This is a genomic window from Kitasatospora sp. NPDC004272, from assembly GCF_053603035.1.
The window spans coordinates 1-41545 of sequence record NZ_JBSGET010000071.1; the positions used below are offsets into that span (position 1 = coordinate 1).

General features: G+C 73.1%; 38 protein-coding genes and 1 pseudogene. 25 read left to right on the plus strand and 14 right to left on the minus strand.

Features of this window, described 5'->3' with window-relative positions:
* Positions 1 to 187: 187 nt before the first annotated feature.
* The 5 genes from gap to ACWEO5_RS21960 all read left to right on the plus strand — a co-directional run bounded on the left by gap (position 188) and on the right by ACWEO5_RS21960 (position 4126).
* Positions 188 to 1195, plus strand: a complete 1008-nt coding sequence (gene gap, locus ACWEO5_RS21940; protein ID WP_014138612.1) for a type I glyceraldehyde-3-phosphate dehydrogenase — start codon at positions 188 to 190, stop codon at positions 1193 to 1195.
* A gap of 160 nt (positions 1196 to 1355) precedes the next feature.
* On the plus strand, positions 1356 to 2561 hold the full coding sequence (locus ACWEO5_RS21945; protein WP_344552893.1) for a phosphoglycerate kinase: 1206 nt from the start codon (positions 1356 to 1358) through the stop codon (positions 2559 to 2561).
* Positions 2562 to 2568: 7 nt separating this feature from the next.
* A complete protein-coding gene (tpiA, locus tag ACWEO5_RS21950; RefSeq protein WP_344552892.1) occupies positions 2569 to 3354 on the plus strand; it encodes a triose-phosphate isomerase in 786 nt (261 codons plus the stop codon).
* 94 nt (positions 3355 to 3448) lie between these two features.
* A complete protein-coding gene (gene secG, locus ACWEO5_RS21955) occupies positions 3449 to 3676 on the plus strand; it encodes a preprotein translocase subunit SecG (RefSeq protein ID WP_344552969.1) in 228 nt (75 codons plus the stop codon).
* A 162-nt stretch (positions 3677 to 3838) separates the two neighbouring features.
* The gene (locus ACWEO5_RS21960) at positions 3839 to 4126 is read left to right on the plus strand and encodes an RNA polymerase-binding protein RbpA (RefSeq protein WP_014138616.1); all 288 of its coding nucleotides are present in this window, start codon (positions 3839 to 3841) and stop codon (positions 4124 to 4126) included.
* Between the two features lie 71 nt (positions 4127 to 4197).
* On the opposite strand, the gene pgl is transcribed toward ACWEO5_RS21960, so the two are convergent.
* The 5 genes from pgl to tkt all read right to left on the minus strand — a co-directional run bounded on the left by pgl (position 4198) and on the right by tkt (position 11028).
* Complete coding sequence (pgl, locus tag ACWEO5_RS21965; RefSeq protein ID WP_452163977.1) at positions 4198 to 4938, minus strand: 6-phosphogluconolactonase; 741 nt, start codon at positions 4936 to 4938, stop codon at positions 4198 to 4200.
* Complete coding sequence (gene opcA / locus ACWEO5_RS21970; RefSeq protein WP_452163978.1) at positions 4935 to 6068, minus strand: glucose-6-phosphate dehydrogenase assembly protein OpcA; 1134 nt, start codon at positions 6066 to 6068, stop codon at positions 4935 to 4937. Before opcA ends, pgl begins: the two co-directional genes overlap by 4 nt.
* Complete coding sequence (zwf, locus tag ACWEO5_RS21975; RefSeq protein WP_452164011.1) at positions 6065 to 7621, minus strand: glucose-6-phosphate dehydrogenase; 1557 nt, start codon at positions 7619 to 7621, stop codon at positions 6065 to 6067. Before zwf ends, opcA begins: the two co-directional genes overlap by 4 nt.
* Positions 7622 to 7694: 73 nt before the next feature.
* The gene (gene tal, locus ACWEO5_RS21980; protein ID WP_452163979.1) at positions 7695 to 8834 is read right to left on the minus strand and encodes a transaldolase; all 1140 of its coding nucleotides are present in this window, start codon (positions 8832 to 8834) and stop codon (positions 7695 to 7697) included.
* 97 nt (positions 8835 to 8931) lie between these two features.
* Positions 8932 to 11028: a transketolase gene (tkt, locus tag ACWEO5_RS21985; protein WP_452163980.1), complete on the minus strand. Its 2097-nt coding sequence runs from the start codon at positions 11026 to 11028 to the stop codon at positions 8932 to 8934.
* 402 nt (positions 11029 to 11430) lie between these two features.
* Here tkt and ACWEO5_RS21990 point away from each other — a divergent pair, with 402 nt between their 5' ends.
* Positions 11431 to 12375: a heme o synthase gene (locus ACWEO5_RS21990; RefSeq protein ID WP_452163982.1), complete on the plus strand. Its 945-nt coding sequence runs from the start codon at positions 11431 to 11433 to the stop codon at positions 12373 to 12375.
* Positions 12376 to 12402: 27 nt separating this feature from the next.
* Here the strand turns inward: ACWEO5_RS21990 and ACWEO5_RS21995 are convergent, their stop codons facing one another.
* A complete protein-coding gene (locus ACWEO5_RS21995; RefSeq protein ID WP_452163983.1) occupies positions 12403 to 13047 on the minus strand; it encodes a DUF2461 domain-containing protein in 645 nt (214 codons plus the stop codon).
* A gap of 93 nt (positions 13048 to 13140) precedes the next feature.
* On the opposite strand from ACWEO5_RS21995, the gene ACWEO5_RS22000 reads away from it, so the two are divergent.
* Both ACWEO5_RS22000 and ACWEO5_RS22005 read left to right on the plus strand, forming a co-directional pair.
* The gene (locus ACWEO5_RS22000; RefSeq protein ID WP_452163984.1) at positions 13141 to 14379 is read left to right on the plus strand and encodes an FAD-dependent monooxygenase; all 1239 of its coding nucleotides are present in this window, start codon (positions 13141 to 13143) and stop codon (positions 14377 to 14379) included.
* Between the two features lie 9 nt (positions 14380 to 14388).
* Positions 14389 to 14718, plus strand: coding sequence for a hypothetical protein (locus tag ACWEO5_RS22005; protein ID WP_452163985.1), 330 nt, complete (start codon positions 14389 to 14391; stop codon positions 14716 to 14718).
* An 81-nt stretch (positions 14719 to 14799) separates the two neighbouring features.
* On the opposite strand, the gene ACWEO5_RS22010 is transcribed toward ACWEO5_RS22005, so the two are convergent.
* Positions 14800 to 15876 carry a COX15/CtaA family protein gene (locus tag ACWEO5_RS22010; protein WP_452163986.1) on the minus strand — a complete coding sequence of 359 codons (1077 nt, stop codon included), beginning with the start codon at positions 15874 to 15876 and terminating at the stop codon, positions 14800 to 14802.
* Between the two features lie 128 nt (positions 15877 to 16004).
* On the opposite strand from ACWEO5_RS22010, the gene ACWEO5_RS22015 reads away from it, so the two are divergent.
* Positions 16005 to 17330 (plus strand): choice-of-anchor A family protein, encoded by a 1326-nt coding sequence (locus ACWEO5_RS22015; protein WP_452163988.1) that lies wholly within the window; start codon positions 16005 to 16007, stop codon positions 17328 to 17330.
* Between the two features lie 64 nt (positions 17331 to 17394).
* Here ACWEO5_RS22015 and ACWEO5_RS22020 read toward each other — a convergent pair whose 3' ends face one another.
* Positions 17395 to 18165 (minus strand): ABC transporter permease, encoded by a 771-nt coding sequence (locus ACWEO5_RS22020; protein WP_452163989.1) that lies wholly within the window; start codon positions 18163 to 18165, stop codon positions 17395 to 17397.
* Entirely contained in the window at positions 18162 to 19079 is a 918-nt protein-coding gene (locus ACWEO5_RS22025; protein ID WP_452163990.1) for an ABC transporter ATP-binding protein, read from the minus strand. The genes ACWEO5_RS22020 and ACWEO5_RS22025 overlap by 4 nt, the downstream gene beginning before the upstream one ends.
* A 124-nt stretch (positions 19080 to 19203) precedes the next feature.
* Here ACWEO5_RS22025 and ACWEO5_RS22030 point away from each other — a divergent pair, with 124 nt between their 5' ends.
* From ACWEO5_RS22030 to ACWEO5_RS22075, 10 genes are all read left to right on the plus strand, one after another.
* Entirely contained in the window at positions 19204 to 20061 is an 858-nt protein-coding gene (locus ACWEO5_RS22030; protein WP_452163991.1) for a helix-turn-helix transcriptional regulator, read from the plus strand.
* Positions 20058 to 21470, plus strand: a complete 1413-nt coding sequence (sufB, locus tag ACWEO5_RS22035) for a Fe-S cluster assembly protein SufB (RefSeq protein WP_452163993.1) — start codon at positions 20058 to 20060, stop codon at positions 21468 to 21470. Before ACWEO5_RS22030 ends, sufB begins: the two co-directional genes overlap by 4 nt.
* 57 nt (positions 21471 to 21527) lie before the next feature.
* A complete protein-coding gene (gene sufD, locus ACWEO5_RS22040; protein ID WP_452163994.1) occupies positions 21528 to 22760 on the plus strand; it encodes a Fe-S cluster assembly protein SufD in 1233 nt (410 codons plus the stop codon).
* A complete protein-coding gene (locus ACWEO5_RS22045) occupies positions 22757 to 23074 on the plus strand; it encodes a non-heme iron oxygenase ferredoxin subunit (RefSeq protein ID WP_033252501.1) in 318 nt (105 codons plus the stop codon). The genes sufD and ACWEO5_RS22045 overlap by 4 nt, the downstream gene beginning before the upstream one ends.
* A gap of 7 nt (positions 23075 to 23081) precedes the next feature.
* Positions 23082 to 23846, plus strand: coding sequence for a Fe-S cluster assembly ATPase SufC (sufC, locus tag ACWEO5_RS22050; RefSeq protein ID WP_452163996.1), 765 nt, complete (start codon positions 23082 to 23084; stop codon positions 23844 to 23846).
* Complete coding sequence (locus tag ACWEO5_RS22055; protein ID WP_344552873.1) at positions 23843 to 25105, plus strand: cysteine desulfurase; 1263 nt, start codon at positions 23843 to 23845, stop codon at positions 25103 to 25105. Before sufC ends, ACWEO5_RS22055 begins: the two co-directional genes overlap by 4 nt.
* Positions 25106 to 25115: 10 nt before the next feature.
* On the plus strand, positions 25116 to 25577 hold the full coding sequence (gene sufU, locus ACWEO5_RS22060; RefSeq protein ID WP_344552872.1) for a Fe-S cluster assembly sulfur transfer protein SufU: 462 nt from the start codon (positions 25116 to 25118) through the stop codon (positions 25575 to 25577).
* A gap of 196 nt (positions 25578 to 25773) precedes the next feature.
* Entirely contained in the window at positions 25774 to 26061 is a 288-nt protein-coding gene (locus tag ACWEO5_RS22065) for a metal-sulfur cluster assembly factor (RefSeq protein WP_051055973.1), read from the plus strand.
* A 92-nt stretch (positions 26062 to 26153) separates the two neighbouring features.
* Complete coding sequence (locus ACWEO5_RS22070) at positions 26154 to 27017, plus strand: RICIN domain-containing protein (protein WP_452163998.1); 864 nt, start codon at positions 26154 to 26156, stop codon at positions 27015 to 27017.
* Between the two features lie 245 nt (positions 27018 to 27262).
* Entirely contained in the window at positions 27263 to 27910 is a 648-nt protein-coding gene (locus ACWEO5_RS22075) for a hypothetical protein (RefSeq protein WP_452164000.1), read from the plus strand.
* Between the two features lie 297 nt (positions 27911 to 28207).
* Here the strand turns inward: ACWEO5_RS22075 and ACWEO5_RS22080 are convergent, their stop codons facing one another.
* Complete coding sequence (locus ACWEO5_RS22080; RefSeq protein ID WP_452164001.1) at positions 28208 to 29533, minus strand: MFS transporter; 1326 nt, start codon at positions 29531 to 29533, stop codon at positions 28208 to 28210.
* 374 nt (positions 29534 to 29907) lie between these two features.
* Between ACWEO5_RS22080 and ACWEO5_RS22085 the strand changes: the two genes are divergently transcribed.
* From ACWEO5_RS22085 to ACWEO5_RS22095, 3 genes are all read left to right on the plus strand, one after another.
* Positions 29908 to 31509 carry a hypothetical protein gene (locus ACWEO5_RS22085; RefSeq protein ID WP_452164002.1) on the plus strand — a complete coding sequence of 534 codons (1602 nt, stop codon included), beginning with the start codon at positions 29908 to 29910 and terminating at the stop codon, positions 31507 to 31509.
* A gap of 189 nt (positions 31510 to 31698) precedes the next feature.
* Positions 31699 to 32811 (plus strand): hypothetical protein, encoded by a 1113-nt coding sequence (locus ACWEO5_RS22090; RefSeq protein ID WP_452164003.1) that lies wholly within the window; start codon positions 31699 to 31701, stop codon positions 32809 to 32811.
* Positions 32812 to 33026: 215 nt separating this feature from the next.
* Positions 33027 to 34502, plus strand: a complete 1476-nt coding sequence (locus ACWEO5_RS22095) for an alkaline phosphatase PhoX (protein ID WP_452164004.1) — start codon at positions 33027 to 33029, stop codon at positions 34500 to 34502.
* Between the two features lie 116 nt (positions 34503 to 34618).
* On the opposite strand, the gene ACWEO5_RS22100 is transcribed toward ACWEO5_RS22095, so the two are convergent.
* Positions 34619 to 36229 (minus strand): PucR family transcriptional regulator, encoded by a 1611-nt coding sequence (locus tag ACWEO5_RS22100; RefSeq protein WP_452164005.1) that lies wholly within the window; start codon positions 36227 to 36229, stop codon positions 34619 to 34621.
* A gap of 340 nt (positions 36230 to 36569) precedes the next feature.
* Here ACWEO5_RS22100 and pruA point away from each other — a divergent pair, with 340 nt between their 5' ends.
* The 3 genes and pseudogenes from pruA to ACWEO5_RS22115 all read left to right on the plus strand — a co-directional run.
* Positions 36570 to 38198 carry an L-glutamate gamma-semialdehyde dehydrogenase gene (gene pruA / locus ACWEO5_RS22105; RefSeq protein ID WP_452164006.1) on the plus strand — a complete coding sequence of 543 codons (1629 nt, stop codon included), beginning with the start codon at positions 36570 to 36572 and terminating at the stop codon, positions 38196 to 38198.
* An 87-nt stretch (positions 38199 to 38285) separates the two neighbouring features.
* A complete protein-coding gene (locus tag ACWEO5_RS22110) occupies positions 38286 to 39215 on the plus strand; it encodes a proline dehydrogenase family protein (RefSeq protein WP_452164007.1) in 930 nt (309 codons plus the stop codon).
* Between the two features lie 150 nt (positions 39216 to 39365).
* Positions 39366 to 39605: pseudogene (locus ACWEO5_RS22115) on the plus strand (TetR/AcrR family transcriptional regulator); the annotation flags it as partial.
* Between the two features lie 184 nt (positions 39606 to 39789).
* On the opposite strand, the gene ACWEO5_RS22120 reads toward ACWEO5_RS22115, so the two are convergent.
* From ACWEO5_RS22120 to ACWEO5_RS22130, 3 genes are all read right to left on the minus strand, one after another.
* Positions 39790 to 40137: a hypothetical protein gene (locus ACWEO5_RS22120; protein ID WP_452164008.1), complete on the minus strand. Its 348-nt coding sequence runs from the start codon at positions 40135 to 40137 to the stop codon at positions 39790 to 39792.
* A 161-nt stretch (positions 40138 to 40298) separates the two neighbouring features.
* Complete coding sequence (locus tag ACWEO5_RS22125) at positions 40299 to 40841, minus strand: hypothetical protein (RefSeq protein WP_452164009.1); 543 nt, start codon at positions 40839 to 40841, stop codon at positions 40299 to 40301.
* A 1-nt stretch (position 40842) separates the two neighbouring features.
* A partial coding sequence (locus ACWEO5_RS22130) for a TerD family protein (protein WP_452164010.1) occupies positions 40843 to 41545 on the minus strand: 703 nt, incomplete at its 5' end.

A 41545-nucleotide genomic window follows, 5' to 3' on the forward strand; every position in this document is an offset into this window, starting at 1 on the left:
GGAGCAGGTCGCGGCTGCCGCGACCTGCTCCGCACGCCCCTTCCGCGCACCCGGACCGCCGCGTCCCAACCGGTGAGGCGATGTGCCTTGCGACACTTGGGGGAGGTAGGGTCATCAGTGGTCGGGGACAACCCAAATTTCACCCCCGTCGGGCTCCGGCCCGACGTACCTAAGAGGAGATCGGTTCGTGACGATCCGGGTAGGCATCAACGGGTTCGGCCGCATCGGCCGCAACTTCTTCCGTGCGGTCAAGTCCCAGGGCGCTGACATCGAGATCGTCGGTGTCAACGACCTGACCGACACCAAGACGCTGGCTCACCTGCTCAAGTACGACACCACTCTCGGTACCTTCCCCGGCGAGGTCTCGCACACCGAGGACAGCATCACCGTCGACGGTCACACCTTCAAGGTCACCGCCGAGCGCGACCCCGCCAACCTTCCCTGGGCCGCCCTGGGCGCCGACATCGTCGTCGAGTCCACCGGCATCTTCACCAAGGCCGATGCTGCGAAGAAGCACATCACCGCCGGTGCCAAGAAGGTCATCATCTCGGCTCCCGCCAGCGACGAGGACATCACCATCGTCCTGGGCGTCAACGAGGACAAGTACGACGCGGCGGCGCACGACATCATCTCGAACGCCTCCTGCACCACCAACTGCGTGGCGCCGATGGCGAAGGTCCTGCACGAGAACTTCGGCATCGTCAAGGGCCTGATGACCACCGTGCACGCCTTCACCAACGACCAGGTCACCCTGGACTTCCCGCACAAGGACCTGCGTCGCGCCCGCGCCGCCTCGCAGAACATCATCCCGACCTCGACCGGTGCCGCCAAGGCCACCGCGCTGGTCCTGCCGGAGCTCAAGGGCAAGCTGGACGGCACCTCGCTGCGCGTCCCGGTCCCGACCGGCTCCATCACCGACCTGGTGGTCACCCTGGAGCGCGAGGTCACCAAGGACGAGGTCAACGCCGCCTTCCAGAAGGCCGCGCAGGAGGGCCCGCTCAAGGGCTACCTGGCGTACACCGAGGACCCGATCGTCTCCTCGGACATCGTCAACGACCCGCACTCCTGCATCTTCGACTCGCAGCTGACGATGGTCCAGGGCAACCAGGTCAAGGTGCTCGGCTGGTACGACAACGAGTTCGGCTACTCCAACCGCCTCGTCAACCTGGTCTCCCTCGTCGGCGACCAGCTCTGATCGCAGCGGTAGCTGACGTGAGGTAAGGGGCAGGGCCCGGACGGCTGTGTTCGCCGACCGGGCCCTGCCCGCTGCGCCCGCCCCCCTCGTCCGTCCTACCCCTCCGGTGACCCGCCGCCGTGTCGCCGTCTGCCGTTTTCATCCCTTGAGGAGCAAGACCGTGAAGACGCTCGAAGACCTGGAGGTCTCCGGCAAGCGGGTGTTCGTCCGCGCCGACCTCAACGTGCCGCTGTCCGGTGACACCATCACCGACGACGGCCGGATCCGCGCCGTCGCGCCGACCATCGCCAAGCTCGTCGAGCGCGGCGCGCGCGTCGTCGTCGCCTCCCACCTGGGCCGCCCCAAGGGCGAGCCGGACCCGAAGTTCTCCCTCGCGCCGGTGGCCGTCCGCCTCGGCGAGATCCTCGGCCGCCCGGTGGCGTTCGCCACCGACACCGTCGGGGACAGCGCGAAGGCCACCGTCGCCGCCCTCGGCGACGGCGAGGTCACGCTGCTGGAGAACCTGCGCTTCAACGCCGGCGAGACCTCCAAGGACGACGCCGAGCGCGGCGCGTTCGCCGACGCCCTGGCCGCCCTCGCGGACCTGTACGTCGGCGACGGCTTCGGCGCGGTGCACCGCAAGCACGCCTCCGTCTACGACCTCCCGGCCCGGCTGCCGCACGCGGTCGGCGACCTGATCGCCACCGAGGTGGGCGTCCTCAAGCGCCTCACCGAGGACGTGGCCCGCCCGTACGTGGTGGTGCTCGGCGGCTCGAAGGTCTCCGACAAGGTCGGCGTGATCGAGAACCTGCTCGGCAAGGCCGACCGGATCCTGATCGGCGGCGGCATGATGTACACCTTCATCGCGGCCCAGGGCCACGGCGTGGGTGCCTCGCTGCTCCAGGAGGACCAGATCCCGGTCGTCCAGGACTACCTGAAGCGCGGCGCCGAGCAGGGCGTGGAGTTCGTGATCCCGCTGGACACCGCGGTGTCGGGCAGCTTCCCGGACGTCAAGACCGGCGCCCCGGTCGAGGACTACGCGGTCGTCGACGTGGACGCGATCCCGGACGGCGCGCTCGGCCTGGACATCGGCCCGAAGACCGCGCAGCTGTTCGCGGAGAAGATCGCCGACGCGAAGACCGTGTTCTGGAACGGCCCGATGGGCGTCTTCGAGCACCCCGCCTTCGCGGACGGCACCCGGGCGGTCGCCCAGGCGCTGCTCGACTCCGACGCGTTCACCGTGGTCGGCGGCGGCGACTCGGCGGCGGCGGTCCGCACCCTGGGCTTCGACGAGACGAAGTTCGGACACATCTCGACCGGCGGTGGCGCGAGCCTTGAGTACCTGGAGGGCAAGACCCTTCCCGGTCTCGCCGCCCTGGAGGACTGAGAAAGACATGACTGAGCGTCTCCCGCTGATGGCGGGCAACTGGAAGATGAACCTCGACCACCTTGAGGCCATCCAGCACACCCAGAAGCTGGCGTTCTCGCTGGCCGACAAGGACTACGAGGCCGTCGAGGTCGCCGTCCTGGTCCCGTTCACCGACCTGCGCTCCGTGCAGACCCTGGTCGACGGCGACAAGCTGAAGCTCAAGTACGGCTCGCAGGACATCTCCCAGCACGACGGCGGGGCCTACACCGGCGAGGTGTCCGGCCCGATGCTGGCGAAGCTGAAGGTCGCCTACGCGGTGATCGGCCACTCCGAGCGCCGCCAGTACCACGGCGAGAACGAGGAGATCGTCAACGCCAAGGTGAAGGCCGCCTACCGCAACGGGATCACCCCGATCCTGTGCATCGGCGAGCCGCTGGAGGTCCGCAAGGCCGGCACCCACGTCGAGTACACCCTGGCCCAGCTCGACGGCGCCCTGGACGGCGTCCCGGCGTCCGACGCCGAGAGCGTCGTCGTCGCGTACGAGCCGGTCTGGGCGATCGGCACCGGCGAGGTGGCCACCCCCGAGGACGCGCAGGAGGTCTGCGGCGCGATCCGGGCCCGCCTCGCCGAGCTGTACGGCGCCGAGCTGGCCGACAAGGTCCGCGTGCTGTACGGCGGTTCGGTGAAGTCCTCCTCGGCGGCCGGCCTGATGGCCAAGCCCGACGTGGACGGCGGCCTGATCGGCGGTGCCTCGCTGGACGCCGACGAGTTCGTCAAGATCGTGCGTTACCGCGAGCAGGCAGTAGGCTAACGCCCCTGCCACCACGTAGGCTTTGGGGCCGGACCGCGCGGAGCGGGCCCGGCCCCTTCGCCGAAGAATTGAGAGAGTTGGTCCCGTGGTAGTTATCGGGTTCGAGTGTGCTCTGATCGCCCTGAGCTTGATCATGATCCTGTTGGTGCTGCTCCACAAGGGCAAGGGTGGCGGCCTGTCCGACATGTTCGGCGGCGGTGCGTCCTCGACCGGCGGCGGGTCCGCGGTGGCCGAGCGCAACCTCGACCGGATCACCGTGATCGTCGGCCTCGCCTGGTTCGCGTGCATCGTGGTCCTCGGGCTGCTGCTCAAGTCCAACTGACACCATCTCGGCGGGCGATGGTGGCGATGGCTTAACTCCCGCTTACACTAGGACGACTTCGCCACCGTCCGCCCAGCCGCGGCCGGACGGCACCAGCACGCAGGGAGTCAGACCGTGGCAAGTGGCAACGCGATCCGAGGCAGCAGAGTCGGCGCCGGCCCGATGGGCGAAGCGGAGCGCGGCGAGTCCGCCCCCCGCAACCGCATCTCGTTCTGGTGCGCCAACAAGCACGAGACGCGCCCGAGTTTCGCCGCCGAGGCGGCCATCCCGGACACCTGGGACTGCCCGCGCTGCGGGTTCCCGGCCGGCCAGGACGAGCACAACCCGCCCGCCCCGGCCCGCAACGAGCCCTACAAGACCCACCTCGCCTACGTCCGCGAGCGCCGCACCGACGCGGACGGCGAGGCGATCCTCGCCGAGGCGCTGGCCAAGCTGCGCGGCGAGATCTGAGCACGGCACGCACGAAGGGCGCCACCGGTCACCGGTGGCGCCCTTCGCGTCGTTGCGGTCGGGAAACCGACTCAGGCGGGCTTGCCCGCCGCCGCCCCGTCCAGCAGCCAGAGCGTCCGCTCGGTGCCGGTGACCGCGCCGGCCGGGGCCGTGGCGGCTCCGGGGGCGGTGCGGGCCAGGGCCACCGCGTCCGCCTTGTCCGCGCCGGCCGCCAGCAGCCACACCTGGCGGGCGTGGTGCAGGGCGGGCAGGGTCAGCGAGAGGCGGGTGGGCGGCGGCTTGGGGGAGTCGTGCACGGCGATGACGGTGGCGTCGGTCCGCTCGACCCCGGGGTGGCCGGGGAAGAGCGAGGCGACGTGCGCGTCGGGGCCGACGCCGAGCAGCAGCACGTCGAAGACCGGGAGGCGTTCGCCGGGGTCGGCGGCCGCGGCCAGGTCGGCGGCGTACCGCTCGGCGGCGTCCTCGGCCGGGGTGCTGCCGTCGGCCGGGGGCATCTCGTGCACCCGGGCGCCGAGCGGCCGGACGGCGTCCAGGAACGCGGCGGCCTGCACCGCGTTGCGCTCCGGGTCGCCGGCCGGCAGGTAGCGCTCGTCGCCCCACCACAGGTCGACGTGCGCCCAGTCGACCGCGTCGCGCGCCGGGTGGGCGGCGAGCGCGGCCAGCAGGGCGTTGCCGTTGCGGCCGCCGGTGAGCACCAGGTGTGCGGTGCCGCGGGCGGCCTGGGCGTCGGCCAGCACGGTCAGCAGCCGGGCGGCCGCCGCCTGGGCGAGCAGCGCCGCGTCCCGGTGGACCAGGACGAGGTCGCCGCTCACTGCCCGCTCCGCTTGCGCGGGGCGGGCTTCTCGGCGGCGGACGCCTTCTTGGCGGCCGTGGCGGTCTTCTTGGTGGCGGCCTTCGCGGCGGCCGGGTCGGCGGCCTCGGCCACGGCCTCGACCTCGGCCTCCTCCGGATCCACCGCCGCGGGGGCCTCGGCCTCCACCGTGCCGCCGGGGCCCGCGTGCTCGACTCCGGCGATCCGCTCGCGCAGCCGGTCGACCGGGGTGCGGACGGCGGTGGCGTAGATGTCGTCGGGGTCGAGGCGGCGCAGCTCCTCGGCGATCAGCTCGGCGGTGTCGCGGCGCTTGAGCGCGACCATCCGGTCGGGCGCGCCGGGCATGCAGAGCGTGCCGAGCAGGCCGTCGGGACGGTCGAGGGTGATGTCGCCGTCCGCGGTGCGCAGCCGGACGGCGGTGATGCCGGGGCCGCCGGTGACGACCCGCTCGACCGGGACGCGCAGGCGGTTGTGCAGCCACAGGCCGAGCAGCTCGACGCTGGGGTTGTACGACTCGCCCTCGACCACGGCGCCGGTGATGGTGACCTCGCGCTGGTCCAGGGCGGCGGCCAGCATGGAGCGCCAGCCGGTGATCCTGGTCCAGGCGAGGTCGGTGTCGCCGGGGGTGTAGCCGGCCGCCCGCTGGGCGAGCTGGCCGACCGGGGACTCGGCGGTCACCGCGTCGGTGATGCGCCGCTGGGCGAGCGCGCCCAGCGGGTCCTGGGCGGGGTTGAGCGGCGCGTTGTCCGGCCACCAGACCACCACGGGGGCGTCCGGCAGCAGCAGCGGCAGCACCACGGACTGGGCGTGCGCGGCGAGTTCGCCGTGCATCCGCAGCACGACCGTCTCGCCGCTGCCCGCCTCGGTGCCGACCAGGATCTCCGCGTCGAGCCGGGTCTCGGCCCGGGCGCGGGGGGAGCGGCCGGCCCGCTTGATGACGGCCAGGATGCGCGAGGGGTGCTCGCGGGAGGCGTCGTTGGCGGCCTTGAGGGCGTCGTAGGCGCTGCCCTCGTCGGTCACGATGACCAGGGTCAGCACCATGCCGGCGGCGGTCGAGCCGCTGGCCCGGCGGGCGTCCATCATGGTCGCGTTGATCTTGCTGGACGTGGTGTCGGTCAGGTCGATCTTCATGGGCGGCGCCAGCTCCTGCCGTCTCGTGCGAGCATCTCGTCCGCCTCGACCGGGCCCCAGGTGCCGGCCGGGTACTGCGCGGGCTTCCCGTTGGCGTCCCAGTACTGCTCGATCGGGTCGAGGATCTGCCAGGACAGCTCGACCTCCTGGTGCCGGGGGAAGAGGTTCGCGTCGCCGAGCAGGACGTCCAGGATGAGGCGCTCGTACGCCTCGGGGCTGGACTCGGTGAAGGACTCGCCGTAGGCGAAGTCCATCGTGACGTCGCGGACCTCCAGCGCGGTGCCGGGGACCTTCGAGCCGAACCGCACGGTGACGCCCTCGTCCGGCTGGACGCGGATCACCAGGGCGTTCTGGCCGAGCTCCTCGGTGGCGTAGGAGTCGAACGGCAGGTACGGGGCGCGCTGGAAGACCACCGCGATCTCGGTGACCCGCCGGCCCAGCCGCTTGCCGGTGCGCAGGTAGAACGGGACGCCCGCCCAGCGCCGGTTGTTGATCTCCAGCTTGATGGCGGCGTAGGTGTCGGTCTTGGACTCGGGGTTGATGCCGTCCTCGTCCAGGTACCCGAGCACCTCCTCGCCGCCCTGCCAGCCCGCCGCGTACTGGCCGCGCACGGTGTGCGCGCCCAGGTCGGCGGGCAGCTTGACGGCGCTGAGCACCTTCAGCTTCTCGGCGACCAGCGCCTTCGGGTGGAAGGACGCCGGCTCCTCGATGGCGGTCAGCGCCATCAGCTGCAGCAGGTGGTTCTGGATGACGTCACGGGCGGAGCCGATGCCGTCGTAGTAGCCCGCCCGGCCGCCGATGCCGATGTCCTCGGCCATGGTGATCTGCACGTGGTCGACGTACGACCGGTTCCAGATCGGCTCGAACATCTGGTTGGCGAAGCGCAGCGCCAGGATGTTCTGGACGGTCTCCTTGCCCAGGTAGTGGTCGATCCGGAAGACCTCGTCCCGGGGGAAGACCTCGTGGACGATCCGGTTCAACTCCTGGGCGCTGGCCAGGTCGTGGCCGAACGGCTTCTCGATCACGGCCCGGCGCCAGGAGCCCGGCGCCGGGTCGGTCAGACCGTGCTTCTTCAACTGCTGGACCACGGTCGGGAAGAACTTCGGCGGCACCGAGAGGTAGAACGCGAAATTGCCGCTGGTGCCCTGCGCCCGGTCGAGGTCCTCGATGGTGCGGCGCAGGGTGTCGAACGCCTCGTCGTCGCCGAAGTCGCCCTGGACGAAGCGCATGCCCTTGGCGAGCTGCTCCCAGACCTCCTCCCGGAAGGGCGTGCGGGCGTGCTCCTTGACGGCGTCGTGCACCTCGTTGGCGAAGTCCTCGTCCTCCCACTCGCGGCGGGCGAAGCCCACCAGCGAGAAGCCCGGCGGCAGCAGGCCGCGGTTGGCGAGGTCGTAGACGGCCGGCATCAGCTTCTTGCGCGACAGGTCGCCGGTGACGCCGAAGATCACCAGACCGGACGGGCCGGCGATCCTCGGGAGCCGCCGGTCGGCGGGGTCGCGCAGCGGGTTGACGGGCCGCTCGGGGGTCTCGCCCTCGGACGGCTCCGGACCCACCACATCCGGGTAGGGCTGGGTGTTGCTCACTGTGGTGTGCTCCGCTTTCGTTGCGTCAGTTCGTGAGCAGGAGTCAGTGCTTGGCGTGCGCTTCGAGCGCCGCGGTGACGGTGTCGAGCAGCTCGGTCCAGGACGCCTCGAACTTGCTCACGCCCTCGTCCTCCAGGACCTGGACCACGTCGTCGTAGTCCACGCCCGCGGCGGCGACCGCGTCGAGCACGGCCTTGGCGTCGGCGTAGTTCGACGTGATGGTGTCGCCGGTGACCTGGCCGTGGTCGTCGGTGGCGTCCAGGGTGGCCTCGGGCATGGTGTTGACGGTGCCCGGGGCGACCAGCTCGGTCACGTACAGGGTGTCCGGCAGGTTCGGGTCCTTGACGCCGGTGGAGGCCCACAGCGGGCGCTGCGGCTTGGCACCGGCCGCCTCCAGGGCCGCCCAGCGCGCCGAGGCGGGCTTGGCGCCGTCGACCGAGCCGTAGACCTCCTCGTACGCCTGGTAGGCGAGGCGGGCGTTGGCCAGCGCGGCCTTGGAGCGCAGCTCCTTGGCCTCGGGGGTGCCGACGGCCTCCAGGCGCTTGTCGATCTCGGTGTCCACCCGGGAGACGAAGAACGAGGCGACCGACTCGATCTGCGAGAGGTCGAGGCCGGCGGCCTTGGCCTGCTCCAGGCCGCTCAGGTGGGCGTCGATGACGGCCTTGTAGCGCTCCAGCGAGAAGATCAGCGTGACGTTGACGCTGATGCCCCGGGCCAGCACCTGGCTGATCGCGGGCAGGCCGCCCATGGTGGCGGGGATCTTGATCAGCACGTTGGGGCGGTCGACCAGCCACCACAGCTGCTTGGCCTCGGCGACGGTGGCGTCGGTGCGGTGGGCCAGGCGCGGGTCGACCTCGATGGAGACCCGGCCGTCGCGGCCGTTGGAGGCGTCGTAGACGGGGCGCAGCACGTCGGCGGCGTCGCGCACGTCGGAGGTGGTGATCATGCGGATCGCCTCCTCGGTGGTGACCCCGCGCACCGCGAGGTCGGTCAGCTGGCCGTCGTAGGCGGCGCTGCCGCTGCCGATGGCCTTCTGGAAGATGGTCGGGTTGGTGGTGACGCCGACGACGTGCTTCTCCTGCACCAGCTCGGCCAGGTTGCCGGAGTTCAGGCGCTCCCGGCTCAGGTCGTCGAGCCAGATCGCCACGCCTTCTTCGCTGAGGCGGTTCAAAGCGTCGGTCATGGTGCTCAGTCCCTCTTCTTCTTTTCGTACGTCTGTGGGGAGTCCGGGGAGCCGGCCCGGGGCAGTGCGGATACCCCGGGCCGGGTGGTTCAGCGCGTCAGCGGGAGACGGCCTCGACCGTGCGCAGCGAGGCGCGGGCGGCGTTGGCGACCGCGTCGGCGGTGATGCCGAACTCCTGGTACAGCACCTGGTAGTCGGCGGAGGCGCCGAAGTGGTCCAGGCTGATGATCCGGCCGGCGTCGCCGACCAGCTCGCGCCAGCCCTGGGCGATGCCCGCCTCGACCGAGACCCGGGCCCGGACGTTCGGCGGCAGCACGCTGTCGCGGTACGCCTGGTCCTGCTCGTTGAACCACTCCACGGACGGGAGCGAGACCACCCGGGTCGGGACGCCCTCGGCCTGCAGCGCCTCGCGGGCCTGCACGGCCAGCTGCACCTCGGAGCCGGTGCCGATCAGGATCACCTTGGGCTCGCCGCCCTCGGCCTCGGCCAGCACGTAGCCGCCCTTGGCCGCGCCCTCGGCGGAGCCGAACACCTCGCGGTCGTAGGTCGGCACGCCCTGGCGGGTCAGCGCCAGGCCGACCGGGCCGGGGTGGCTGGTCTGCCGCTCCAGCACGGTGCGCCACACCACGGCGGTCTCGTTGGCGTCCGCCGGGCGGACGACCGCGAGGCCGGGGATGGCGCGCAGCGCGGCCAGGTGCTCGACGGGCTGGTGGGTCGGGCCGTCCTCGCCGAGGCCGATCGAGTCGTGCGTCCAGACGTAGGTGACCGGCAGCTTCATCAGCGCGGCGAGCCGGACCGCGGGGCGCATGTAGTCGGAGAACACCAGGAAGGTGCCGCCGTAGACGCGGGTGCGGCCGTGCAGCGCGATGCCGTTCATGATCGAGCCCATGGCGTGCTCGCGGATGCCGAAGTGGATGGTCCGGCCGTACGGCGAGGCGCTCTTGAGCGAGTTGCCCTCCGGGAGGAAGGAGGACTCCTCGTCGATCGTGGTGAGGTTGGACTCGGCGAGGTCCGCGGAGCCGCCCCAGAGCTCGGGGACGAGCTTGCCGAGGGCCTTCAGGGTGTCGCCGGACGCCTTGCGGGTGGCGACGTCCTTGCCGGCCGGGAAGGACGGGACCGCCTTCTCCCAGCCGTCGGGCAGCTCGCCGATCTGGATCCGGTCGAACTCGGCGGCGCGCTGCGGGTTGGCGGCGCGCCAGTCGGCGAGCTCGCCGTCCCAGGCGGCGCGGGCGGCCTGGCCGCGCCGCACCACGAGGCGGGCGTGCGCGACGACCTCGTCGGAGACCTCGAAGGTCTTGGCCGGGTCGAAGCCCAGCACCTTCTTGGTGGCGGCGATCTCGGCGTCGCCGAGGGCCGAGCCGTGCGCCTTGGCGGTGTCCTGGGCGTTCGGCGCGGGCCAGGCGATGATGGTGCGCATCGCGATGATCGACGGCTTGCCGGTCTCGGCCCGGGCGGCCTCCAGCGCGGCGGCCAGCGCGGCCACGTCAATGTCGCCGTCGGCCTTCGGGGCGACCCGCTGGACGTGCCAGCCGTACGCCTCGTAGCGGGCCAGCACGTCCTCGGAGAAGGCGGTGGCGGTGTCGCCCTCGATCGAGATGTGGTTGTCGTCGTACACCGCGACCAGGTTGCCGAGCTTCTGGTGGCCGGCCAGCGAGGACGCCTCGGCCGAGATGCCCTCCTCCAGGTCGCCGTCGGAGACGATCGCCCAGACGGTGTGGTCGAACGGCGAGGTGCCGGGCGCCGCGTCCGGGTCGAACAGGCCGCGCTCGTAGCGGGCGGCCATCGCCATGCCGACCGCGTTGCCGATGCCCTGGCCGAGCGGGCCGGTGGTGGTCTCGACGCCGGCGGTGTGGCCGTGCTCGGGGTGGCCGGGGGTGCGGCTGCCCGCGACCCGGAAGGCCTTCAGGTCGTCCAGCGACAGTCCGTAGCCGGACAGGAACAGCTGGGTGTACAGCGTGAGGGAGGTGTGCCCCGGGGAGAGCACGAAGCGGTCCCGGCCGACCCAGGTCGGGTCGGTCGGGTCGTGGCGCAGGAAGCGCTGGAAGATCAAGTACGCGGCGGGAGCCAGCGACATGGCGGTTCCGGGGTGCCCGTTACCCACCTTCTGCACGGCGTCCATGGCCAGGACCCGGGCCGTGTCGACGGCCCGCTGGTCCGCCTCGCTCCACTCAAAGACGTTCGGCGTGGTGCTCACCCTGACTCAGGGCTCCTTCCGGATTCTGTGAAGTGTGACCCCGTGAAGAGGACCCGTCGGCCACGCCGCTGTGGCTGGTACCGATCACGGAGGGTTGATCCCGCTTCTCTGTGCGAGCCTACCGTTTGCGGCGCACCTCACCCTCTGTGCCGGGGCAACGTGAGACCGCGGCGCCGCATTCCACCGCCGCGGCGTCAATCGCTCTGTCCTACCTTCACCCTTACGGGGAGGGTTTGCCCGTTCCGAAGGGCAAGACGCGGACGGGCGCGGCTCGCCGGGGACCCCGGGGCGGATCGGGAGATATGGAACGTCTATGGTTGCGTGGTACGCGCAGAGCGGACGGCGGGCACCCTGCGGGTTCTCGGGGACGCCTGTGGAAGTTCATCGACTGTTGAGGTGTCCGTGACCGCCGTCGAATCCCGCCCCGCAGGGGTGGTGGTAGGGACGAGGACCGCGCCCCGGCCGTTCGGGGCCCGCGTCGGGGCCTTCGTGGCCCTCACCAAACCCCGGATCATCGAACTGCTGCTGATCTCCACGGTGCCGGTGATGTTCCTGGCCCAGGGCGGCGTGCCGAACCTGTGGCGGGTCCTCGCGGTGGTGGTCGGCGGCTACCTGTCGGCGGGCGGCGCCAACGCGCTCAACATGTACATCGACCGGGACATCGACGCGGTGATGTCCCGCACCGAGCGGCGCCCGATCGTCACCGGCATGGTCTCCCCGCGCGAGGCGCTGGTCTTCGGCGTCACCCTCGCCGTGGTCTCCACCCTGTGGCTCGGCGTCCTGGTCAACTGGCTGTCCTCGGCGCTCGCGCTGGGCGCCCTGCTGTTCTACGTCTTCGTCTACACCCTGGGCCTCAAGCGGCGCACCTCGCAGAACGTGGTCTGGGGCGGCATCGCCGGCTGCATGCCGGTGCTGGTCGGCTGGTCCTCGGTGACGAACTCGGTGTCCTGGGCGGCCGTGGTGCTGTTTCTGGTGGTGTTCTTCTGGACGCCGCCGCACACCTGGGTGCTGATGATGAAGGTCCGCGACGACTACGCCAAGGCCGGCGTGCCGATGCTGCCGGTGATCCGCGGCAACATCGGCGTGGCCAAGCAGGTCGTCGCCTACTCCTGGGTGATGGTGGCGACCTCGCTGCTGCTGTGGCCCGCCGCGCACACCAGCTGGCTGTACCCCGCGGTCGCCGCCGTGCTCGGCGCGCTGTGGATGAAGGAGGCGTACGCCCTCCAGTCGCGCGCCAAGGCCGGCATCGTGGGCGCCAAGCTCAAGGAGATGCGGCTGTTCCACTGGTCGATCACCTACCTGACCCTGCTGTTCCTGGTCGTGGCGATCGACCCCTTCGTGGGCTGACCCCCTCCTTCGCAGGACCCCTCGGCCTCAGCGCGGCGGAAGCTCGCTGGGGCCGACGTGGTTCTCCAGCCACTCGTGCAGCGGCTCCGCCGCGTGCAGGAACCCGGTGATCCGGCCGTACGCCGCCGCGGTGCCCAGCCAGGCCGCGGGCTCCCACTCCTGCCAGGCGATCAGGCCCTTGTGGCGCAGCAGTTCGATCCGCGGGTGGTCCCTGGGGACGCCGCGCGGCGCCGTCCTCAGGCTGCTCCGGCCCACCACCTGCGGCCCGGCCGCCCGGACCGCCGCCACCACCCGCTCCAGCTCGGCGCCCGGCACGTCCTCGGCCACCGCGGCGCGGTAGCGCGCCAGTTGGTCGCTCTCCAGACGGTAGTAGCCCAGCCCGCAGGCCAGCCCGTCGGCGGACAGCTGCACGTAGCCGCCGGACTCCAGGTACCCGCCGACGTGCGTCTTGTACGGGGACTTGTCGGCGGAGAACCGGACGTCCCGGTTCGGCCGGAAGACCTTCCCCGGCCCGAACTCCGGCTCCAGCCGGGCCAGCAGGGCCTCCATCGGCGCCCGCACCGCCTCGTCGTACACCGCGCGGTGCGCGGCCCAGAAGGTCTTCGAGTTGTCGGCCTCCAGGTGCTCGTAGAACTCCAGCGCCTCGGCCGGCCAGCCACGGAAATCGTTCACCGGGACAGTATTCACGCCGGACCCGGCGGCGGACGGCTGACGTCCCGTCAGGTGCTAGGTTGCGGACGTCCGCCGAGAGCACCGGGAGCGCCGATGACCACCCGCAGCACCACCGTCGCGATCGTCGGCGCCGGGCCCGCCGGACTGGTGCTCGCGCACCTGCTGCACCGGGCGGGCGTCGACGTCGCCGTGCACGAGCGGCGCTCCCGGGACGAGCTGGAGCGGACCGCCCGGGCCGGGGTGCTGGAGCACCGGGTGGTGGAGTACCTGCGCGGGCTGGGCCTGGCCGACCGGCTGACCGCCGAGGGGCAGCGGCACGGGCGGTGCGAGATCACCTGCCTCGGCGAGAAGGTCACCGTCGACTACGGGGAGCTCTCCGGCGGCGCCCGGCACTGGGCGTACCCGCAGCAGGAACTGGTGCGCGACCTGATCGCCGCCTACCGGGCGGACGGCGGGACGATCGCGTTCTCCTCGCCGGTCGGGGCGGTGGCGCCGGACGGTGCGGGGCGGCCCGTGCTGCGCACCGCCGACGGGGAGCTGCGGGCCGGCTGGGCGGTCGGCTGCGAGGGCGCGGGCGGCCCGGTCGCCGCCGCCTTCCCGGACGGCGCCGAGGGGCCGGCCCGCCGCTACCCGTACGACTGGCTGACCGTGCTGGCCCGGATCGACCGGCCGGTGGCGGCGGTGCGCTACGCGGTGCACGCCGACGGGTTCGCCGGGATGATGCCGCGCACCGCCGACGTCGGCCGGTTCTACCTGGAGGTGCCCGCCGGGGAGCGGATCGAGGAGTGGGCGCCGGAGCGGATCCGCGGCGAACTGGCACGGCGGCTGGAGCTGGGCGGCGCCGATCCGGCGCCCGGGGAACTGCTGGAGACCGGCGTGCTGCGGATGCGCGGCCGGGTCGCCCGCCGGATCCGGCACGGTCGGCTGCTGCTGGCGGGGGACGCCGCGCACACCGTCACCCCGTCCGGCGCCAAGGGCCTCAACTCGGCCGTCGCCGACGCCGCGGACCTGGCCGGCGCGCTGCTGGCGGAGCTGGACGGCGACGGCGGCGCGCTGGACGGCTACCAGCGGCGCCGGCTGGACGCCGCCTGGCGCACCCAGGAGTTCTCGGACCGCCTGCTCGACCTGCTCCACCTGCCCGTCGGGCTGCCGCCGGAGCAGCGCGAGTTCGCGCTGCGGCTGCGGCTGGAGCGGATCCACCGGATCGCCCGCCCCGGCCCGGAGGGCGCCGCCTTCGCCCGGGCCTACGCCGGGGCCGGCGAGCTGCCGGCCGCGCGGGTGTGGGCTCCGGCACAGCGCACCGCCGTCGCCAGCGGCACTACCGATCGGTAGCATGCGGGCATGACCAACGCGGAGACCACCACCACCGCGCCGGACGCCCGCGCCGAGCGCCGCGCCAAGCGCATTGCCAAGCACCTGAGCAGCTTCGCCGCGCAGCACGGCGGCAGCGCCGACGGCGTCGTGGAGTACGTCGGCACCATCGGCACCCGGATCGTCCTGGTCGGGGCCGACGGCACCTGGGGCGACCAGGTCGCGCCGAGCTACGCGATCGGCCGCCGGGCCGCCGAGCTCGCCGGACTGACCCTGCACGAGGAGTTCGGCGGCGAGCTGGGCCTCAAGGTGCGGACCGGACCGTACGAGTGGAAGCGGATGGCGGGCATCCAGATCTGACCCGCCGGATCCGGACGCGCGGAAGGCCCGCCGGCTCCCTGAACCCGAGGGGAGCGGCGGGCCTTCCGCGCGTCCGGGCCCTCAGGCGACCAGTTCGGCGGCCGGGGCGGCGGACCGGTCCGGGGCGCCGGCCCGGGTCCGCAGCGCCAGCGGGACGCGCAGCGCGGCGCCCCAGATCAGCGCGGCGCCCAGCATGTGCAGGCCGACCATCAGCTCCGGCGCGTCCGTGAAGTACTGGACGAAGCCGAGCACGCCCTGCAGCAGCAGCAGGACGAACAGCTCCCGCACCCGGGCCCGGGCGGCCGGCGGGGCCTTGACCGCGGCGAACACCAGCAGCGCGGCCAGCGTCAGGCCGACCGAGAGGAACACCAGGTCGGCGTGGGCCTGCACCAGGCGGTCGTAGTCGACCGGGATCCGGTACACCGGCTTGCCGTCCTTCGAGGAGGCGCCCGGGTGGTGGCCCGCGCCGGTCACCAGGGTGCCCGCCAGCACCAGCAGGCCGATCACCCCGACCAGCACCTGCGCCAGCCGCCGGATCGGCTCGGCGACCAGGGCGCGCGGCTCGCCGTCGCCCTCCGCGGCGCGCTCCCAGGACACCACCGCGATCCACAGCAGGCCCATCGCGGCGACCATGTGCGCGGCCACGATGTACGGGTTCAGGCCGGTCAGCACGGTGATGCCGCCCAGCACCGAGTTGCTCATCACCATCCAGAACTGGGCCCAGCCGAGCCTGGTCAGCGGGCGCCGCCACGGCTTGGCGCTGCGGGCGGCCAGGATGAACCAGCCGACCGCCGCGCACAGCACGTAGGTCAGCATCCGGTTGGCGAACTCGATGACGCCGTTGATGCCCATCGCCGGCGTCGGCGTCAGGCTGTCGGCGGTGCAGCGCGGCCAGGTGGTGCAGCCCAGGCCGGAGGCGGTCAGCCGGACGGCGCCGCCGGTCACCACGATCACCACGCTCATCACCAGCGCGGCCAGCGCCGCCCGGCGGACGTGCTGCGGGGTCGGGTGCCAGCGGGTGGCGAGGAGGGAGAGCGGGTTGGTCACCGGACCATCGTAGGCGGGCTTACGCCGTGCTCCGGCCCCGGGCGCGGCGGTGCGGGCGGGGGCGGTCGGAGGCGGGTCGTTCCGGTGCGGGCGCGAGACAAAAAGGATCATTTCGAGCGTGTCGGCCAACGGCCTTGACCGGCCGCCCGCGTGGCCGAAAGAGTGCGGTTTGGTCCATACCTTTTCCGGGTTGGGCTCATCTCACACTCCTGCCCGCACCCACACGCGGAGTCCCGTACATGCGCAAGTCCATATCCGCTGCCGCCGTGGCGCTCGGTGGCTCGCTCGCCCTCGCGGCGCTGGTCGTCCCGACCGCCGCGACCGCCGCCCCCACCACGGGCGGCAGCTGCTTCGACCTCGGGGTCGCCGGGAAGTACGGCGAGTTCATCGAGGGCAACGACACCCATACCCCCGATGCGGAAGGCGCCGTCGCGGTCGGCGGCAACGCCGACTTCCGGGGCGGCTTCACCGTGGGGAACGAACTGACCGCGGACGAGGTCGCCGCGCTCCCCGGCGGCTATTCGCTGGTGGTGGGCGGCAACCTCGTCCACGACAACTCCTACGTCGGGGTGGAGAAGGGCAAGGGCGTCTACGCCGGCGAGAACCAGGGCGGCGGCCAACTGGGGGGCATCACCAAGGGCAAGTCGCCGATCGACTTCGCCAAGGAGTTCGCCAACCTGCGGCACATCTCCACCGAGCTGGCGAAGACCACCGGCGGTGCGCCCGTCCTGGACGGTCGGGGGATCACCTTCACGGGGACCGACACCCGGACGAACGTCTTCACGGTGGCGGCCTCGACGCTGGAGAAGGCCCACGAGGTCTACATCAAGGTTCCGGCGGACTCCACCACGATCATCAACGTGACCGGTGACAGCTACGACCAGTCGAAGGCCCCCACCACGGGCTTCCTGATCTGGGACCACGGCAAGAACGCGTACGTCCTGGACGACAAGGCGCAGTCCGCGGACGGCGGCGCCGAGCGCGCCAAGCTGCTGTGGAACTTCCCGACCGCGACCAAGGTCGTCAAGTACGGGGTGAAGGACAAGGGCAGCGTGGCCTGGGCCGGCAGCATCCTCGCTCCGAACGCGGCCTTCGATCTGACCATCGGTGCTCCGGTCAACGGCTCGGTGTGGGCGAAGTCGCTGACCGGCAGCAGTGGCGCCGAGACCCACCACTACCCGTTCTCCGGCTGCCTGCCCGGCGGCACCACCCCGGGCGGCACCGAGAGCCCGAGGCCCTCGGAGAGCGCCACCACCCCGGGCGGCACCGAGAGCCCGAAGCCCTCGGAGAGCGCCACCACCCCCGGCGGCACCGGGTCGCCGACCCCCGGCGGCTCCGAGAGCCCCAAGCCGAGCGCTTCCACCAGCGCCGCCCCGTCCCCGTCCGCGAGCCGCACCGGCTCGACCGGCGGCGGCTCGAACGGCAACGGCAACGGCGGCGGCGGCCTGGCGTTCACCGGTGCGGACGGCATCCTGCCGCTGACCATCGGCGGCCTCGTGATCCTCGGCGCGGGCGGCGGCATCGTCTACGCGGCGCGCCGCAAGAAGGCCGACAACGCCTCCTGATCCGGGCGGCGGAAGGCGACGGCCCCGGGAGCACCGCTCCCGGGGCCGTTCCCGTGCCGGGGGCTCACTCCCAGCGGAAGAACCGGGACGCGGCGGCCAGGCCCAGCACCGACCAGACGGCGAGGACGCCGAGGTCGGCCCAGGGCACGCCGCCGCCGAGCTGGAGCACCGAGCGCAGGCCGTCGGAGAGCGCCGAGATCGGCAGCAGCTCCAGCACCGGGCGCACCGCGTCCGGGAACTTCGACAGCGGGACGACCACGCCGCCGGCCAGCAGCAGCAGGACGAACACCAGGTTGGCGCCGGCCAGCGTGGCCTCCGCCCGCAGGGTGCCCGCCATCAGCAGGCCCAGGCCCGAGAACGCGGCCGTGCCCAGCACCAGCAGGAGCAGCACCGCCAGCGGGCTGCCGTGCGGCGACCAGCCCAGTGCCAGCGCGATGCCGGACAGCAGCAGCACCTGCAGCAGCTCGGTGACCAGCACGCAGCCGGTCTTCGCGGACAGCAGCGCCCAGCGCGGCAGCGGGGTGGCGCCCAGGCGCTTGAGCACGCCGTAGCGGCGCTCGAAGCCGGTGGCGATCGCCTGCCCGGTGAACGCGGTGGACATCACCGCCAGCGCCAGCAGGCCGGGGGCCAGGAAGTCGACCCGCTTGCCCGGGCCGTCCACGTCGACCACGTCGACCGCGGAGAACAGCACCAGCAGCACGGTCGGGATGACCACGGTGAGCAGCAGCTGCTCGCCGTTGCGCAGCAGCATCCTGGTCTCCAGGGCGGTCTGCGCGAGCAGCATCCGGCCGACCGGCGCGGCGCCGGGGCGGGGGGTGAGGTCGGTGGCGGTCATCGCAGTTCCCGTCCGGTCAGGTCGAGGAAGACGTCTTCGAGGCTGCGGCGCTGCACGGCGAGCCGGTCGGGCATCACCCCGGCCTCGGCGCACCAGCCGGTGACGGCGGCCAGCAGGGCGGCGTCGAGCCCGGCCTCGACCCGGTAGGAGCCGGGCGAGGGCTCGGAGACGGCGGCCCGGTCGGGCAGCACCTTGCGCAGGCCGGCCAGGTCGAGGCCGGGCGGGCCGTCGAAGCGCAGCTGCGCCTCGGTGCCGCGCAGCTCGTCCGGCGAGCCCTGGGCGATCACCCGGCCGCGGTCGACGACCGCGACGTCGTCGGCGAGCTGCTCGGCCTCGTCCATCTGGTGGGTGGTGAGGACGACGGTGACGCCGGCCGCGCGCAGCTCGGTGACCAGCTCCCAGGTGGCGCGGCGGGCCTGCGGGTCGAGGCCGGCGGTCGGCTCGTCCAGGAAGACCAGTTCGGGGCGGCCGACCACGGCCATCGCCAGGGCGAGGCGCTGCTGCTGGCCGCCGGAGAGCCGGCGGTAGGGGGTGCGGCCGCAGGAGTCCAGGCCGAGGCGCTCGGCGAGCGGGCCGACCGGCAGCGGGTCGGCGTACAGCTTGGCGGTGTGGCGGAGCATTTCGAGGGCGCGCGCTCCGGCGTACACGCCCCCGGACTGGAGCATCACGCCGATCCGCGGCCGCAACCGCGCGGCCTGGGCGACCGGGTCCAGGCCGAGCACCCGGACGGTGCCCCCGTCCGGGCGGCGGTAGCCCTCGCAGGTCTCGATCGTGGTGGTCTTGCCCGCGCCGTTGGGGCCCAGCACCGCGGTGACGGTGCCCCGGGCGATGGCCAGGCTCAGCCCGTCCACGGCGGTCTTGTCGCCGTACCGCTTGACCAGTGCGGTCACCTCGACGGCGGGGTCTGCATGCATAGCGGCGAGTCTAGGAGCCGCTCACGGCCCCTTTCAGGTAAGGCTCGCCTTTCGTGATGGACGACACCGGTGAGGCGTGGGTCACGGCTTGTCTCCGCCCGGCGAATTACGCAACAATCGTGTTGTGAAAAACATCCGCGAGCACGCAGCCCAGCACCGGGAGCCCGACGCTCCCGACTGCGCGGTGCCCGCGACGGCGGCGGAGGCCCTCGCCGAGGGCCACCCGGCGACCCGGGACCGGGTCGCCCGTTCGATCCTGGACCACGGCCCGTCCTCGGCCGCCGACCTGGCCAACCGCCTCGGCCTGACCCCCGCCGCGGTCCGCCGCCACCTGGACGGCCTGGCCGCCGCCGGGCTGGTGGACGCCCGCGAGCAGCGGGTCTTCGGTAGCCGCGGCCGCGGCCGCCCGGCCAAGGTGTTCGCCCTCACCGACAGCGGCCGCAGCGCCTTCTACCAGGCGTACGACCAGCTCGCCGCCGACGCGCTGCGCTGGATCTCGGAGGCGGCCGGCGGCGGCAGCGCGGGCGAGGAGGCGGTCGCCGCCTTCGCCCGGGCCCGGCTCGCCAAGCAGGGCGAGCGCTACCAGGACGTCCTGGAGGCGGCCGGCACCGGGCAGCGCGCCGAGGCGCTCGCCCGGGCGCTGAGCGCCGACGGGTACGCTGCCACGGTGCGGCGCGTCCCGTCCGCCGCCGCCGCGCCCGCCGCACCGGCGGGCGCGCAGCTCTGCCAGCACCACTGCCCGGTCGCGCACATCGCCGAGCAGTTCCCGCAGCTCTGCGAGGCGGAGACCGAGGTCTTCTCGCAGCTCCTCGGCACCCATGTGCAACGGCTGGCCACCATCGCCCACGGCGACGGGGTCTGCACCACGTATGTGCCGGCATCCGGTGCCGCACCGTCGCCCGAGCGGGCGCCCGGTGCAGTGCCGACTGCCGGTACGTCCCCCATCGAAAACGGCCCGTCCGCGCGGAGGAACCTCGCATGACTGACATCGCACACCCCGAGCTCGAAGGCCTCGGCAAGTACGAGTACGGCTGGGCCGACTCGGACACCGCCGGCGCCGCCGCCAAGCGCGGCCTGAGCGAGGCGGTCGTCCGCGACATCTCGGCGAAGAAGAACGAGACCGAGTGGATGCTCGACCTCCGCCTCAAGGGCCTCAAGCTGTTCGGCAAGAAGCCCATGCCGACCTGGGGCTCCGACCTGTCGGGCATCGACTTCGACAACATCAAGTACTTCGTGCGCTCGACCGAGAAGCAGGCGGAGTCCTGGGAGGACCTGCCCGCCGACATCAAGGCGACCTACGACAAGCTCGGCATCCCGGAGGCGGAGAAGCAGCGCCTGGTGGCCGGCGTCGCCGCCCAGTACGAGTCCGAGGTCGTCTACCACCAGATCCGCGAGGACCTGGAGGAGCAGGGCGTCATCTTCCTGGACACCGACACCGCGCTCAAGGAGCACCCGGAGCTCTTCAAGGAGTACTTCGGCACCGTCATCCCGGCCGGCGACAACAAGTTCGCCGCGCTGAACACCGCGGTGTGGTCCGGCGGCTCGTTCATCTACGTGCCGAAGGGCGTGCACGTGGACATCCCGCTGCAGGCCTACTTCCGGATCAACACCGAGAACATGGGCCAGTTCGAGCGGACGCTGATCATCGTCGACGAGGACGCCTACGTCCACTACGTCGAGGGCTGCACCGCGCCGGTCTACTCCTCGGACTCGCTGCACTCCGCGGTGGTCGAGATCATCGTCAAGAAGGGCGGCCGCTGCCGCTACACGACCATCCAGAACTGGTCGAACAACGTCTACAACCTGGTCACCAAGCGCGCCGTGGCGTACGAGGGCGCGACCATGGAGTGGATCGACGGCAACATCGGCTCCAAGGTCACCATGAAGTACCCGGCCGTCTACCTGATGGGCGAGCACGCCAAGGGCGAGACCCTCTCGATCGCCTTCGCGGGCGAGGGCCAGCACCAGGACGCCGGCGCGAAGATGGTCCACATGGCGCCGAACACCTCCTCGCACATCGTCTCCAAGTCGGTGGCGCGCGGCGGCGGCCGCACCTCCTACCGCGGCCTGATCGAGATCGGCGAGGGCTCGCACGGCGCCAAGTCGAACGTGCTGTGCGACGCGCTGCTGGTGGACACGATCTCCCGCTCGGACACCTACCCGTACGTCGACGTCCGCGAGGACGACGTGTCGATGGGCCACGAGGCGACCGTCTCCAAGGTCTCCGAGGACCAGCTGTTCTACCTGATGAGCCGCGGCCTGAGCGAGACCGAGGCGATGGCGATGATCGTCCGCGGCTTCGTCGAGCCGATCGCCCGCGAGCTGCCGATGGAGTACGCGCTGGAGCTGAACCGGCTGATCGAGCTGCAGATGGAGGGCGCGGTCGGCTGACGCGCCGCCGCCCCCGCCCCCCTCGACGATTCCCGAAAGAGAGCAACACGAACAGCCATGGCTGAGCAGAACACCCCCGGCTCCACCACCGCCGGCTCGATCGAGGTCGGCACCGCCGGCGCCGGCGCGCAGCTCGCTGGCCCGGGCACCGGGCGCGAGAGCGTCCGGCAGCCGATCGACGCCCGGGTCGCGGTCAAGCCGTCCTTCGACGTCAACGACTTCCCGGTGCCCACCGGCCGCGAGGAGGACTGGCGGTTCACCCCGCTGCACCGCCTCAACGGGCTGCACGACGGCAAGGCCGCCGAGGCCCCCGGCGGCACCGACAAGATCGAGCTGGGCCTGCCGGAGGGCGTCACCTCCGAGCTGGTCGGCCGCGACGACGCCCGGGTCGGCAAAGCCGGCACCCCGGTGGACCGGGTCGCCGCGCAGGCGTTCAGCGCCTTCGACCGGGCCCTGGTGGTGACCGTCCCCAAGGAGACCGCGCTCACCGAGCCGGTCCGGATCGACGTGCACGGCGAGGGCGGCACCGCCTTCGCCCACCTGGTGGTCGAGGTCAAGCCGTTCGCCGAGGCCGTCGTGGTGCTCAACCACACCGGCACCGGCACCCGGGCCGCCAACGTCGACCTGCTGGTCGGCGACGGCGCCAAGCTGACCTTCGTCTCGGTCCAGGACTGGGAGCGCGACGCGGTGCACGTCGCCCAGCAGAACGCGCTGGTCGGCCGGGACGCCTCGTTCAAGTCGGTGGTCGTCACCTTCGGCGGCGACGTGGTGCGCCTGCACCCCCGGGTCAACTACGCGGCCCCCGGCGGCGAGGCCGAGCTGTTCGGCCTGTACTTCGCGGACGCCGGGCAGCACCTGGAGCACCGCCTGGTGATCGACCACGACACCCCGCACTGCCGCTCCAACGTCGCCTACAAGGGCGCGCTGCAGGGCCAGGACGCGCACGCGGTGTGGATCGGCGACGTGCTGATCCGGGCCGCCGCGCTCGGCACCGACACCTACGAGCTCAACCGCAACCTGGTGCTCACCGACGGCGCCCGGGTCGACTCGGTCCCCAACCTGGAGATCGAGACCGGCGAGATCGTCGGCGCCGGCCACGCCTCGGCGACCGGCCGCTTCGACGACGAGCAGCTGTTCTACCTGCAGTCCCGCGGCATCCCGGCCGACGAGGCCCGCCGCCTGGTGGTGCGCGGCTTCTTCGCCGAGCTGGTCCAGCAGATCGGCGTCGCCGAGATCCAGGACCGGCTGCTGGAGAAGATCGAGGCCGAGCTGGAAGAGACCGTGGCATGAGCTACGTCCGGGCCTGCGCGCTGAGCGTCCTGCAGGAGGACGTGCCCAAGAAGGTCGAGCTGAACGGCGTCCCGGTGGCGATCGTCCGGACCGACGAGGGCGTGTTCGCCATCAACGACACCTGCTCGCACGCCAACGTCTCGCTGTCCGAGGGCGAGGTCGAGGACTGCATGATCGAGTGCTGGCTGCACGGCTCCAGCTTCGACCTGCGCACCGGCAAGCCGTCCGGGCTGCCCGCGACCAGGCCGGTCGCCGTCTACCCCGTAAAGATCGAAGGGGACGATGTGCTCGTCTCCGTCAACCAGGAGAACTGAGTACCCCATGGCAACGCTTGAAATCCGCGACCTGCACGTCTCCGTCAACGCCGAGGGCGGCCCGCGCGAGATCCTCAAGGGCGTCGACCTGACGGTCAAGCAGGGCGAGACCCACGCGATCATGGGTCCGAACGGCTCCGGCAAGTCCACCCTGGCCTACTCGCTGGCCGGCCACCCGAAGTACACCGTCACCGGCGGCCAGGTGCTGCTGGACGGCGAGGACGTGCTGGAGATGTCCGTCGACGAGCGCGCCCGGGCCGGTGTGTTCCTGGCGATGCAGTACCCGGTCGAGGTGCCCGGCGTCTCGGTCTCCAACTTCCTGCGCACCGCCGCCACCGCCGTCCGCGGCGAGGCCCCCAAGCTGCGGCTGTGGGTCAAGGAGGTCAAGGAGGCGATGGCGGCCCTGCACATGGACCCGGCGTTCGCCGAGCGCAACGTCAACGAGGGCTTCTCCGGCGGCGAGAAGAAGCGCCACGAGATCCTCCAGCTCGAACTGCTCAAGCCGAAGATCGCGATCCTCGACGAGACCGACTCCGGCCTCGACGTCGACGCGCTGCGGATCGTCTCCGAGGGCATCAACCGGGTCCGCTCGACCGGCGAGGTCGGCACCCTGCTGGTCACCCACTACACCCGCATCCTGCGCTACATCAAGCCCGACCACGTCCACGTCTTCGCGGGCGGCAAGATCGTCGAGTCCGGCGGCGCCGAACTCGCCGACAAGCTGGAGGAAGAGGGCTACGAGAGCTACGTGAAGGGCGGCGCTTCAGCGTGACCCATTCCCATCTGACCGGACTCCTCGACACCGACGCCATCCGCAAGGACTTCCCCGTCCTGTCGCGGCAGCTGCACGACGGCAAGCCCCTGGTGTACCTGGACAACGCGGCGACCTCGCAGAAGCCGCGCCAGGTGCTCGACGCGCTGAACGCCTACTACGAGCAGCACAACGCCAACGTCCACCGCGGCGTGCACGTGCTGGCCGAGGAGGCCACCGCGCTGTACGAGGGCGCCCGGGACAAGGTCGCGGCCTTCGTCAACGCGCCCAGCCGCAACGAGGTGATCTTCACCAAGAACGCCTCCGAGTCGCTCAACCTCGTGGCCAACATGCTGGGTTGGGCCGAGGAACCGTACAAGGTCGACGCCGACTCGGAGATCGTGATCACCGAGATGGAGCACCACTCCAACATCGTGCCGTGGCAGCTGCTCGCGCAGCGCACCGGCGCGAAGCTGAAGTGGTTCTCGCTCACCGACGAGGGCCGGCTCGACCTGTCGAACATCGACGAGCTGATCACCGAGAAGACGAAGATCGTCTCGGTGACGCTGGTCTCCAACCTGCTGGGCACCGTCAACCCGGTGGACGCCATCGTCCGCAAGGCGCAGTCGGTCGGCGCGCTGGTCTGCATCGACGCCTCGCAGGCCGCCCCGCACGCCGTGCTCGACGTGCAGGCGCTGGAGGCCGACTTCGTCGCCTTCACCGGCCACAAGATGCTCGCCCCCACCGGCATCGGCGTGCTCTGGGGCCGCCAGGAGCTGCTGGAGGACCTCCCGCCGTTCCTCGGCGGCGGCGAGATGATCGAGACCGTCACCATGGGCTCGTCCACCTACGCCCCCGCGCCGCACAAGTTCGAGGCCGGCACCCCGCCGATCGCCCAGGCGGTCGGGCTCGGCGCGGCCATCGACTACCTGTCCGGGATCGGCATGGACAAGATCGCCGCGCACGAGCACGCGATCACCGCGTACGCCATCGAGCGGCTGGGCGAGGTGCCCGACCTGCGGATCATCGGCCCGCGCACGGCCGTCGACCGCGGCGCGGCGATCTCCTTCACGCTCGGCGACATCCACCCGCACGACGTCGGCCAGGTGCTCGACGAACAGGGCATCGCGGTCCGGGTCGGCCACCACTGCGCGCGGCCGGTCTGCCTGCGGTACGGAATTCCGGCGACCACCAGGGCGTCGTTCTACCTGTACTCCACGCCCGGCGAGGTGGACGCGCTGATCGACGGCCTCCACCACGTCCGCAACTTCTTCGGCTGAGGTGGCTGCCATGAAACTCGACTCGATGTACCAGGAGATCATCCTGGACCACTACCGCAACCCCCACGGCAAGGGGCTGCGGGACGGCGACGCCGAGGTGCACCACGTCAACCCGACCTGCGGCGACGAGATCACCCTGCGGGTGCGGCTCGACGGCGCGACCGTCGCCGACGTCTCCTACGACTCGCAGGGCTGCTCGATCAGCCAGGCCTCCGCCTCCGTGCTCAACGACCTGGTGGTCGGCAAGTCGGTCGGCGAGGCCCAGCAGATCCAGGAAGCCTTCCTCGAACTGATGCAGAGCAAGGGCCAGTCCGAGGGCGACGAGGAAGTGCTGGAGGACGCCGTGGCCTTCGCCGGGGTCTCCAAGTACCCGGCCCGGGTCAAGTGCGCCCTGCTCAGCTGGATGGCCTGGAAGGACGCCACCGCCAAGGCGCTCGGCGGCCAGCCCGCGATCACCGAGACCACCGACTGACGCCCGTTAGGACACTGGATTCATGAGCGAGAACGAGACGGCCGTGGCGGCCCAGGCTCCGGCGGCCGAGGCCGTCGAGGCACCCGCCGCGGAGACCTCCGCCGCCGAGACCTCCTCCGCCGAGACCTCCGCCGCGGAGACCTCCGACAGCCCCGGCGCGTTCACCAGCGCCGGGACGGTCTCCACCGAGGACCTCATGGAGGCCCTGATGGACGTCGTCGACCCCGAACTGGGCATCGACGTCGTCAACCTCGGCCTGATCTACGGCCTGCACATCGACGAGGACGACACCGCCACCGTCGACATGACGCTGACCTCGGCGGCCTGCCCGCTCACCGACGTCATCGAGGACCAGGCCCGCACCGCCACCGACGGCCTGGTCAAGGACCTGCGGATCAACTGGGTCTGGATGCCGCCGTGGGGCCCCGACAAGATCACCGACGAGGGCCGCGACCAGCTCCGCGCGCTCGGCTTCAACGTCTGAGCGGTCGACCGCAGCGGTACCAGGGACGGGAACCTCCGGGTTCCCGTCCCTGGTCGTTCCGGCGTTCCGAGCCCGAACTAGACTGCGGATCCATGAGTTTCGGGGTGGACGGCGGACAGCCGGACTGGGCCGCGATGGCCGAACAGCACGAACACGAGGACCGGCGGCGCAAGCGGCTCCGGATCGCCGGAGCGGCCGCCGGGGCGGTCCTGCTGATCGGCGGCGGCAGCGCGGCCGTGGTCGGCCTCACGGGCGGCGGGGACGGCGGAGCGCCGCCCGGCACCCCGGCGGCCGCTCCCGCCACCGGTGCCACCGGTGCCGCCGCGCCCGAGGTGCTCTCCGCTCCGGCGGACTCCGCCTCGCCCTCTCCCTCGCCCTCGCTCTCGCCCTCCGGCTCTCCTTCGGCCTCCGCCCCGGCCTCTCCCTCGCCCTCGCTCGCGGCCTCCGCCTCCGCCCGGGCCTCGGCCGGGCAGCACCCCGGCCCGGCCGCGACCGTCACGGTCACCGCCACCGCGCCCGCCGCCCCCGCGTCGAGCGGGCCCGCCGACGTCCGCGGGCCCGTCCTCAACGCCAACAGCGGCAAGGCCCTGGAGATCGAGAAGTCCGTCACCGCCGACGGCGGCCGCGCCCAGCAGTGGACCTACAACGGCATCTCCACCATGCAGTGGACCATGCACTGGGCCGGCGACAGCTGGGAGCTGCGCAACCTCAACAGCGGCAAGTGCCTGGAGATCCCCGGCGCCTCCACCGCCGACGGCACCGACGCCCTCCAGCGCACCTGCGACGGCACCCCCACCCAGCACTGGGACCTGCGGGCCGGCACCGGCGGCCGGATGCTCGTCAACCACAACAGCGGCAAGTGCCTGGAGGTCGAGAACTCCGGCACGGACGACGGCGCCACCGTCCAGCAGTGGACCTGCCACCCGACCATGGCCAACATGGCCTGGCGGATCTGACCCCCGCCACGATCGCATGACGGGGTGTCAGCAGGCCGCACGCTAACGGCGGTTGACCGGCCGGAGCGTCTCCGCCGAGACCAGGCCCGCCGGGTCGGCGCCCGTCACCCGCAGGGTGTGCGGGCCCGGGAGCGGAGGGAGGCGCCTGGAGCGGGGTGGGCGGCGGGCACCGTACGGTTACCGGCCCTTCGCGCGTTCCGCCGCCGGGAATTCCGCGGCCCCGGGCCGAACTACACTGCAAGGTCATGGAATTCGGGGCAGGCGGCGGGTCGGCGGGCGGACCGTCGAACGGGCGGCCGGACTGGGCCGCGCTGGCCGAGCGGTACGAGCGCGCGGAGCGGTGGCGCGGGCGGCTGCGGATCGCCGGGGCGGTGGCCGGGGCGGCCGTCCTGCTCGGCGGGGGCGGCGCGGCCGTGATCGGCCACGCGGGCGGCGGGGCGACGGGGGAGGCGCAGGGCGGCGCGAACGGCGGCCCGGCGGTGGCGGTCGCCGCGACCGGGGCTCCGGTGGCCTCCGGCTCCGCCGCGCCGGAGGTGTCGGCCGACCCCGGAACCGCGGACTCGACCCCGGCCGTGGCACCCGCTTCCGGGGCCGCCTCCCCGTCGGCTCCGGCGTCGGCTCCGGGGCCGATTCCGGCCCCGGCCCCGGCTCCGGCGGGGACGCGGTCCCGTCCCGCTGCGCCTGCCCGCACGCCCGTCCGTCCGTCGGTCAGTGCGCCCGCCGGGGCGGCGGGTGCGGCTCCGGCGGCCGATCTGCCCGGTGGCGTTCCGGTGGTGGGCGGTGGCGAGGCGCTGGAGATCGCCGATTCCGTGACGGGCCTGCTCCTGGCGCCCCGGCACGCGGTGAGTGGCGCACTGGGGCCGGGACAACGGGGAGAGCCGGGCGACCGGTAGCGGCAGGTGCCCGGTGCCCCCGGCGCCCCGCGGTCCCGTCCCGCTGCGCCTGCCCGCACGCCCGTCCGCCGGAGCCGCACCCGCCCGGTGGCGTCCCGTCCGTGACGGGCCTGCTCCTGGCGCCCCGGCACGCCGTGGGTGGCGCACTGGGGCCGGGGCGGCCGGGAGTCCCGGTGCCCCGGCGCCCCGCGGTCCCGTCGCCGACGGCCGCGGCCCGGAAGGGCGTCAATGCGGATTCCGCCACTGACGGGTGAACGGGCGGAGCGTCCCGGTGGGGGCCGGGCCCGGCGGGTCGGGTCAGTGGGGGCGGCGCAGCACGGTGGCGGCCAGGGCGAGGGCGGCGGTGGCGGCGGTGAGCGCGAAGGCGGTGACGGCGGGGAGGAGGCCGTAGGCGCGGACCAGGGCGCCGACGGCGATGATCGGGGCGGAGGAGCCCAGGTAGACGATCACCCAGAGGGCGGAGAGTTCGCTGCCGCGGCGGGCCGGGTCGAGGGCGGCCACGGCGGTGGTGAACAGGGAGCGGAAGGCGATGCCCTGGCAGGCGCCGGCCAGCACGCTGCCGACGAAGAGCAGGGCGGGGGTGCCGGTGGCGGCGGCCAGGGTGAGCAGGCCGAGGCCGGCGGCCAGGCCGGTGAGGCCGGCGGCGACCACCACCCGGTCGGAGGTCGGCGGGACGAGGAGCTGGACGGCGGCGGAGGAGCCGAGCAGCAGGGCGGCGACGGCCGCGCCGGCCATCGGGGAGCGGGTGTGCAGCAGGGTGGCGGAGAACGCGGGGGCGAGCGCCAGGTAGACGCCGAAGACCGCGTACGAGAGGAAGCCGGCGCCGGCGGCGAGCAGGAACTCGCGGCGGCCGGTGCGGGGCAGCCGCAGCCGCTTGGGCCGCAGGTGGGCGGGGGTGGTGACGCGCGGCGGGGAGGCCGGGGGCCGGTGCGGGCCGGGCATCCGGGGGTGCAGCAGGGCGAGCGGCACGCAGAGCGCGAGCAGGGCGACGGCGTGCGGCAGGAACGGGCCGAGCAGCGGCTTCGCGTCGTCGGTGAGCGCGGCGCCGACCAGCGGGCCGAGCGCGACGCCGCCCGCCGAGCAGGCCAGGGTGAGTTTGGCGGCCAGGGTGGGGCGGTCCGGTAGCAGGTCGCCGAGGGCGGCGCCGGCCGCGCCGGTGGAGAGGCCGACCGCGACGCCCTGGACGGCCCGGCCGGCGGCCAGCTGCCAGAACGACCCGGCGGTGGCGAACACCGCGTCCCCGGCGGCGGCCAGGGCGACCGCGGGCAGGATCAGGGCGCGCCGCCCGAGGTGGTCGGACCAGTGGCCGACCGCGGCGAGCACCGGGACGAGCGCGAACACGTAGACGGTGAACAGGACCGTGGTGTCCAGCGGGCTCAGGCCGAGGCGCTGCTGGAGCACCGGGTAGAGCGGGGTGGCGAGGTTCGCGCCGATCAGCATCAGCAGCAGGGCGGCGGCCACCAGGCCGACCCGGATGCCGCGCAGCGCGTTCCAGCGGCTGATCGGGGCGAGCTGGAGCTGCTTGCGGGGCGCGAGTTCCAGTGGGAGCAGGGCCTCCGACAGTCGGCGGCCGGCGTACTGAGCGGTGCTCAGGCCGGGGCCGGCGGGGGAGAGGTCCGTCACGGCAGGGGTCTCCTGTGGCGAGGCGCCGCAGGGCATCGCCGGGCCAGGGTGTGGCGGCGCGGCCCGGACGGTGCGGGTGTGCACGTGGTACGTGGAGCCGGAGCGCCGTCGCTCCGGTTCCGGGGGCGTGCGCGCGGGGGTGGTGCGCGTCGCCCACCGAAGGATACGGGTCCGCGGGCACTCGTTCGGACGCACCGCCCCACTCGTTCGGGCGGACGGCACCGCAGCTCAGGCGTTCGGTCCGGGCGGCCGATACGCTGGGTTGACGGGCCGACACGCACCGGCCCGCTCCGCCGCTCCCCGCGTCCGCCGCCCCCGGGCGGGCCGCCCACCGGACGGCGGTGCCCTGCGACCCACCCGGGAGAGCGCGCGCGATGGCCGGACGTAGCCGTAACACCCCTGACCAGCAGCCCTCCGAGGCCGAAGGTCTGCTGCCCGCCGACTACGACCTCGCCGACCTGTACGGCGCGCAGAGCGGCGACGAGGACCCCGACGACACGGCCGTCCTGATCCCGCCGATCGACCTCCCGTCGGACGCCGAGCTGGCGGCCGCCGCGCTCGCCGTCCCGCTGATCTCCCGGGTGGTCGCGCTGGCCCGCTGGGTCGCCCCGCACCGGCCCGTCGACGAGCACGGCGACCTCGGCGAGGAGGACCGGGTCCGGGCGGCCCGGATGCTCGGCGCCGAGGACCCGGACGAGGACGAGGTGGTCGAGGCGATGCGGGCCTGGGCGCTGGCCTGCGACCTCGACCTGGTCGAGACCGGCACCACCGACGAGGGCGCGCACGTCGCCATCCCCGGCCCCGACCTGGCGGCCGTCGAGGCGGGCGAGCCCGCCGCCGTCCTGGGGCTGTGGTTCGAGGCCGCCGAGCTGGTGCGCGAGCTGGCCGCCGAGGCCGAGTCGGTCGACCCCGAGGTGGTCGAGGGCAGCGAGAGCGACGACTCCGACGGCCTGGCGGAGGTCGAGGACGCCCGCGAGCAGGCCGCCGAGATCCTCGACGAGGCGCTGCACGTGCTGTACGAGACCACCGCGTTCGCCGAGCCCGGCGCCGAGACCGTCCCGCTGGGCGTGCTGGCCGCGCTGCTGGTCGTCCCCGACGGGCAGGAGCCGGACGAGGAGATGCTCGGCGAGATCACCGACCTGATGGTCGTCCTCGACCCGATGCTCGGCGACCTCGCCGAACTCGGCCTGGTCGAGCACCGGCCGATCGACCCCGACCTGTTCGAGGAGGGCACCGAGCAGGGGGAGGGCGCCGAGGCCGCCGAGCCGGTGGACACCGACCGGCCGCTCACCGAGGAGGACGCGGCCCGCTTCGGCACCGTCCGGCTCACCCCGCTCGGCCAGTACGCGGTGCGCGAGTGGCTGCTCGCCGACGGCTACGACGCGCCGCTGATCGGCGACCTCGCCGACCAGGACGGGCCCGCGCTGCTGCGCGCCCTCGCCGAGAACGGGCAGCTGTTCGCCGAACCCGAGCTCAAGAACTGGGTGGCCGCCCGCGCCCCGCTGGACGCCGCCCGCGAACTGCTGGCCGGCGCCCGCGGGCGGGACGTGCAGTCGCCCGTCCGCCGCTACTACTGCGCGCTCGGCCTCGCCGAGATCGGCCAGGACGCCGCGCCGGCGGTCACCGAGGTCGTCGACGACCCCGAGCTGGGCGGGCTGGCCCGCGAGTGGCTGCGGGCCCGCGGCGCGGACGTCGCGGCCGCCGAGCGGGAGGTCGCGCTCTGGCGGGTGATCGACTCGATGGCCGCCGTCATGCTGATCACCGCGGGCGAGGGCGGCCGGCTGCAGGCGCTCGTCGCCGACCTGCCGGTGACCGACAACCCGGCCAGCTACTTCGGCGAGGTCTGGCGGGTGCCGCACCCCATGACGGTGGAGGTGCTGGAGGCCGTCGGCGAACTGCACCTGGACCGCAAGGTGGCCAAGGAGGCCCGCCGGGCGGCGGTCAAGGCGCGGTCGCTGCGCGCACAGAGCGCCTAAGCGCCTAGCGGGCGGTGGCCCGCGGGGTGCGCGGGGCGCGGCGGGCGGGCGTGCGCCGCGGGGGCGCGACCCCGGCGGGACCCCGGGGTCTTCGCAACCCCTCCCCGTTCACCTGATGGCTCGACAGGTTCGTTGGGCCGTAAGGTAAGGCGGCGTTGGAGTGGCGAGCGGCCGGGGGTGCGGCGAGGGATGAAGTGGCAGCGCACGGACGGGGCCCGGGACCTCGAAACGGTGTACTCGGACCAGGAGGCGTCCGGCCGGGAGGTGCTGGCGGGCGCGGGGTTCCCGGTCTTCGGGTGGGTGCACGCGGCGGGCGGGGTGCCCGGGTGGGACGTGCTCGCCTCGTACGAGGTCCGCGACGGCGAACTGGAGTCGGTGGAGACCCGGTCGGGCGACTGGAGCTCGTCGCAGGGCCCGTACGTCACGGTGCGCACGCACCGGGCCGGGGCCGAGTTCTCCGGTCCGCTGCCCGACCTGGAGGACGTGGTGGAGGAGGAGCGCGACCGGGTCTACGAGCACCTGGGCGTGGACGAGGGCGACGCCGCCGGCCGGGTCCGGGCGCTGCGCGAGTGGATCACCGTGGACGGCGAGCCGCACGCGGTGCAGGTCCACGAGGACTCGCGGGCGGGCACCGGCCACGGCACGGTGTGGGCGGGCCGGTTCCGGGTGGCCGGGACGACGGTGACGGTCACCGGGCGCGGCGTCCTGCCGGGGTCGGTGGAACTGCGCCGGATCTCCGACTTCGAGCGGTACGTCGTCGGCCGGACCGCGATGCTGCGGCAGGTCGCCGCACTGCGGGCGGGCCGTCGGGGCGCCGAACCGGAGCCGGAACCCGCCGAACTGGGCCTGCGCGCCCACCACGAACTGGTGGCGCAGGCCATCGCTCGCTCGGTGGCGGTGGTCGCCCGGCTGCGGGCCGGGCGCTCGGCCCGGCTGCCGCGCCACCTGCGCGGCGAGGACCGGCAGGTGCGCTGGGAGACGGTGGTGCGGCAGCAGATGCGGCTGGCCTCGGAGACCCGCGAGGAGGCGGACGAGGCGGTCACCTCGATGGTCAACCACCTGAGCCGGCTGGCCCACCACGCGGACTGGGTGAGCGGCACCGCGGAGGGCGCGGCGGCGGTGGAGGAGGTCGTCCGGTTCACGGCGTTCGCCAGCGAGGTGCCGAGCCTGCCCGCGCAGCGGGCGTGGGAGCGGCTGTGGGCGGGCGGCACGCCCGAACTGCCCTCGGGGACCGAGGACGCCTGGCTGACCGCCTGGGAGCAGTGGCGGGTCGAGCGGACCGAGCACCGGCCGCGCCGGTAGGGCGGGTGGCGGGGTCGCCCCGGCGGGGCCGGGGCGGTGGGGCGGGGCGGTGGGCCGGGGAGGTGGGCTCGGCGTTTCGGTAAAGGGGCGGTCATCGGAGTTCCTATGGTCGGTAAATCGGCACGCTGACGCTGCATCGGATTCACGCGCGGTTCACGTGCGGCCCGGAATCTGTCGGTCACCGAAGCTCACCCTCTCCTCCAGGAGTGACCACCATGTCGCTGTCCCGCCGGGACTTCGTGAACCGTTCGACCGTGCTCGGGGCGGGTGTCCTGATCGCCGGCAGTGCCGAGGTGCTGGCCACCGCGCCGGGCGCGATCGCCGCCCCCGCGGGCGGTGACGCCGCCGTCGCCAAGGGCGGCCACACCGCGGTCGGCTACGGCGAGCTGGTCTCCGACCCGAAGGGCCTGCTGGCACTGCCGAAGGGCTTCTCGTACGAGGTCGTCACGCACTCCGGCAAGACCACCCTGGTCACCGGCGAGACCACCCCCAGCAACCACGACGGCACCGCCGCGTTCGAGGGCCGCCACGGCGCGACCCTGCTGGTCAACAACCACGAGCTGGCCGGACCGCGGGCCAACTGGGCGCACCCGGTGCCGCTGCTGGAGGGCCACGTCTACGACCCGGCCGCGGCCGGCGGCTGCACCGTCGTCGAGGTCTCCGGCCACGGCAACGGCAACGGCAAGGGCCACGGGCACGGCGGGCGCCAGGTCCGCGAGTGGGTCGGCATCGCCGGCACCGCCACCAACTGCGCCGGTGGCGCCACCCCGTGGGGCACCTGGCTGACCTGCGAGGAGACCGAGGACAAGGCCGGCACCAACGGCTTCACCAAGGACCACGGCTACGTCTTCGAGGTCGACCCGCACGACCAGGACGCCAACCGGAACCCGCAGCCGATCAAGGCGTTCGGCCGGTTCGCGCACGAGGCCGTCGTCATCGACGAGAAGCGCGGCCACGCCTACCTGACCGAGGACGCGTCCAAGCCCAACGGCCTGCTCTACCGCTGGACCCCGCCGGCCGGCTTCAAGCACGGCAAGGGCAGGCTGCGCACCCTGGCCGCCGACGCGGGCGGCTTCGAGGCGCTGAAGGCGTTCGACTCCCAGGGCAAGCTGGTCGACGACCTGTCCCGGGCCACCAAGCCCGGCACCACGTACGGCGCCGACTGGGTCAAGGTCCAGGACCGCGACGCCCGCACCACCTCGATCCGCAAGCAGTTCAAGGACGGCGAGATCACCCGGGCCCGCAAGCTCGAAGGCATGTGGTGGGGCGACAACGGCATCTACTTCGTCTCCTCGTTCGCCCGCGAGGAGTCGCCGCTGCAGCACGACGGCCAGGTCTGGTTCTACAACCCCGTCCGGCGCACGCTGACCCTGAAGGTCATCCTCGGCGTCAACAACGACGTCTGGGCCGACCAGGGCAACTTCGACGGCCCCGACAACATCACCGTCTCGCCCCACGGCGGCCTGATCATCGCCGAGGACGGCAACGGCCTGCAGCACCTGTTCGGCACCACCACCGACGGCCGGACGTACGCGCTGGCGCGCAACGAGCTCAACAACGGGACCGCCGAGGCGCCGGAGTACAGCGAGTTCACCGGTGTGACCTTCTCGCACGACGGGCGGACGCTGTTCGCGAACATCCAGGAGCCGGGCATCATGCTGGCGATCACGGGGCCCTGGCACCGGATGTGACGCCGCGTTGAACGGACGGTCCGCCCGGGGAGTCGGTGCTCTCCGCGGGCGGGCCTCGCCGTCGGCGGGCCTCGCCGTCGGCGGGGGTTGCCCGTGCCCCGGCGGGGCGCCGACCGCTAATCGGGCAGGCGGAGCTGGAGCATGGCCAGCAGGCGTTGCCGGGGCTGGGCCAGGTCGAGGCCGGTGAGTTGCTCCGCCCTCCGGACGCGGTAGCGCAGGGTGTTGGGGTGGATGTGCAGGGCGTCCGCGGCGGTGCGGACCTCGCCGAGGGCGTCGAGGTAGGCCAGGACGGACTCGGCGAGGCGGGTGCGGTGGCGGGCGTCGTGGGCGGTGAGGGCGGTGAGCCGGGGGTCGCGGAGCTCGGGGCGGTCCTGGAGCAGGGCGAGCACCTCGGAGACCAGCACCTCGGCCTGCACGTCCTGGAGCGCGGCGACGTCCGGGACGACCCCGCCGCGGCCCATCGCGTCGAGGATCCGGTCGGCCTGGGCGCGGGAGGCGGGGACGTCCGCCAGGCCGGGGACGGTCGGGCCGATCGCGGCCCGCAGCGGGATGGAGAGGTGGTCGCGGGCCGCGTCCACGGTCTCCTGCGTCCAGTCGCGCAGGGTGCCGGGCGGCAGGTTCGGCGGGAGTTCGGGGAGCAGGACGTAGACCCGGGAGTCGACCGGGGCGAGCAGGGCGCCGCGGTGCCGGGCGGCGGTGTGCACCGAGATCAGGCCGGTCACTTCGTCCCGGGAGAGCTCGGCGTCCCGGCCGTCGGTGGCGGCCGGGGCGTAGGCCAGCACGGTGGCCGGGCGGCGCAGGTCCAGGCCGAGGTGGGTGGCCAGTGACTGCGGTCCGGTGGAGCCCTCCAGCAGGCCGGTCAGCAGGGTCTGGGTGAGCCGGGTGTCGGCCGACAACTCCCTTCTCCGGCGCACCAGTTGGGCGGCCGCGACCCGGGCGGCACCGACCAGCGCCTGTTCGGCCGTCCCGGCCAGCGGACGCGAACCCTCCTGCACCCAGATCGTCCCGAGCGGCTGCGCGCCGGAGCGGATCGCGATGGCCAGCCGGCGGCGGATCCCCAGCTCCGGATGGGCGGCGATCTCGATCGCCCCCTCCGAGCCGCGCAGGTGCGAGAAGACGCCCCACTCGCGGAGCTTGGCCAGGTACGGCTCCGGGCCCTGCCGACCCAGGATGGACAGCCGGCGCAGGTCGTCCACCTCGTCGGTCTCCGAGGTGCGCGAGTAGGCCAGCACCCGGCTGGAGGTGTCCTCGATCGAGACGATGCCGCCGGTGAGCACGGCCACCGTCTGGGCCAGCGAGAACAGGTCGCCGCTGGCGGGCCCGCCGGGCCCGGGGCCGTCGGCGCCGTCGGGGTCCTCCGCGCCGGACAGCAGGGTGCGGGCCAGCGAGTCGAGATGCTCCCAGCGGGTCTCCCGGCGCACCGACAGCAGCGCCACGCCCGCCTCGGTGGCGGCCTCGCGCAGCGCGTCCGCCTGCCCCGGGCCGTCCAGCTTCACCGCGACGGCGGCGGCCCGGGCCCGTCCGGCGGCGCGCAGCGCGGGCAGCGCGGCCCGACCGCGGGCGCCGATGGCCAGCACGAGTTCGCCCGGCGCGGCGGTCGGCGGGTCCTCCGGGTCGAGGATCGACACGTGCCGTACCGGGACGTCCAGCCCGGCGGGCGCGGCCTGGAGCTCCACCAGGGGTTCGCCGAGCGACATCAGCAGTTGGCGCAGCGGGAGGCCGGTCATCGGTCGGGGCCCTCCGTGGGGCGGTCGTGGGGCGGTGGTGGGGCGGTGGGTCGTAGGGCGGCCGTAGAGCCGTCGTAGAGCCGTCGTAGAGCGGCGGGGCGTGGGGCGTTCGTGGGGCGTTCGTGCGGACGGACAAGATCCGGGAGCCGAGTTTAGCCAGCCGGACAGGAAACGGTCGCCGTGACCGGGGCGTGACGCTGTTCGTCCGGGCGGACAACGGCGAGCGGGGGAATTTGGCGGTGCGGCCAACACAAGTGGGCAGGAGCGGGGAATAGCGTTTCTTCATGGCCGGTGTGCGACCCCCACCGGCCCCCATGACGAGAAGGAGAGCGTGCGCGCCATGGATGCTGTGACCCAGGTCCCCGCGCCGGTGAACGAGCCGGTCCACAGCTACGCCCCCGGCAGCCCCGAACGGGCCCGGCTGGAGGACAAGCTGAAGGAGCTGGGCGGCCAGGGGCCGATCCAGCTCACCATGACGATCAACGGGGAGCACCGCCTCGGCGGTGGCTCCGAGATCCACGTCGTGCAGCCGCACAACCACGCTGCCCGACTCGGCACGCTGCGCAACGCGACCCAGGACGACGCGCGCGAAGCCGTCGACACCGCGCTGGCCGCCGCGCCGGCCTGGCAGGCGCTCTCCTTCGACTCCCGCGCCGCGATCTTCCTGCGCGCCGCGGACCTGCTGGCCGGGCCGTGGCGGGAGACCCTCGCCGCGGCCACCATGCTCGGCCAGTCGAAGACCGCCCAGCAGGCGGAGATCGACACCCCCTGCGAGCTGGTCGACTTCCTGCGCTTCAACGTGCACTTCGCCCGGCAGATCCTCGCCGAGCAGCCGGTCTCCTCGGACGGCGTGTGGAACCGCACCGACCACCGCCCGCTGGAGGGCTTCGTCTACGCGATCACCCCGTTCAACTTCACCGCGATCGCCGGCAACCTGCCGACCGCGCCCGCGCTGATGGGCAACGTGGTGATCTGGAAGCCGTCCCCCACCCAGCAGTTCGCCGCGCACTACCTGATGCAGCTGCTGGAGGCCGCCGGCCTGCCCAAGGGCGTCATCAACATGGTCACCGGCGACGGCCTGGCCGTCTCCGAGGTCGCGCTCAAGCACCCCGCGCTGGCCGGCATCCACTTCACCGGCTCCACCGCCACTTTCCAGCACCTGTGGCGCACCGTCGGCGAGAACATCGCCGGCTACCGCACCTACCCGCGGATCGTCGGTGAGACCGGCGGCAAGGACTTCCTGGTCGCCCACCCGTCCGCCGACCCGGCCGTGCTGAAGACCGCGATGACCCGCGGCGCCTTCGAGTTCCAGGGCCAGAAGTGCTCGGCGCTGTCCCGCGCCTACGTCCCGGCCTCGCTCTGGGCCGAGATCAAGGACGACTTCCGCGACGAGGTCGAGTGGCTCACCATGGGCGACGTCAGCGACCTCGCCAACTTCATGGGCGCCGTCATCGACGAGCGCTCCTTCGCCAAGAACAAGGCCGCGATCGACCGCGCCAAGGCCGACCCGCAGGTCGAGGTGCTGGCCGGCGGCACGTACGACGACTCGGTCGGCTGGTTCGTCCGCCCGACCGTGCTGGTCTGCCAGGACCCGGCCGCCGAGTACTTCCGCGACGAGTACTTCGGCCCGATCCTCGCCGTGCACGTCTACGCCGACGAGGACTACGACGCGATGCTCTCCCAGATGGAGTCGGTCTCCGCGTACGGCCTGACCGGCTCGATCATCGCCCAGGACCGCGAGGCCGTCGAGCACGCGATGCGCGTCCTGCGCAACGCGGCCGGCAACTTCTACATCAACGACAAGCCGACCGGCGCCGTCGTCGGCCAGCAGCCCTTCGGCGGCGGCCGGGCCTCCGGTACCAACGACAAGGCCGGCGCCAAGCAGAACCTGACGCGCTGGACGTCCACCCGCTCCATCAAGGAGACGTTCGTCCCGCCGACGGACTACCGCTACCCGCACATGGGCTGACCAGGCCCCCTCGACGGCCGGCCACCACCCCCGGCCGGCCGTCGCCCCCCTTCTCCACCAGCTGATCCGCTTCGCCGGGAGTCCACGATGCTCCGTTCCGCCCTCCTCGCCGCCTCGCGCTCCCCGCAGGTGCGCACCATGGTCGAGAAGTTCCCGCCCACCCACGCGATCGTCGAGCGCTTCGTCGCCGGCGACCGGCTCGACCAGGGCGTGGCCGCCACCGAGAAGCTGGTCGCCAGCAGCCGCAAGGTCACCCTCGACCACCTCGGCGAGGACACCAAGGACGCCGACCAGGCCGCCGGCACCGCCCTCGCCTACGAGCACCTGCTCACCGCGCTCAAGGAGACCGGCCTCGCCGCCGACGCCGAGGTCTCCGTCAAGCTCTCCGCGGTCGGCCAGTTCCTCCCGGTGGACGGCGAGAAGATCGCCCTGGAGAACGCCCGCCGGATCTGCGAAGCGGCCGCCGCCGCCGGCACCACGGTGACCCTCGACATGGAGGACCACACCACCACCGACTCCACCCTGGCCATCGCCCGCGAACTGCGCGCCGACTTCCCGTGGCTCGGCGTCGTCCTCCAGGCGTACCTGCGCCGCACCGAGGCCGACTGCCGCGACCTCGCCCACGAGGGCTCCCGGGTGCGCATCTGCAAGGGCGCCTACAAGGAGCCCGAGTCGGTCGCCTTCCAGGGCAAGCGGGACGTCGACCTCGCGTACGTCCGTGCGCTCAAGGTCCTGATGGCCGGCGAGGGCTACCCCATGGTGGCCTCGCACGACCCCAACATGATCAAGATCGCCGGCCAGCTCGCCGAGTGGAACAAGCGCGACGTCTCCTCGTTCGAGTACCAGATGCTCTACGGCATCCGCCCCGAGGAGCAGCTCCGCCTCGCCGAGGCCGGCAACACCATGCGGGTCTACCTCCCCTACGGCCAGGAGTGGTACGGCTACTTCATGCGCCGCCTCGCGGAGCGCCCCGCGAACCTGACCTTCTTCCTGCGCGCGATGGCCACCCGGGGCTGAGCCGCCGTCTTTCCGTTCCCGAGGGCCCGCGGCTTCCCGCCGCGGGCCCTCGGCCGTACCGTGGCGCGGCTCAGGCGGCGGGCCGCAGGTGTTCGCCCATGTCGCCCATCCCGGCGGCGCGGGCCTGCTCCTCGGTCATTCCGGGGCCGTCAGCGGGACGCCCGCGTCGCGGGCGTCGGATCGGCCACCGTGAGGCGCCACTTCCCCACCTGCCGGGCCCTGCTCGAAGCCGTCTTCAAGCAGCGCGTCCACGACCTGTGCGAGCGCGTGCACGCGCTCCGCGACGAGCCCGACAGCCGCGCCGCGCTGGTGGAATGGCTGCGCGAACTGCTCGCCTCCTCACTCGCCGCACGCGGCCTGGCGGACGTCCTCTCCCACCAGCCCCTCCAGTGGCGGACGGGGGTCCAGTCGAGGCGGCCCGGGCCGCGGGCGCCGATGTGCAGGAGGAAGGTGTCGTTCGGGGTGAACAGGCTGGTGGTGCGGGCGAGTTGGAGCCAGGTGCGGTCGGTTTCGGCGACCTGGTCGGGGGAGTCGAGCGGGACGGTGCGGGTGGGGGTGGCCTCGAAGGCGGGGATCAGGCGGGTGTGCGGGTCGTCCGGCGGGGTGGTGTCGGGGGTGGTGGGTACGGGGCGGTGACGGTGACCAGGCCGCGGTGGAGGGTGAAGAAGAGGCGGAAGGACGAGTCGGCGGGGCGGAAGGTGGTGGTGCCGTGGCGGCGGGCGAGCAGGAAGCGCACGTCGTCGAGCAGACCGGGGACGGCGAGGACGGTCATCATGCCCTGGTCCGGGGTGTGGCCAGCGGAGGTGGCGGAGCCCTCGGGGCCGGTGAACGCCAGGTCGCAGAGGTCGAAGCCGCTGGGGGCGCCCTGGCCGGGACGGACCGAGAAGCGGAAGGCGACGGGGGACGGCGGGGCGGCGGGCATGGGGGAACGCTAGCGGGAAGTGGGGTGTAGGGGAGGGGAGGGGAGGGGGAGGAGGGGAGGGGGTGCTGTGGTTGAAAAGCACGCAGCGGCACGGACCTTCGGTGGGCTCCGGCCGTCAGCAGCTCGGTCCCGCCGTTCCCCGGGCCCCTGATGACGTGTGTTCAGGTGGCGGTGGCGGTGGGGGCGAAGCGTCCGGCGCGCCAGGCGGGGAAGGGGGAGTGGGGGGCGGTGCGGGAGCCCGAGGTTTCCAGGGCGGTGGCGAACTGGTGGGCCAGGGTGGTCAGTTGGGTGTAGAGCTGGTCGTACGGGTGGTGTTCGGTGCTGGGGGAGGGCGCCCAGGTGGTGCGGGAGGCGCAGTGGACGGTGACCAGGTCGGGGGTGGGGAAGGTGAAGGTCAGGGTGCGTTCCAGGCCCTGGGGGTAGAGGTCCAGGGTGTGCGGGGTGCGGTCGTGGAAGGCGGTGAGCAGCTGGTCGAGCTCTTCCAGGAACGCGGAGAGGTCGTAGGAGACGTCGAAGTGCCAGGGCGCGCCGAAGCCGCCCGCCTCGGCGGTCGCGTCGGTGGCGGCGAGGTCGGCGCAGCCGATCAGCGCGAGGGTGGGGTAGTCGTACGGCGGTTCGTCGAGCGGGTCGAGCGCCTCCGGCGCGGCCGGGGCGGTGGGCGGCCGGAGGCGGACGTGGAAGCGGTGGCGGTCGTCCGGGGGCACGTCAGAGCATCGCGGCGGCGGGCTTGACCATGCTGCGGGCGGTCTTGGCGTTGACGTACTCGCCGAGGGCGGTCATCACCCACTCGCCGGAGAACTGGCGGACGAGCTTGCACATGGCGACGCCGGTGTGCGGCTCGGACTGGGCCAGGTCGAAGCGGACGAGTTCCTGGTCGGTGGCGGTGTCGACCAGGCGGCAGTAGGCGTTCTTGATGTCGGTGAACTTCTGCCCGGAGAAGGAGTTCACCACGAAGACCAGGCCGCAGACCTCGGCGGGCAGGCCGGCCAGGTGGACGGTGATCGCCTCGTCGTCGCCGCCGCCCTTGCCGGTGAGGTTGTCGCCGGAGTGGGCGATCGCGCCGTTGAAGATGGAGAGCTTCATGAACCAGGCGGTGTCGATCTTCTCGCGCTGGGCGTCGAAGGCGATCACGGACGCGTCGAGGTCGATGCTGCGGCCGTGGCCGGCGGGCTCCCAGCCCAGGCCCATCCGGACCGAGGAGAGGAACGGCTTCCCGCCCTTCTCCAGCGAGACCGAGCCGCCCTTGACCAGGTTGACCCGGCCCTTGTCGAGGGTGATCTTCCCGACGGCGGGCGAGCCGGACGGCATGGGGGGCGGGGTGCCGGGCCCCTGGGACGGCGGCGGGGGCGTCGCGGCACCGCGCGGTGCGGTGCCGGGCCGCGGCGGGGCGGCGGGCGGGACGGGCGGG

Bases quoted from the DNA above. Each gene is read 5' to 3' on its own strand.
- tpiA (WP_344552892.1), top strand. From the start codon at position 2,569: ATGACTGAGCGTCTCCCGCTGATGGCGGGCAACTGGAAGATGAACCTC.
- ACWEO5_RS21960 (WP_014138616.1), top strand. From the start codon at position 3,839: ATGGGCGAAGCGGAGCGCGGCGAGTCCGCCCCCCGCAACCGCATCTCG.
- opcA (WP_452163978.1), bottom strand. From the start codon at position 6,068: ATGAAGATCGACCTGACCGACACCACGTCCAGCAAGATCAACGCGACC.
- tal (WP_452163979.1), bottom strand. From the start codon at position 8,834: ATGACCGACGCTTTGAACCGCCTCAGCGAAGAAGGCGTGGCGATCTGG.
- ACWEO5_RS22000 (WP_452163984.1), top strand. From the start codon at position 13,141: ATGACCACCCGCAGCACCACCGTCGCGATCGTCGGCGCCGGGCCCGCC.
- ACWEO5_RS22005 (WP_452163985.1), top strand. From the start codon at position 14,389: ATGACCAACGCGGAGACCACCACCACCGCGCCGGACGCCCGCGCCGAG.
- ACWEO5_RS22010 (WP_452163986.1), bottom strand. From the start codon at position 15,876: ATGATCCTTTTTGTCTCGCGCCCGCACCGGAACGACCCGCCTCCGACC.
- ACWEO5_RS22015 (WP_452163988.1), top strand. From the start codon at position 16,005: ATGCGCAAGTCCATATCCGCTGCCGCCGTGGCGCTCGGTGGCTCGCTC.
- ACWEO5_RS22020 (WP_452163989.1), bottom strand. From the start codon at position 18,165: ATGACCGCCACCGACCTCACCCCCCGCCCCGGCGCCGCGCCGGTCGGC.
- ACWEO5_RS22025 (WP_452163990.1), bottom strand. From the start codon at position 19,079: ATGCATGCAGACCCCGCCGTCGAGGTGACCGCACTGGTCAAGCGGTAC.
- sufB (WP_452163993.1), top strand. From the start codon at position 20,058: ATGACTGACATCGCACACCCCGAGCTCGAAGGCCTCGGCAAGTACGAG.
- sufD (WP_452163994.1), top strand. From the start codon at position 21,528: ATGGCTGAGCAGAACACCCCCGGCTCCACCACCGCCGGCTCGATCGAG.
- ACWEO5_RS22045 (WP_033252501.1), top strand. From the start codon at position 22,757: ATGAGCTACGTCCGGGCCTGCGCGCTGAGCGTCCTGCAGGAGGACGTG.
- sufC (WP_452163996.1), top strand. From the start codon at position 23,082: ATGGCAACGCTTGAAATCCGCGACCTGCACGTCTCCGTCAACGCCGAG.
- sufU (WP_344552872.1), top strand. From the start codon at position 25,116: ATGAAACTCGACTCGATGTACCAGGAGATCATCCTGGACCACTACCGC.
- ACWEO5_RS22065 (WP_051055973.1), top strand. From the start codon at position 25,774: ATGGAGGCCCTGATGGACGTCGTCGACCCCGAACTGGGCATCGACGTC.
- ACWEO5_RS22070 (WP_452163998.1), top strand. From the start codon at position 26,154: ATGAGTTTCGGGGTGGACGGCGGACAGCCGGACTGGGCCGCGATGGCC.
- ACWEO5_RS22075 (WP_452164000.1), top strand. From the start codon at position 27,263: ATGGAATTCGGGGCAGGCGGCGGGTCGGCGGGCGGACCGTCGAACGGG.
- ACWEO5_RS22085 (WP_452164002.1), top strand. From the start codon at position 29,908: ATGGCCGGACGTAGCCGTAACACCCCTGACCAGCAGCCCTCCGAGGCC.
- ACWEO5_RS22090 (WP_452164003.1), top strand. From the start codon at position 31,699: ATGAAGTGGCAGCGCACGGACGGGGCCCGGGACCTCGAAACGGTGTAC.
- ACWEO5_RS22095 (WP_452164004.1), top strand. From the start codon at position 33,027: ATGTCGCTGTCCCGCCGGGACTTCGTGAACCGTTCGACCGTGCTCGGG.
- ACWEO5_RS22100 (WP_452164005.1), bottom strand. From the start codon at position 36,229: ATGACCGGCCTCCCGCTGCGCCAACTGCTGATGTCGCTCGGCGAACCC.
- pruA (WP_452164006.1), top strand. From the start codon at position 36,570: ATGGATGCTGTGACCCAGGTCCCCGCGCCGGTGAACGAGCCGGTCCAC.
- ACWEO5_RS22110 (WP_452164007.1), top strand. From the start codon at position 38,286: ATGCTCCGTTCCGCCCTCCTCGCCGCCTCGCGCTCCCCGCAGGTGCGC.
- ACWEO5_RS22120 (WP_452164008.1), bottom strand. From the start codon at position 40,137: ATGCCCGCCGCCCCGCCGTCCCCCGTCGCCTTCCGCTTCTCGGTCCGT.